This window comes from Comamonas jiangduensis (genome assembly GCF_030162955.1).
Classification (GTDB): Bacteria; Pseudomonadota; Gammaproteobacteria; order Burkholderiales; family Burkholderiaceae_C; genus Comamonas; species Comamonas jiangduensis.
The window spans coordinates 1-55,530 of sequence record NZ_JARXOV010000023.1; the positions used below are offsets into that span (position 1 = coordinate 1).

Consider the following 55,530-nt stretch of genomic DNA (forward strand, 5'->3'; position numbering starts at 1 on the left):
TCTCGCCCCCCCTGAGGCCGTCACGCCAGCTTCAACTTTCACCGACTCGCCGCCTCGGAATCTGGGGCTGTTCACGGGCTTGACCATGGCTGACCGCGAAAGCGCATGGGGCATTTCCCTCCCACACAAGCGCAGGCAAGCTATTGGCGTAAAGTTGCCACGCCCGTGCAGGCTAGCGCGTGTACTTCAACAAACGAGCTTTTAACGGCAGCCGATGTGATTCAGGGCAAATACTTACCAAGGATGCAGTGACACCAGTCTTCGACTGGCTGTTGCTGATCTTTTTTACCAGCGAGGCGCTATTCCTCACTGCAGACAGTGTCAAGCCATAGGTTGGAAATTTTCACAATGATCGATTGGACCCCCGTAGTCTTCGTCACGTTCAAGGTACTCATCTTTGGCACGTGCATGTTCTTCGCTATCAAGTGGCATTACGACCAAGGTAAGAAGGGGGCGAACAAGCGCGCGCTGTGGCTCACGGGCGGCAAGGTGGTGGCTGCTTTCATGCTGGCGCTTGTGTGCGTGGTACTTTTCACTTTCACACTTGCCAGCAAGCTTGGTTTAGATTTGAACATGCCATGAGCGAAAAGGCCGCTTGGTCGCGATCGCTTGAAACAAAAAAAGCCAGCAGTCGCTGGCTTAAAACTACACAAAGTAGTAGGTGCTCTCAGAAAGTTTCAGCTGTTTATATGTAAGGCACGCCGTAGTAGTCGTGCACACGGCGACCATATTCATCGGTGTACTCTGGCCACGTATTGTTTTCATAGCGTGGAGCGTTATGCAGTTGCTCCTTGGTGACAGAAACTACATAGCCACCCTGATTCGGTTCATATTTCAGGCTGTGCCAAGGCAGGGGGTACAAGTCAGTGCCTATGCCCAAAAAGCCACCAAATTCCATGACGGCATAACGTACCTGACCAGTGATCTTGTCGATCATCAGAGAGTCAATAGAGCCCAGCTTTTCGCCAGCAGGGTTGTACACATTGGTGCCGTTAACGCGAGACGATGAGATGACGGATGAAGCGGTGTTCGATGTATGCATTCCTTCTCCTGTTCCATAAATTTCAGGGCCTAGTGCCAGAACATCTGGCTGGCCTGAGAAAACCAAGCAGTGCTTATTGCTGTTTCTGTTTTTGAGATTGCTGCTGATGACCCTGGTGGCTCTTTTGGTTGGCGTCCTGCTGTTGCTGCTGAGGCTTCGGGGTGTTTTGGCCCGTTTGCTGCTGGTTGGGGCTTGGCTGCTGTTGCTGCTGTTCCTTTTGGCCGGGATTTTGTGGCGGTTGGTGTTGCGACATTTCCATTACTCCTTCAGGTTGGCAGGCAAGCAGGGATTGCTTACCTTGGTATCAAGCATCGCCGACGAACGGCGCTTGTAGGGTAGGACAGACGGTCACTTACCAACTTTTGCGGAATAGTCTTTTCTTTACATCGCTCTGAGGGCGAGGGTGCCTCGGTTGGAGCGCCCAAGGTTTAGCGGCTGTCTTTGCACGCATCGTTGCTTAATTTTTTATAGCTATTAGCGCTTGCTGCATCTGCGATATATGCAGTTTTTATATGAAAAGGTAGTGGGAATGCATCCACGCGGCGAAAGTGCTGTTGACGGTCCACCCGGGGGTGGTGCTCACAGAGCGTAGGCGGTGGGTGTAGCAGCTAGGCTGCTTGAGACAAAGCGGTGGCAGGCGAGGCGCCAGAGGGCAGGTCACTCAGCATGACTGCGCAGTTGTTGGCGCAGTCTCATGTGCAAGCATGCTGGGTTTGCCGGCATCCAGTGCGCTGTAATCATTCAGCGGCAGCGGCGCTTGAACACAGTTGCGGCCAGCGGCTTTGCCCCGGTAGAGGGCAGCGTCAGCGGCACGCATGGCTCCTTCTAATTCTGCAATGGAGCTAAAGGGATGGGATATGCCGATTGTGACCGTGCAGCGCAGTGGCTGGGTGCTTTCCGGAATGTCGATGATCTGCGCTTCTAGCATGGCGCGCAGCCGCTCTGCCAAGCGAAAAACACCGGCTTCGTCCGTGTCGAGGCAGATGAGCACAAACTCTTCGCCGCCGATGCGGCTGGTTAAATCACCGCGGCGTGCGGTGGTGCGCAGCACTTGTGCCACGTGGCATAGCACTGCATCTCCTGCAGTGTGGCCGTAGGTGTCATTGATGTGCTTAAAGTGGTCAACGTCCAGCAGCAGCAAGTAGGCTGGGGCCGTGGTGCGGGTATGGAAAAACAGCTGCAGCGCTTCTGAGAGACCCCGCCGGTTAAGCAACTGCGTCATCGGATCGCGTGCGGCCACGTCGCGCAAATCATCGGTCAAGCGGCGCAGTACCAACCAGACGATGGAGGGCGGCAAAATAGTGGCCAAAGAAGACATGTAAATGTAGAACACTGTCTGGAAGCTGTTGTCCATTTGCAGTGCGTCCAGTCCACCGTCCACAATTTTGATGAATTTCAAGGCGTTGAGAACACAGATGCCGCTGATCAGCAGGGCAAAAAAGACCATTTCGGCATACAAATCTTTAGCAAAAGTGCGCACGCCATGGATGACAGTCAGAGCCATTAAAAAGAACAGCAGCGACGACATGGCCGCCAGCATCGCGTAGCGCGCGGTGGGGCCGAGGCTCCATTGCACCAGCACTTGTGCGGAGCCATACACCACCGCAAAAACAATCAATGGGCGCCACAAAGGCACCATGTGGCCAAAAAAGCGCATCGCGCCCAGCCAGTAGGCAATTGGGGAGGCTAGTGTGAGCGTGTGGTTGATAACGCTCACGGCACTCCATGTGGGCCCGCCCTCAGCCAGTTGCAGGATGTAGGCCAGCCCGAGCAAAAGATTGCCCAGGGCAAAAAAATCCATCCCCATCTTTTTGCCATGCAAGCGTTTGCTGATCAGCAAAAACATGGCTGAAAAGCACAGCAGGTGGGCACACAGCATGCCGACGAGAATGGTTGCAACCATGGTGTTGAGGGAAAAATGCAATACAGGCAGCTGTTAGGGGAAACGACTGGCTGCCCTGGCAGTCGCTTGCAAGAATCAGTAGGCAAAACATGCAGAGGCAGGATGGGCCTGCTTCCCACGGCATGCTGTGTGGTAGCTGTTGACGTTCTTGGGATTGAACGTCGCAGTGTAATGATTTGTGAATAGATGCCAAGCCCTTTGACCAGAAAGCACCGCAGTTTTGCGCCGACTTTGCAGGAAAACTGAGTCTCTCTGGGGGAGATGCAGCAAGGCGATGGCGTAAGAATTTATTAAGCTTTGCAAGGCAATTCTGCGCGTACGCTTGCATGCTTAGGCACAAGTACATCAGGGAGACATACGTGGTAGATCAAGTGCAAAGTGTGGTGATTGGGGCAGGTGTGGTGGGGCTGGCTGTGGGCCGAGCCTTGGCCCAGTCCGGTCGGGAAGTGATTGTTTTGGAAGGCGCTGATGCGATTGGCACGGGCACCAGTTCACGCAATAGTGAGGTGATTCATGCCGGTATTTATTACCCCACAGGCTCGCTCAAAGCGCGTTTGTGTGTGAAAGGCAAAGAGCAGCTGTACGCCTTTTGCGCAGAAAAAGGCGTGGATGTGCGTCGCTGTGGCAAGCTGATTGTGGCAACCAGTGCCGAGCAAGTGGCACAGCTGGAACACATTCAAAAAAAGGCCGCTGCCAATGGTGTGCATGACTTGCAGTTACTCAGCCGCGAGCAGGCCAGGGCGCTTGAACCCGAGCTGGAATGCCATGCAGCCTTGCTCTCTCCCAGCACTGGCATTGTGGACAGCCACGGTCTGATGCTGGCGTTGCAGGGCGATATGGAAAATGCTGGGGGTGCGCTGGCGTTGCTGTCACCGGTAGCGTCTGCGCAGGTGCAGTCGGATGGAATATTGATTCGCACCGCAGATGGCACCGAGTTGTTGGCGCAGGAGGTGGTGAATGCCGCGGGCCTGTTTGCTCCCAGCGTAGCCAGCAAGATACAGGGTTTGGATGCATGCCATGTGCCGCAGGCTTTTTACGCTAAAGGTAACTATTTCACGCTCAGCGGCCGTGCGCCGTTCAGTCATTTGATTTACCCCGTGCCTGAGGCGGCTGGCTTGGGCGTGCACCTGACGCTGGATTTGGGGGGACAGGCCAAATTTGGCCCCGACGTGCAGTGGGTAGACAGCCCAGATCAACTGGAGGTGGATCCCCAGCGCTGTGAAGGCTTTTATGCAGAGGTCAACAAGTACTGGCCTGGTCTGAAAGCCGGTAGCTTGGCCCCCGGCTATGCGGGGATGCGTCCCAAAATTTCAGGGCCGGGCGATGCCGCCGCAGACTTTGTGATTCAAGGTGCAGGCACCCATGGCGTGGCGGGGCTGGTGAATTTGTTTGGCATAGAGTCGCCCGGGCTGACCAGTTGCATGGCGATTGCCGATGAAGTTTTGCTGCAATTAACCAAGAAATCTTGATGTTCTGCGGCCTAGGCTGACTTGTGGGTGCCCATGCATTCGCTAAGATGGCATCCAACATTGCTGCTATGGTCTTTGGCCGTGGCGGGTGATTTCTCTTCCATTTAATGACCAAGAAAGGCTTTTATCATGGCGTTTTCTGACACTGTTTCTTCTGCCCAAGCTGATCTGGAAAAGCTGGTGACGGATGTGCGTGGCCTGCTGGCCAGCAAAGATCTGGACTCTATTCCCCAAATCAGCGTGCTGCGCCAAAAGCTCGATGACGGTGTGTACCGTGCCCGTGAAAGCACCCTGAATGCGGCGCACGAGGCAGCACGCCAAGCCAAAGAAGCGGCGTATGTGGCAGACCGCTACGCCCACGACGAGCCGTGGCGCGTGGCTGGTGCTGCACTGGCAGTAGGTGCATTGCTGGGCTTTTTGCTGGCACGCCGCTAAAACGCGCAAACACAACCCTTGGTGCGTGGTTGCGTAGCCTGTAGTACAGCTGTACTGCCTACGACTTCGCGCTTTGCATCCATTGCAAATCAAAGATTTGCTGTGCTGTGCTGGGTTGTGTGAGTGGTCCTCAGCCGCTCAAGCTTGTTTACACCTTCTGCCTACAGCCCTGCAAAGGAAATCTGCCGTGAATTGGATGTCGATTCTTGGATTGGAAAACTTGTCTGCTCGCATGCGAGCCAATCTCAATGAAGGAGCCATAGCGGCAGAAGACCGCATTGCGCTAGCACGTCTGGAATGGTCTGCGCAGAAACAGCGCCTGCAAACCATTTTGGTGCTGGGCATTGTGATGGGCGGTCTGACGATTGTGGCCCTGGTGCTGCTGTCACTGGCCGTTTTGGTGCACTTTTGGGATTCGCCGCAGCGCTCTGTGGTGGCTTGGGTGATTGCGGGCGTTTGGATGTTTGCATGGCTGGGCACGCTGGTAGTGCTGTTGTCGGCGCTGCGCAAGTCCAGCCATCCTTTTGCGCTAACGCGTGCAGAGTTGGCGCAGGACTGGGCTTTGTTGAAGGAGAAGCTGTGAACAATTTGGCAACTAGTTCCGCAACCGCGGTGCCAACACATGCCGAAGCACCGCTGGTCATCTCTGCGGTGGCGGCTTTGGAGCAAGATGTGCGCTGGCAGCAAGCCAGTGAGGCCGAGCGCGTGGTGCTCAAGCGCATTGCCATGCAGCGTGACCGCTGGGTGGCAGCCAAGCATGCGCAGCAGCAAGCCAAGGCGCTGCGCACGCAGGCAGACACGGTGCCCGCAGATGCTCCGCTGATGGAAAGATTGGTGGTGTTTGCCAAGCTGCACCCGATAGCGACAGCTGCGGTGGCTGGGCTGGCTGTGATGGTTGGCCCGCGCAAGTTGATGCGCTATGGTGGCTTGGCGCTGCCGTTGATCAGCAAGCTCAAGCGCTGAGTGCGGCGTTTGCGCTGATTCAATACAAAAGCCCGGCATGCCGGGCTTTTGTATTGATATCTGCTAGCGCCTGATTTTTAAGGATTTCAGATGGTAATGATGCCGAAAACCTTGTTTTACTTACGCTGGCAGCTCCTTTTTTTACGAAAAATTAACGCATGGCCTTGATGGCTTGGGCTGCATCGCTTACCAAGCCTGGGCCGGCATAGATCAAGCCGCTGTAGATCTGCACCGCATCGGCACCCGCGCGGATTTTGGCGGCGGCATCTTCGCCGCTCATGATGCCGCCCACGCCAATGATGGGGTAGCCAGCGCCCAGTGCAGCGCGCAGTTGGGCAATCACGCGGTTGCTGGCTTCAAACGCGGGCGCGCCGCTCAGACCGCCGGTTTCTTCGGCGTGCTCCAGCCCCTGGACGGCTTCGCGGCTCAAGGTGGTGTTGGTGGCAATCACACCGTCCATGCCGTGGCGCTGCAAGGTGGCGGCAATCACTTTGACCTGTTCTTCATCCAGATCGGGGGCAATCTTTACAAAAATGGGCACACGGCGGCCCTGGGCGCTGGCCAGCTCTTCGCGCTTAGCGGCAATCGCGCCCAGCAGCGCATCCAGCGCTTCGTCACTTTGCAGGGCGCGCAGGTTCTTGGTGTTGGGCGAGCTGATGTTGACCGTCACGTAGTCCGCATGGGGGTACACGCCTTCCAGGCAGATCAGGTAGTCGTCGGTCGCTTGCTCAATGGGCGTGGCGGCGTTTTTGCCAATGTTCAGGCCCAGCAGCATGGGCTTGCCCTGTGCACGCACTTTGGATTGTTTGACGTTGGCAATAAAAGCATCCAGCCCGTCGTTGTTAAAGCCCAGGCGGTTGATCAAGCCCTTGGCCGCAGGCAGGCGGAACATGCGTGGCTTGGGGTTGCCCGGCTGGCCTTTGGGCGTGACGGTGCCCACTTCCACAAAGCCAAAGCCCATGGCGGCCAGCGCGTCGATGCAGCGCGCGTTTTTGTCCAGGCCCGCGGCCATGCCCACGCGGTTGGGAAACTTCAGGCCCGCCAGGGTGATGGGGTCTTCCACCAGCGGTGCGGCCCATGCGCATTCCAGCAAGGTGCCTTGGCCCTTGGCCAGCGTGTTCATGGTGAAGTCGTGGGCCTTCTCGGGGTCCATACCAAATAAGAAGGGGCGTACAAGGGCGTAAGGAATAAGCGACATAGGGAATAATTCGGAGGATTAACCGGATTTTCCCCCATGACGACACCTACTGCACCTCTCACGCAAGATGAATTGAAAACTTTGGTCGGCCAAGCCGCTCTGCATTACGTGGTACCTGGCGAAATTGTGGGCGTGGGCACCGGCTCCACCGTCAACAAATTCATTGACGCGCTGGCCACGATGAAGGACCAGATCAAGGGTGCGGTTTCCAGCTCGGTAGCGAGTACCGAGCGTTTGAAGGCGCTGGGCATCACCGTGTTCGATGCCAACGACGTGCAAAGCCTGTCGGTCTACATCGACGGTGCCGACGAAATCGACGGCCAGGGCTATATGGTCAAAGGCGGGGGCGCTGCGCTCACGCGCGAAAAAATTGTGGCTGCGCTGGCCAAGCAGTTTGTCTGTATTGCTGACGAATCCAAGCTGGTTGCGGCATTGGGTAATTTTCCGCTGCCCGTGGAAGTGATCCCTATGGCTGCTGGCCAAATCGCCCGCAAGTTTGAAGTCATGGGCGGTACTGCCACGCTGCGCATGAAAGACGGCCAGCCCCTGGTGACCGACAACGGCCAACACATTCTGGATGTGCGCGGCCTGCAAATCACCGAGCCACTCGCGTTTGAGAGCCAAGTCAACCAGTGGCCCGGCGTGGTCACCGTGGGTGTGTTTGCGCACCAAAAAGCCCATGTATGCTTGCTGGGTTGCGCCGATGGCGTGCGCACCATCACTTACTAACTTTTGAGCTGATTTACACCTATGCTCAACGCGCTTTGGTTGGGCTTTTTTCTCGTGGCTGCTGTCGCTGCGCTGGCCCAATGGCTGGTTGGCGGGCAGCCACAAGTGTTTGCACAGATGGTGCAGGCACTGTTTGCCATGGCCAGGTTGTCGGTCGAGGTCATGGTGCTGCTGTTTGGCACACTGACGCTGTGGCTGGGTTTTTTGCGCATTGCCGAAGAGGCGGGCGTGGTGCAGTGGCTGGCCAAAGTGCTGGGACCGTTGTTTGCCAAGCTCATGCCCGAAGTGCCGCGCGGGCACCCGGCACTGGGGCTCATTACGCTGAACTTTGCCGCCAACGGCCTGGGGCTGGACAACGCCGCCACGCCCATGGGCCTCAAAGCCATGAAGGAGCTGCAAACGCTCAATCCACAGCCCGACAGGGCGACCAACGCCCAAATCTTGTTTTTGGTGCTGAATGCCTCGTCGCTCACGCTGCTGCCGGTCACCATCTTTATGTACCGTATGCAGCAGGGAGCGCCCGATCCGACGCTGGTGTTTCTGCCGATTTTGCTGGCCACCTCGGTCTCGACCTTGGTGGGGCTGCTGGCAGTGGCACTGGTGCAGCGCTTACCGATTTTCAGCCCCGTGGTGCTGGCCTATTTGCTGCCAGTCGGTCTAGGCTTGGCGGCCTTTATGGCATTGCTGACCACTCTCAGCGCCGCCGCCTTGGCTTCGCTGTCGGCGTTGCTGGGTAATTTCACCCTGTTTGCACTGATTGTGCTGTTTGTAACGCTGGGCGCTTATAAAAAGGTGCCGGTGTACGACAGCTTTGTGGCCGGGGCCAAAGAGGGTTTTGACGTGGCCAAGGGCTTGCTGCCGTATTTGGTGGCCATGCTCTGCGCTGTCGGGGTATTCCGTGCCTCGGGTGCTTTGGACTATGTGCTGGATGCCGTGCGCTGGTGCGTGCAGTGGCTGGGTATGGACGGCCGCTTTGTGGATGCGCTGCCAACGGCCTTGGTCAAGCCCTTCTCGGGCAGCGCCGCGCGCGCCATGTTGATTGAGACCATGCAAACCCAGGGGGTGGACAGCTTTGCCGCTTTGGCGGCCGCCACCATCCAAGGCAGCACCGAAACCACGTTCTACGTGCTGGCCGTGTATTTTGGCGCGGTAGGCATTCAAAAAGCGCGGCACGCGGTGCCGTGCGCTTTGGTGGCAGAGCTGGCGGGTGTGGTGGCGGCCATTGGGGTGACGTACTGGTTTTTTGGCTAGGTAGAGCACCGCACCCTGCGGGTGTCACTCAGTTGTCACGCAATATTCACACAATGTTGCAAGTAGAACTGGGCTTTCACCATGACATGGCTTGCGACGCATTTCGGTGCACGAACTCAAAGAATTTCACCCCGGCACGGGGCCGCGAGCAGGGGCAAGCGCTGGCAGCCTACGCATGGGATGCTGGTTGCTGTCATCGTTCTGGTGTTGAGTTTGCTGTGGTGGCTGACGGCTAAGCATTTGCGCGCCCAACAGGAGCAGGTAGAAAACGCCACCCGCTTGCAGCAGGCTGGTGTTGCAGCCATCGTGTCAGAGAATTTGCGGCAAATCCTGGAAAAAGCCCAGCTCATGAGTGTGCTGGCTTTGCAAGGGGTGCAAGGCACGGGGCCGTGGCAGCATCAACTGGCACAAATGCTGGATCGCGACCGTGTCTTTCTGCGCTATACCCTGCTGGATCAGCAGCTCCAGCCTTTGGCGGGTGATGTTCAAAATTTAGGTCGATGGGATGACGCACTTGCTCAACAGCAAGGTGCGTGTGCGGGTGGCAGGGGGGCTTTGGTCTTGCCAGGAGCCCATCAGTCCAGCTCCCAGGAGCTGACATGGCAGGTGCCCCTGCTGCTGTGCGTCACGGATGCCCAAGGCGTGTCGCAAGGCTATTTGATGCTGCACATGGACTTGGGCTATTTTTTGAGTCTGTACCAAGATGTGGATTGGGGTGCAAGCGGCAGCTTGCATTTGCTGGCACCCGATGGCCGTGTGATTGCAGCGATGGTCGGCGGTGGATTGGTGGCGCAGCCCAGCAGCGCAGCGGTCGATGCGTTTCGCAAAGTGCCTGAAGGCGCAGGGGTGCGCAACTTTGAGTGGCCCCAAGGGGTGGCACGGCTGGCCAATTTTCACCGTACAGCGCACATGCCCATCACCGTGGTGGTCAGCCGTGAATGGCGCGAGATCCTTGCCGCTCATGACGACTATGCCCACCGTGCCTGGTGGTTGTTGTCGGTGGTCTCGGTGCTGACCATGGGGGCTACTTTGTTTTTGCTGCGAACCTTGCATCGGCGCCAGCAGTGGTTTGATGCGCTGGAAAAAGCGGACCAAGACAAACAAGAGTTGATTGCCCAGCTGGAGAGTGAAAAGCAGCGTGCATTGGCCTTGGCGGCCAGTGACCACCTGACAGGGCTGCACAACCGGCGCATGTTTTATGAGCTGGTTTCAAGCCATCTGGCTTTGGCCAGGCGCAGCAGCAAATACTACGCATTGCTGTACCTGGATTTGGACCGTTTCAAAAGCGTGAACGACACCTTGGGGCACCATGTGGGTGATGCCTTGCTGCAAGCAGTGGCCCTGCGCTTGCAGGGCATGCTCAGAAGCTCTGACATCATTGCTCGCATGGGAGGCGATGAATTCGCAGTGCTGGTCACGGCCATGGAAGGCCCGCAGGATATGGATGTGCTGGCTCAGAAGCTGGTCGAGGGGCTGTCCGCACCTTATGAAGGCATCGCGCCAACGGCACTGCATACCTCGCCCAGCATCGGTATTGCTTTTTTCCCGCGCGATGGACATGACGTGGAGGTGTTGTGCCGCCATGCGGATACCGCCATGTATGCCTCCAAAAAAGCGGGGCGCAACCGGTTTACGTACTACGAACGCATCACCCCCGTAGACAGTGAGCGCGGTTACCGCTTGGCACGGCAACTGCCCGATGCGATTGCGCAAGAGCAGTTGGTGCTGCACTTTCAGCCCAAGGTGCGGCTGGAGGATCGAAATATTGTGGGTTTTGAGGCGCTGGTGCGCTGGCAGCATCCAGAGTTGGGGCTGATATATCCGGGGGACTTTATTGCGCTGGCAGAAGAGCATGGCCACATTGAAGCCCTGGGTGAGTGGGTGATGCTGGCTTGCTGCAGGCAGATTGCGGCGTGGCGCATGCAAGGGCTGGATGTCCGCCCCATCGCGTTCAATGTCTCGCCATTGCAGCTGCGTGACTGCGCGTTTCCACTGCGTCTGGCAACTTGCTTGCAGCACTATGGGGTGCGCGGCAGTGACGTCGAGGTGGAAATTACCGAAAGCTGCCTGGTGGAGCCGGTGGGGGTGGCCACGCGCGTGCTGAGCCAGTTGCAGCAAATGGGTGTTCGGATTGGGTTGGATGATTTTGGTACGGGGTTCTCCAGCCTGAGCCAGATTCGTTCGCTGCCCATCGACACCATCAAACTTGATAAATCCTTTGTCAATGAATTGCGCAGCAGCAAAGAGGCGGGAGTGTTGGTGACGTCGATCATCACCTTGGCCCATAACCTCAAAATGCAGGTGGTGGCAGAGGGCGTGGAGTTGATGGATCAACTGGTGTATCTGAAAACCGCGGGCTGTGACATTGCACAAGGGTATTTTCTAAGTCGCCCGGTGACGGCGCAAAACGCAGAAGCGTTGTTGCGACAGAGCATTCTGGAGATTGCATGAGCAGCATGGCCAGAGGGTTCGGGGTGGTCTGCGTGCTGTGCTGCAGTGGGTGGCTGGCTGCCGCAACCGCAGCATGCTTGAACCCCAAGGTGCTGCAGATGGCGGTGATACCCAAGAACGTGCGCAATGCCCAGGTGTCATCGCAGTCGGCATTGCTGCAAAGCATCCAGGAAGAAAGTGGCAAAGCGGTCGAGTTGTTGCCTGCCACTTCTTATGCGGCGGTGATTGAAAACCTGCTGGCCGGCAAAGCACATATTGCAGAGCTGGGGCCAGCCAGCTACGCCTTGCTGAGCAAGCGCGCACCGCACTTTGTGCCGTTCGCCACCCTGTCGCGCAGTCGGCAGCTGGGCCAATACCATTCGCTGCTGGTGGTACGTGGGGATACCATTTATCAAAGCCTGCTGCAGTTGCGTGGCAAGCCACTGGCCCTGACGGATCCCTCCAGCACTTCCGGGGCCGTGGTGCCAGGGTGGATGGTGCAAAAGGCCACAGGCTACGCGTTGACCCATTACTTCTCGCGCGTGCTGTTCATGGGTTCCCATGACCGGGCACTGGAGGCGGTGCGTAAAGGATGGGTAGAGGCAGCGTTTGTCGCCAGCGATCAAATGCCCGAAGACGACAAAAGTTGGCGTGTGTTATGGCGCTCTCCAGCCTTGGTGGGCAGTCCTTTTGTGATGGATGCCCGCCTGTGCCCTGCCATTCAGGCGCAGGTGCGCAAGGCTTTCTTGGAGCGGCAAGAACGGCTGCAGGCATGGCTGCAGATGCAGCACTATCAGTATGTCGTGCCAGTTACGGCAGCGGATTACGCAGGTGTCCAAGCCCTTATTGCACCGCCTCCAGACGGGCGGCCCTCACCCTAACAACTAGGGCGTTGCCACCAGACGGAGTAACTGGCCATTGCTGCGATCGGTCAGCACATACAGCCAGCCATCGGGGCCTTGGCGCACATCGCGCACGCGCTGACCCAAATCGGGAAGCAGGTGCTCGACTTTGCTGATCTTGTTGCCTTCAAAGCGTATACGCTCCAGCCGCTGGGCTTTGAGCGCGCCCACCACCATGTCTCCTTTCCAGCCGGGATAGCGGTCGGAGGTAATGAATGCCATGCCTGACACCGCGATCGAGGGCGTCCAGTGGTGCACAGGCTGCGCCATCCCTGCTTGGTGTGTCTTCCCGTCGCCAATCTTGCCGCCGCCATAGTTTTCGCCATAGGTAATGACGGGCCAGCCGTAGTTGTTACCGGCTGTTGGGCGGTTGATTTCATCACCCCCTTGGGGGCCGTGCTCGTTCATCCAATAGCTGCCATCCGGTGCCAGGGCTGCCCCCTGCGGGTTACGGTGGCCATAGCTCCAGATTTCTGGCAGGGCATCGCTGCGCCCCACAAAGGGGTTGTCTTTGGGTACGCTGCCGTCTTTGTGGATGCGCACAATCTTGCCCAAGTGGTTTTGCAGATTTTGCGCCTCTTCCTTGAAGTGGTAGCGCTCGCCCAGGGTGAGCAGCAGCGTGCTATCGCGGCGCTCCACAATGCGGCAGCCAAAATGCAGCTGGCTGGCTTTCTTGGGGCGCTGGCTGAAAATGACTTGCAGGTTTTCTAGCCTTGTTTGATCCGCCGAAAGCTGGGCTTTGGCCAGTGCCGTGCTGTTGGTGCCGTTGTGGGTGGGGGCGGGTTCGCTGTAGCAAAAGTACACGGTGCGACTGTGGGCAAAGTCGCTGTCCAGCACCACATCCAGCAAGCCACCTTGCCCGCCTGCCGCAATCGCGGGCAAGCCCTGCAGTGGTGCGCCCAAGGTGCCATCGGCAGCTATTACGCGCATGCGCCCCGGGCGCTCGGTGACCAAAAACTTGCCTTCGGGTAAAAACGCCACAGCCCAAGGGTTTTGCAACCCTTGTGCTACGACTTGCAGCTGTATGTGGAGTGCGTGGGCGCTGACCAGTGTGCAGCACAGGGCCGCTGCGCAGATGCGCGGCGCAAGACGCTGACAGAGGGCGGTGGAAGGCATGCATGTCTCCTTGGATTGGGCTTGCGGCAGCGCAAGCACGAAAGCAGAAGGCACAAAAACTTGGCAACGATGGCGCAGGGGCCACTGCGGCAGGTGTATAAATCCTGCTGAGTCATTCTATGCCGCTCATAAGAAGCGGCTTTTTTTGTTCTTTTTCGAGAAAGGCCCCCTATGGGAGCGCAATGGAAAGCCAAGGGCAAGGCCCTGGTTGCGGACGCCAAAGGCAAGCTGTTTGGCAAATTGGTCAAGGAAATCACCGTAGCAGCCCGTTTGGGCGGGGGCGACCCCGGCAGCAATGCGCGCCTGCGCATGGCGATTGAAGCGGCCCGCAAGGCTTCCATGTCCAAAGAAACGCTGGACCGGGCGGTCAAAAAAGGCGCGGGCGTGGGCGCGGATGCGGTCAATTACGCCAGCGTGATTTTTGAAGGCTATGCGCCTCACCGCGTGCCCGTGATGGTGGAGTGCCTGACCGACAACCCCAACCGCACTGCGCCCAATATGCGCGTGTGCTTTCGCAAAGGCCAGATGACTGCGGTGGCGTGGGACTTTGACCATGTGGGCATGATCGAAGGCGAGGCCGAGAGCGGCGCTGACGTCGAGTTGGCTGCGATTGAAGCGGGCGCGCAAGACTTTGAAGCCGGTGACGAAGAAGGTGTGACACTGTTCATTACCGACACCAGCGACCTGGACGCTGTGAGCAAGGCGCTGCCTGCGCAAGGCATCAAGGTGCTGTCGGTCAAGCTGGGCTACAAGGCCAAGAACCCCGTGAGCATGGGCAGTCTGTCGGCCGAGCAGCAAGAGGAAGTGCAAGCTTTCTTGGCGGGTCTGGAGAACGACGACGACGTGCAACACGTGTTCGTGGGCCTGGTGGACTGATTGCGTAGCACGGCGTTCAAAGTCGCATCACGCGGCCTGCATGCAAAAAGGACTGCACCCGGCAGTCCTTTTTTTGGTTTGAATTCTTGTCTGAATGAAAATGTATAGCTGCTAGCGATTGTATTTTAAGGGTTTTGTGTATATTTTGCGATGAACTCATTACCGGCTTTGCGCTAGCAGCTATCAATTTTTGCTTGATGGCCAATGCGGATGGATGGTGTAGGCCCGCGCTGGCACGCGTTGACCCGCGCGTGGCAGGGTCTTATGGGCACAAAAAAGGCTTCCCGCAGGAAGCCTTTGTCTTGGGATGAAGGCGTGGGTAACGCCTGCATCTGTGTTTACTTGGTACCAAAAATACGGTCCCCCGCATCACCCAGGCCTGGCAGGATGTAGCCGTGGCTGTCGAGCTCACGGTCAATGGCGGCGGTAAAAATTTCCACGTCAGGGTGGGCGGCTTGCATGGTCTTGATGCCCTCGGGCGCTGCCAGCAGGCACATGAACTTGATGGACTTGGGCGCGCTCTTGTCTTTGAGTTGCTGCACAGCAGCCGCTGCAGAGTTGCCGGTGGCCAGCATGGGGTCCACCACAATCACGTCGCGCTCGCCCATGTTCTCGGGCATCTTGTAGTAGTACTCCACGGGTTGCAGTGTCTCGGGGTCGCGGTACAGCCCAATGTGACCAATGCGCGCACCGGGCACCACGTTGAGCATGCCATCCAGGAAGCCATTGCCTGCGCGCAGGATGGACACCAGCGCCAGCTTTTTGCCGTCAATGACCTTGCCCACCATTTTTTCCATGGGGGTTTCGATTTCCAGGTCTTGCAATGGAAAGTCGCGCGTAATTTCGTAGGCCATCAGGGTCGACAGCTCGCCGAGCATGCGGCGGAAGCTGTTGGTGCTGGCTTCCTTGCGGCGCATCAAAGTCAGTTTGTGCTGAATCAGGGGGTGGTCGATGAGATGGACGGTGCTCATGGTCAGTGTCGGTATTTAGAAAGGTTGTGGCTGGCACGCAGCGCTCAAGAATATTGCTGTCTGTTCTGTCTCAAGCACGTGGTGTGCCACTGCACATTGCGATGACCTGCATTGTGCTTATTTCTCATTACCTCTGTGGAAAGTCCTGATCTTGTCTGTGCGCGCAAGGGTGTTTTTTGACCTTGCGCACATCTGCCCGGGATTGGGCGCTGCAAACATTACATCTGGCCAAACGCCCGTTGAGGCATCAGGGCAGGGAAGTCGCCTGCGCGCTGTTGCTTGGAGGCCTGCACGGATTCCATCACGTGGCGGTTGCTCCAGATGCCCGCTTGCAGCCAGCCCATCTGGCGCAAGCTGTCTTGCACGCTGTGGTCGCGCGCAAAGTCCAAGGCCTGCTTGCTACCCCAGATGGCAATCGGGGGTTTGGATGCAATTTCTTGGGCCGTCTGCATGGCGGCGGCCAGCATGTCTTCTTGGGTGGCATAGAGGCCGTTGACAAAGCCGTGCTCCAACGCCGCCTGAGCGGGCCAGCGGCGGCCCGTGTAGGCCAGCTCTTTGACCAAACCCATGGGCAGCAGCTTGGGCAGGCGCTGCAAGCTGCCAAGGTCAGCCACCATGCCGATATTGATTTCCTGTACACAGAAAAAAGCTTCTTGCGTAGCGTAGCGTATGCAGGCGCAGCACACCATGTCCAGTGCACCGCCAATACAGCCACCTTGGATGGCCGCGATAACAGGAATACGCAGTTGCTCGATGCGGGTAAAAACCTGCTGCATGTCCCACAAGAACTCTGACATGGCGGCGCGCCCCTCAGGAGATTTGTCTTGCGGGGCAAATTCTGGGTTGGCAAATGTTTCTAGCGCCATGCCCGCGCTGAAGTGCTTGCCTGTGCTGCTGATGACCAGCGCCCGCACATCGCCGTGGGCCTGAATGTGCGTCAGCGCAGCGTCTAAATCGCGCCAAAAGCCCGGGTGCATGGTGTTCAGGTTCTGGGGCTGGCTCAATTGGAGGTGGGCGATGTGGTCGTGCAGGTGCAGTTGCATGACCGACAGCGAAGGGGGTGCGGTAGGTGTAGATGTGGGCATATGGCCCTGCACTCTAAAGAGCGCACCAGCCAAGTTGAAGTCGCACATTCCCTGAGGAATGTGCGATCAGCGCGCAGACTTAACGTTTTTTACTGCCAGTCAAGCTGCCCAGCACACCGCGCAGCAGCTCGCGTCCAATCTGGTTGCTCATATTGCGGGCGGTGGATTTGACAAGGCTTTGCACCAGGCCATCTTTCTTGCCCCCACGCGGGCCGGTGCTGCCAAACAAAAAGTCGTTAAGGCCACCCATCAATCCACCGGCTTCGGCCTGGGTTGCCGCAGGGGCACCGGCCACGCCCCCTGTGGCTGCAGGTGCGGTGGCGGCACGGGCTTGCAGCACTTCATAGGCGGATTCGCGGTCTTCCGCTTTTTCATAGACGCCAGCCACCACCGAGTTGGCAATCAGCGCTTGGCGTTGGGCATCGGTGATGGGGCCAATCTGGCTGCCTGGCGGCACCACATATACGCGCTGGGTAATGCCGGGGCGGCCTTTTTCATCCAACAGGCTGACCAGGGCTTCGCCCACGGCCAGCTCGGTGATCGCCGCTTCAATATCGACCTCCGGGTTGGGACGCATGGTTTGAGCTGTGGCTTTGACGGCTTTTTGGTCTTTGGGCGTGAAAGCGCGCAGCGCATGCTGCACGCGGTTGCCCAGTTGCGCCAGCACGCTGTCTGGAATGTCCATGGGGTTTTGGGTGACGAAGTACACGCCCACGCCTTTGGAGCGCACCAGACGCACCACCAGCTCGATGCGTTCAATCAAAACTTTGGGCGCATCGTTGAACAACAGGTGGGCTTCGTCAAAAAAGAACGCCAGCTTGGGCTTTTCCGGGTCGCCAATTTCGGGCAATTGCTCAAACAACTCTGAGAGCATCCACAGCAAGAAGGTGGAGTACAGGCGCGGCGATTGCATGAGCTTGTCAGCCGCAAGAATGTTGACGATGCCGTGGCCTTGCGCGTTGGTTTGCATCAGGTCTTCAATGTTGAGCATGGGCTCACCAAAAAAGGATTCACCGCCTTGCGACTCAATTTGCAGCAGCCCGCGCTGGATGGCGCCCACGCTGGCGGCCGAGATGTTGCCGTACTCGGTAGTGAACTGTTTGGCGTTGTCCCCCACGTGCTGCAGCATGGCGCGCAGGTCTTTGAGGTCCAGCAGCAACATGCCGTTGTCGTCGGCAATTTTGAAAACGATGTTGAGCACGCCCATTTGCGTGTCGTTCAAACCCAACATGCGGCCAATCAGCAGCGGCCCCATGTCAGAGACGGTAGCGCGCACCGGGTGGCCTTGGGCGCCAAACACATCCCACAGGGTGCTGGGGCACTGGAGTGGCTCTGGCAAGGCAATGCCGCGCTCTTGCAGGGATGCCGCCAATTTGCCGCCGATAGCACCGGTTTGGCTAATGCCCGTAAGGTCCCCCTTGATGTCGGCCAAAAAGACAGGTACACCCGCTACAGAGAAGCTTTCTGCAATTTTCTGGAGTGTGACGGTCTTGCCAGTGCCGGTGGCACCCGTGATCAAACCATGGCGGTTGGCCATGCCGGGCAAGATGGAACAAACGGTATTGCCGCGCTGGGCGATGGGTAATGCTGGGGCCATGTTCGGGTTTCCTCTGTCAAGGGGCGCTGTCAAACGTAGAATCCGTGCCTAGTAGATTAAATCAAGACCAAAGGATTTCCTGTGGCAGGACATAGCAAGTGGGCCAACATCCAGCACCGCAAAGGTCGCCAGGATGAAAAGCGCGGCCGTATCTGGACCCGAATCATTCGTGAAATCATGGTGGCTGCCCGCCAAGGTGGTGGTGACCTGAACGCCAACCCTCGTTTGCGTCTGGCGGTAGATAAGGCCAAGGCTGCCAATATGCCTGCCGACAATATCAAACGCAATATCGACAAAGCCACGGGCAACCTCGAAGGCGTGACCTACGAGGAAATTCGCTACGAAGGCTATGGCATTGGTGGTGCGGCCATCATTGTGGACACCATGACCGACAACAAAGTGCGTACTGTCGCGGAAGTACGCCATGCATTCAGCAAGCATGGTGGCAACATGGGCACCGAGGGTTCGGTGGCCTTCCAGTTCAAGCACTGCGGTCAAATTATTTTTGCGCCTGGAGCCTCGGAAGACCAAGTGATGGAAGTCGCTTTGGAAGCAGGCGCCGAAGATGTAATCACCGATGAAGAGGGCGCCATCGAGGTGCTGACGGCGCCCGCCGACTTTGAAGCGGTCAAGAATGCGCTGGAAGCCGCAGGCCTGAAGCCCGAAGTGGCGGAGGTGACCATGCGTGCTGAAAATACGATTGGGCTGCAAGGCGATGACGCTGAGCGCATGCAAAAGCTGTTGGACGTTCTAGAAGATCTGGACGACGTTCAAGACGTTTACCACAACGCGGACTTATGAAAATTCTTGTGATTGGCGGCGGTGGCCGTGAGCACGCTTTGGCGTGGAAGTTGGCCCAGTCGCCCAAGGCGACCAAGGTATTTGTGGCACCCGGCAACGCTGGTACTGCTTTGGCCGGAGGCAAGTTGCAGAACTTGCCGATTACGGATGTAGTGCAACTGCGCGAATGGGCGCAGGCAGAGGGCGTGGCGCTGGCGGTGGTCGGCCCTGAAGCGCCTTTGGCTGCGGGTGTCGTGGATGAGTTCCGCGCACATGGCCTGAAAGTGTTCGGCCCCACCAAGGCCGCAGCGCAGCTGGAGTCTTCCAAGGCCTTTTCCAAGGCATTCATGCGCCGTCACGGCATTCCTACTGCCGACTACGATACGTTCACCGACCCGGCGGCTGCCCACGCCTTTGTAGACCGTTTGGGCGCACCCATCGTGATTAAAGCCGACGGTCTGGCTGCAGGCAAGGGTGTGGTGGTTGCCATGACGCTGCAAGAGGCCCACGACGCCGTGGACTTCATGCTGGTGGACAACAAATACGGCGTGCAACACAACGAAGGTGGCGCGCGTGTGGTGATTGAAGAGTTCCTGGCGGGTGAGGAGGCTTCGTTCATCGTGCTGTGCGATGGCAAGAACGTGGTGGCGATGGCCACCAGCCAAGACCACAAACGCCTGAAAGACAACGATGAAGGCCCCAACACGGGTGGTATGGGTGCGTACTCGCCCGCGCCCGTGGTCACGGCCGATGTGCATGCCCGCGCCATGCGCGAGATCATCTTGCCTACCATCCGCGGCATGGAAAAAGACGGCGTGCCGTTCACCGGCTTCCTGTATGCCGGCTTGATGATTGATGGCAACGGCCACCCCAAGACGCTGGAGTTCAACACCCGCATGGGTGACCCCGAAACCCAGCCCATCATGATGCGCCTCAAGAGCGATTTGGTGGATGTAATGCTGGCAGCGGTCGACGGCAAGCTCGACAACGTGGAGCTGGAATGGGATCGCCGCACCGCCTTGGGCGTGGTGATGGCCGCCGCAGGCTACCCCGAAGCTCCGCGCAAGGGTGACACCATCACCGGCTTGCCTGCAGAAGCTGATGATGCCGTGGTGTTCCATGCCGGCACCCAACTCAATGAAGCAGGAGTGCCTGTGACGACGGGTGGCCGCGTGCTGTGCGCGACCGTGCTGGCCGACAGCGTGCGCCAAGCGCAAACCCGTGTGTACGACGTGACGCGTGGCATTCACTTTGATGGCATGCAGTACCGCCGCGACATTGGTTTCAGGGCCATCAAAGGCTAAGGAGCTTCACGTGCAAGAACAAAAAGCCACGGTGGATAACGTTCGAACCTATTTGCTAGGTTTGCAAGCCAGCATCACGCAGGCGCTGGAGGCCGTCGAAAAAGCGGCGGGCGCAGGGGGCGCACAGTTTTTGGCAGATCCGTGGGCGAAGGGCGCTGATGAGCGCTTGCAAGGCGACGGCATCACCAAAATCATGGAAAACGGCTTGGTGTTTGAACGCGCTGGCTGTGGTTTTTCGCACGTGAAGGGGGCGCAGTTGCCACCTTCGGCCACGCAGCACCGGCCTGAATTGGCGGGTGCGCCGTTTGAAGCCATGGGGGTTTCGCTGGTGTTCCATCCGCGCAATCCCTATGTGCCCACGGTGCACATGAATGTGCGCATGATCGCTGCAGGTCACGAAGGCCAGCCTGCCACCTGCTGGTTTGGTGGCGGTATGGATTTGACGCCGGTGTATGGCTTTGAGGAAGATGCCGTGCATTTTCACCAAACCTGCAAGGACGCACTGCAGCCTTTTGGCGCGCAGCTTTACCCCCGCTTCAAGACCTGGTGTGACGAATATTTTTATTTGAAGCACCGGGACGAGCAGCGCGGTATTGGCGGCATTTTCTATGACGACTTCAGCGAGCTGGGGCAAGACCAAGGCTTTGCCATGATGCGCTCGGTCGGTGATGCCTTCCTCAAGGCTTATCTGCCTATCGTCGAAAAGCGCAAGACCACACATTACGGTCCGGCGCAAGTGGATTTCCAGCGCTACCGCCGTGGCCGTTATGTAGAGTTCAACCTGGTCTGGGATCGTGGTACGCACTTTGGGCTGCAGTCGGGTGGCCGCACGGAGTCCATCTTGCTGTCCATGCCCTTGCACGCGGACTGGAGTTACCAGCGCCAAGACCCGCAGGGAACCCCGGAAGCGCAGCTGCTGAGTCAATACTTGGTACGCCGCGACTGGCTTTGAGGCGTGAAAAGCGCTATCGGATCAGGAAAACTATAATTTCCATAGCTGCCGGTCTCAGATTGCCTGTGCCCGGCATTATTTTTTATAAACACAATAAAGCCCTGTCAGCGTGGGGCAGCATACCGAAGGGCATTGAAGCCTCGGCCAGCACCACGCTATATTGACCGGAACTTACTCAACCAAACATCGCCTGATGAGCACTTCCACAAAATCGGATTCCGCAGCCAAGAAAGACGTGACCAAACTTCAGCGTGCCATCGTCGATGGCCTGGAAGACGTCAAGGCACAAGATATTCAGGTTTTCAATACCGAACACCTGTCGCCGCTGTTTGAGCGCGTGATCGTGGCATCGGGCGCGTCCAACCGCCAGACCAAGGCCTTGGCCTCCAGCGTGCGTGATGCGGTCAAGAAGGCTGGCTTTGCCGTTCCACGTCACGAAGGTGAAGAAAACGGTGAGTGGATCATTGTGGACTGCGGCCAGTGCGTGGTGCACATCATGCAACCCACTATTCGCCAGTACTACCGCCTGGAAGAAATCTGGGGTGACAAGCCAGTGCGCTTGAAGCTCGGAGGTGCCAAGCCTGCCAAGATCTTCGCTTCGGAAGATGCATCGGCAGCTGCCAAGCCCGCCAAGAAGCCTGCAGCCAAGAAATCTGTGGCGGCAGTCGATGGCAAAACCGTGGTGAAGAAGGCAGCTGCCAAAAAGTCTGCAGCCGCCAAGACAGCGGCGGACAAACCTGCAGTCAAAAAAACTGCGGCTAAAAAGCCTGCAGCCAAGAAGACCACAGCGCTGAAGACCGTGGTGGTCAAGCCCACGGCACCCCGTGGTGGTGCGAAGAAGGCTGCTGCCAAGAAGGCATGAAGCTGCTGATAGTGGCCGTGGGCCAGCATGTGCCTGATTGGGCACAGACGGCTTACGACGATTACGCCAAGCGGTTTCCGCCTGAACTCAAGGTCGAGCTCAAGGCCGTTAAGACCGAGCCGCGTGGCTCTAAAACGGTGGAAACCTTGTACGCAGCGGAGCGCAAGCGCATTGAGGCAGCCATTCCACGTGGCACGCGCATTGTGGTGCTGGATGAGCGCGGCACCAATTTGACGACCAAGGCATTGGCCGCACGGCTGCAAAACTGGCAGCTCGAAGGCGACGATGTGGCTTTGATCATTGGTGGCCCCGATGGTTTGGACCCCGCCTTCAAGCAACTGGCGCATGAAAAGATTCGTTTGTCTGACATGACGCTGCCACATGCCATGGTGCGTGTGCTGCTGATCGAGCAGCTCTACCGCGCATGGTCGGTCAATGCGGGTCATCCGTACCACCGCGAGTGAGATGGTTGCAGCCATACTCAGAACCCAGCCCTGTAAGTGTCTTTACAGGGCTTTGTTTTTTGTGTCAGGTGTGGGTGAGATTGCCGATTTGCAGGCTGCGTGGTACTATTTTTTTAGTAGCTTTCAGCGCTTGTCAGATAAGCGCAAACGCCTTTTTTTATTGAGATTGCATGCCTGACTTTATTTATCTTGCTTCCCAAAGCCCGCGCCGCAGCCAACTGCTGCAGCAACTGGGTGTGCGCCATGAACTGCTGCTGCCCAACGCGCCAGGCGATGTGCCCGAAGATGCGGAAGCGATCGAAGCAGTGTTGCCCGGCGAAGCGCCTCGCGATTACGTGCAACGGGTCACAGCTTTGAAGCTTGATGCTGCGGTCGCACGCTGGGCACGGCGTGGTTTGTCGCCTGCACCGGTGCTGACCTCAGACACCACGGTTGCGCTGGGCACAGAAATTTTGGGCAAACCGGAAGATGCTGGGCAGGCGCAAACCATGCTGCGCAAGCTGTCAGGCCAAACGCACGAAGTACTCACGGCCGTAGCGCTGCAACATGGTGCGCAACGTTTGCAGGCACTGTCCATGTCCAAAGTGCGCTTCATGGCCATGAGTGATGCACAGATAGCTGCTTATGTGGCCTCTGGCGAACCCTTTGGCAAAGCCGGTGCCTACGGCGTGCAGGGCTTGGCGGCAGCCATGATTGAACACATCGAAGGCAGCTACTCGGGCATCATGGGTTTGCCCGTGTTTGAAACTGCACAATTGCTGCGTCAAATCGGTTGGAAGCTCTAAAGCGTGCTTAGATTGATCTGCCAGCCCTGCCTCGGGTGATCCTTATAGAAAAACAGACAACATGCAGCAAGATATTTTGATCAATTGGTCGCCCCAAGAGACCCGGGTGGCGGTGGTGGAGCAGGGGGCGGTGCAAGAGTTGCACATTGAGCGCACGCTCGAACGCGGTTTGGTGGGCAACATCTACCTGGGCAAGGTTTCGCGCGTGCTGCCGGGCATGCAGTCGGCATTCATTGACATTGGCCTGGAGCGCGCAGCCTTCTTGCACGTGGCCGATGTGTGGCAGCGCCATGAAAGCGGCGATGCACCCATGATTGCGCGCAAGAATGAGCCTCCCAAGCCCATTGAACACCAGGTGTTTGAGGGTCAATCGATTGTGGTGCAGGTCATCAAGGACCCGATTGGCACCAAGGGCGCACGCTTGTCCACGCAGATCAGCATTGCAGGGCGGTTGCTGGTGCACCTGCCGCAAGACGAGCACATTGGCGTGTCGCAAAAAATCACCCCTGAAGAGCGCGATGCCTTACGTGGCCGTTTGCAGCAACTGGTGGGTCTGAAAGAAAACGGCGGCGGTGGCGGCTTTATTTTGCGCACCAATGGCGAAGATGCCACCGACGATGAGCTGGCCGAAGACATCGCTTACCTGCGTAAAACCTGGGCGCGCGTAAAAAACGCAGCGGTGACGCTGCCGCCCATGTCGGTGTTGCACCAGGACTTGAATTTGCTGCAGCGTGTGCTGCGCGACATGGTGGGCGAAGACACGCAAAGTATCCGCATTGACTCCAAAGAGCAATTTGGTTTGCTGATGGCCTTTGGCAAAGAGTTCATGCCCAGTGCTGCCCCCAAGCTGCAGCTGTACAAAGGCGAGCGGCCGATTTTCGACCTGTATTCCATCGACGAGGAAATCGCCAAAGCGCTGGGACGCCGTGTGGATTTGAAGTCGGGGGGCTACCTCATCATCGACCAGACCGAGGCTTTGACCACGGTGGATGTGAACACCGGTGGCTATGTCGGTGCGCGCAATTTTGATGACACCATCTTCAAAACCAACTTGGAGGCTGCGCAAGCGATTGCGCGCCAGATGCGGCTGCGCAATTTGGGCGGCATCATCATTGCCGACTTCATTGACATGGCGCACGATGAGCACCGCGAGCAGGTTTTGGAAGAGCTGAACAAACAACTCAAGCGTGATCGTGTCAAGACCATGGCGGGCACCTTCTCGCAACTGGGTTTGGTGGAGATGACGCGCAAACGCACGCGCGAGTCACTGGCGCACATGCTGTGCGAGGCCTGCCCCGTGTGCCAGGGCAAGGGCAGCGTGAAAACGGTGCGCAGCGTGGCCTACGAGATCCTGCGCGAAATTCTGCGTGAGGCGCGCCAGTTCAATCCCAAGGAATTCCGTGTGGTGGCCAACCCCGATGTGATTGATTTGCTGCTCGATGAAGAAAGCCAGCATCTGGCCGGGCTAAGCGACTTTATCCAAAAGCCGATTTCACTGCAGTCCGAAGGCGCGCTAGCGCAGGAGCAGTACGACATTGTGCTGCTGTGAGTTGGCCGCAGTATTCATGCAGGCTGCACCGACAGCATCGCCCGGCTGGGGCAGATAGGAACGGATAGGGAACGGATTGGTGCATGAGCAACACCCTGCATTACATTTTTGATCCTCTGTGCGGCTGGTGCTATGGCGCCGGTGCGGTAGTGGCCAAAGTCGCGGACTTGCCCGGCCTGCAGCTCAAGCTGTGGCCGTGCGGCATGTTTTCGGGTGCTGGCGCGCGCGCTATGGATGATGCCTTTGCGGCCTACGCTTGGGCGAATGACCAGCGTATTGCACAGTTGACGGGGCAGCCTTTTTCGCAGCGTTATCGCAGCCAGGTACTGGATGATCGGCAGCAACGGTTTGACAGCGGCCCCCTCAGCCTGGCGCTGACTGCCGTGGCGCTGACGGCGCCGGCGCACGAGGTCAGGGCGCTCAAGTCTTTGCAGCATGCACGCTATGTGAACGGGGAGGATGTGACCTCCACCGCGCATGTGGCGCAGTGCTTGCAAGGGCTGGGTTTGGCGCAGGCGGCACAGTGCTTGCGTGACGGCGGGGCTGCGCTGCATGCCGCACACACGGCCCGCACGCAGCAAGCGCAACACTGGCTGCAGCAATTGGGCGTGCGGGGCGTGCCTGCCTTCATGCTGGAACATGATGGCCGTGGTCAGCTGTTGTCATCAGAGCTGTTGTTTTCGGATCCTGCTGCGTGGATGGCGCAACTGCAAGCCGCTTAAGGCTTAAGGCTTGAGCTTGTTAGCAGCATTCCTTCACTGAAAGGTGCGCAGTTAAGTAGGTCATAGCACGCCTTCAAGTCATAAAAAAAGAGCTAGCAGCGCTGATTGAATAACTGCTTCAGCGCGAAAAGTATTTGAAAACAAGAAAGGGAGAGCGCAGGCAGCTCCATTTTTTGATAGCGCCTATAAACCGTTACGCGTGGGGGGCGTGATTTGAAGGAGCATCGCGTGGGGTGCGCTGCCCGATGGCCAGCATGGCGGCCACATTGCGTGCAGCGCTGCGCACGTTGAACGTAGCTTCCGCCATGGCGTCTTCGATGTTGCAGGTGCGGCTGAGCACGCTGAAGATGGCATCAATGCCGTGGTCATGCACCACATGGGCGTTGGTGCCCAGGCTGCCCGCAATACCGATCACCGGTTTGCCGTGCTTGCGTGCGACGGTGGCTACGCCAAACGGGGTTTTGCCGAAGATGGTTTGCTGGTCAATGCGGCCTTCGCCGGTGATGACCAAATCTGCATCTTGCACGGCGGCTTCCAGACCCACGGCCTTGGCAATGATTTCACAGCCGGGGCGCAACTGGCCTTTGAGAAAAGCCAGCATTGCCGCACCCATGCCACCTGCGGCACCGGCACCGGCAATGTGCTCCACCTCTACGCCCATATCCCGTTCAATGAGCTGGGCAAAGTGCTGGAGGTTGGCATCCAGCGTTTGCACCATCGCCGGGGTGGCGCCTTTTTGCGGGCCAAAAATGGCCGAGGCACCGCGCGCGCCGGTCAGCGGGTTGTCCACGTCGCAGGCGACTTCGATGGTGCATGCGGCCAGGCGTGCATCCAGGCCGCTGGCATCGATACGTGCCAGTTGCGCCAGTGGGGCGCCGCCACGGCCAATGGGCTGGCCCTTGTCATCCAGCAGCTTGACACCCAAAGCCTGCAGCATGCCGGCTCCGCCGTCGTTGGTGGCGCTGCCGCCAATGCCCACAATCAGGTGGAGCGCCCCGGCATCCAGTGCAGCGGCGATGAGCTCGCCCGTGCCGTAGCTGGTGGTGATGAGTGGATCGCGCTGGTCGGCGGGCACCAAGGCCAGGCCGCTGGCTGCGGCCATTTCAATCATGGCGGTGTGGCCGTCGCCGGTCAGTGCGTAAAAGCTGGGAATGCGCTCACCCAGCGGGGCGGTGACTTCAACTTCTACGCGGCGACCGTGCGTGGCCTCAATCATGGCTTGCACCGTGCCTTCGCCGCCATCGGCCATGGGCACTTTGACGTACTGCGCATCGGGAAAGACTTCCTTGAAGCCCAGCTCAATCTGCGTGGCCACTTCCAGCGCAGACAGGCTTTCTTTGTAGGAGTCGGGGGCGATCACAATTTTCATGATGGACGCTTTGGGCTAGTCGGGCGAACCGCGGGCATTACAGGAAGAAGAAGCTTGCGCCCCAGATGCAGGCGAAAGTCACCACGCCCATGACGATGGTGGAGGTGGTGAACACGCGCAGCGATTGCTCCATTTCAATGTTGGAGAACTTGGTCACCACCCAGAAATAGGAGTCGTTGGCGTGCGACGCAACCAAGGAGCCTGCACCAATGGCCAGCACGGCAAAGATGCGGCCCGCTTCAGAATCCAGGCCGAATGTGGCCAGGCTGGGCACGATGATGGCGGCGGTGGTAATGGAGGCAACCGTAGAGGAGCCTTGGGCAGTTTTCAGCAACGCGGCAATGATGAAGGGCATCAGCAGGCCGACAGAGGCGGAACCCAGCGCTTGGCCCAGCGCGCCGCCCACGCCCGTTTCCTTGATGATGGCGCCAAACATGCCGCCAGCGCCCGTGATGATCAAAATGGGGCCCGCCTTGGAGATGGCTTCTTCCAGCACGGCGCTGAAGTCACCCTTTTGACCGCCGTTGCATGCCAGCAGCCAGATGCCGCACAGCATGCCCACCAGCAGGGCAATCACGGGGTTGCCCAGAAAGTGAAAGACTGCGGCCACGCCGTCCTTCAAGCCAAAGGTGGTCAGCAAGGTGGAGATGGAGATCAGCACCAACGGCAGCACCACGGGCAGCAGCGAGAAACCAAACGAGGGCAGTTGGGTCGTCGATGGCTGCGCGGGGGCTTCCAGGGTGGCGGGCGCGTAGTCCATGCCCTTGCACATTTTGCTGGACCAGAAGTAAGCGGCGATCAGACCGGGTACTGCAAAAACGATGCTGGCTACCACCAGCAGGCCGAGGTTGGCATTCATGGTGGTTGCAGCTGCCAAAGCGCCGGGGTGGGTAGGAACCAGGCAGTGCACGGCAAACAGCGAGGTGCCCAAAATGGATGCCAGCAGGGGCATGGGCAGCTGGGAGGTTGCGCTGATGGTGCGCACAATGCCGCTCAGAATGATGTAGCCGGTGTCGCAAAAAATGGTCAAACCGGGGATGAAACCGGTCCAGGCCACGGCGGCTTTGGTGTTTTTCTTGCCCGCCATGTTCATGATGTGCGTAGCCAGACTCAGCGCGCCGCCGCTGCGCTCCATGCACACGGCAATCGCCGCGCCAAAGATGATGATGAAGGAGATGCCGCCCAGCGTGTTGCCAAAGCCGGTCTTCATGGCGTCAATCACTTTGCCAAACGGCAGCCCTGTGCCAAACACGGCCAGCGCCATGGTCACGGCAAACAGTGCACCGAAGACGTTGAATTTGACCTTGGCGGTCAAATAAATGATGGCCACGATACTGAGAACCACCAAGATGGAGGAGATAGCAATACTGCTCATGGGTTGATACCTGATAGAGAGAAATCGTGCGCAGAGGTGGGCGTGCGTCTTGGTAGCAGCAGAGGGATGCCAGCTGCGCGGGCGCTAGGCCGCTGGGGCTCAAAGGGGCATCCTGATCGGCGCATGCTGCGCGTTTGCGCATGCATGCCAACGGGGCGCGATTATAGGAGCGCACCCTCCGCCAGCTTGGTTGCAAGGGCTATGTCAACGCCTTGTGCAGCGTGGCCAAGCAGGGGGATTGGATTTATTTTTATAGCTACTAGCGCGCTTTAATCAATCATTTCCAATACAAAGCTATCTGAAAACAATAAAGGGAGGGCGTAAGCTGCTCCCTTTATTGATTGGTGCGCGGTGGGTGTGCGCTTAACCGGCTGGCACAATCAACCGGCTAACACGACCCCTGTTACGCCCTTGCTGCGGTTTGCCGTAATTAGCCGAAGGCGTGCCCCTTAAAGCTTGCGCAGACGCTCCAGCGCGGCCAGCAAGGTTGCATCTTGCTTGGCAAAGCAAAAGCGCACCACTTTTTGAGCGAAACCATCCCCGTAAAACGCAGACAGCGGAATGGCGGCCACGCCCAGCTCTTGCACCATCCACTGGCAAAAATCGGCTTCGTTGAGATCTGTCACTTCAGAAATATCCACGCACTGGAAGTAAGTGCCCGTGGTGGGCAGCAGCTTCAGGCGCGTTTGCTGCAGCCCTTCTGCAAATAAATCGCGCTTGCGCTGGTAGAAGGCGGGCAACTCCAGATAGGGCGCCGGGTCTTGCATATAGGCGGCCAAGCCGACCTGCATGGGCGTGTTCACGGTGAATACATTGAACTGGTGCACCTTGCGGAATTCGCTCATCAGCGCGGCTGGTGCTGCCACCGTACCCACCTTCCAGCCGGTGACGTGGTAAGTCTTGCCAAAGCTGGAGACGATGAAGGCGCGCGCTGCCAAGCCGGGAAAGCGTGCGGCACTTTCGTGCTGCGCGCCGTCAAACACCATGTGTTCGTACACTTCATCGCTGATCAGCAGCACGTTGGTGGGGGCGAGCAGGGCTTCGAGCTGGCGCATTTCATCAGCGGTCCAGATGGTGGCGCTGGGGTTGTGCGGGGTGTTCACAATCATCAGGCGCGTTTGGGGCGTGATGGCTGCGGCAATTTTTGCGAAGTCTGGGCGGAAGCTGCCGGGCGTAAGCGGCACCCGCACAATGACGCCGCCGGCCAACTCAATATTGGGGGCATAGCTGTCGTAGCAAGGGTCCAGCACAATGACTTCATCACCCGCGTGCACCGTGGCCAAAATGGCCGTCAAGATGGCTTGCGTGGCACCTGCGGTGATGGTGATCTCGGTGTGTGGGTCGTAGTGTGTGCCGTGCAAGGCGGCAATTTTGGCGGCCACGGCTTCGCGCAACTGCGGCATGCCGGGCATGGGCGGGTATTGGTTGTGCCCGGCTTGCATAGCGGCGGTGACGGCATCCAGCAACTTGGGGTCGCAGCCGAAGTCGGGAAAGCCTTGGCCCAAATTAACAGCGTGGTGCTGGTTGGCCAGGGCCGACATCACAGAAAAAATGGTGGTGCCCACGTTGGGCAGCTTGCTAGGGAAAGCAGGGGTCACAGGTGTTGTCATGGCAAAAAAATGGGATGCCGTGTGGCACCCCGGTTTTGAGCAGGAAATCAAAGTTCGTAATCGTTCACGTGGCCGCTCATGGCGCGCAAGATCAAGTCTCGCGAGAGGCGGTCGCTCAGCGTTTCGGCAAATTTGTACACAAAGTTGCGCAGGTAGGCGCCGCGCTTGAAGGCGACGCGCGCCACGCTCTGGCCAAACAGGTGGCCCATGGGGCGTGAAACCAAATCAGGGCCCAGTTCTTCACGCATGGCCATCTCGGCCACGATGCCAATACCCAGACCAAGGCGCACATAGGTTTTGATCACGTCCGAGTCAATCGCTTCCAGCACGATGCGCGGCGCAATTTTGCGCGTGGCAAAGGCCGCATCGACCTTGCCGCGCCCCGTGAACGAGGGGTGGTAGGTAATCAGCGGTTCGTCGGCCAAGTCATCCAAACCGATGCGCTCTTTGGTCGCCAGACGGTGTCCACTGGGCACGACCAGCACGTGCTGCCATTCATAGCAGGGCAATGTCACCAAGTCGGGGTAATCGGCCAGCGATTCGGTGGCCATGCCAATTTCAGCGACTTCGTCGATCACCATGCGCGCCACTTCGTGGGGCGTGGCTTGGTGCAAGCTGATATTGACCTTGGGGTAACTGCTGCGCAGCTTGGCCACGGCGTGCGGCAGCACATAACGCGCTTGGGTGTGGGTGGTGGCAATGCTGAGTGTGCCGCTGTCTTGGGCGCTGAACTGCTCACCAATGCGCTTGAGGTTACCCACCTCACGCATGATGAGTTCAATGCTTTTGAGCACGTGTTGCCCGGGCTCGGTAATGCGCTTGAGGCGCTTGCCGTGCCGCGCAAAGATGTCCACCCCCAGCTCTTCTTCCAGCTCAATGATGGCTTTGGAGACGCCGGGCTGCGAGGTGTGCAGCGCTTTGGCCGCTTCGGTCAGATTGAGGTTGCGGCGGGCAGCTTCTTGGACAAAACGGAATTGATGGAGGTTCATAAGAGGATGGTAGCAACGATGCTTTCATCATTATGAATGAAATATCTAAAGATGTATTTTTTTATGCAATATATTGCATGGCAATCTGTGCCAGTAGCTGGATCACACGGGGGTCTTCGCCCACGGCGGTGGCAACCTCAAAACTGACAGCAGGATGCTGTTGGCGCAGCGCTTCGACCAGGACGGGTAAATCATGGCGGGCGTGGCGGCCTGTGCCTAAAAACATGGGCAGCACCATAATGGCTGTGCAGCCCTGATGGATCAGGTGCTGGCAGGCCGTGGGGAGATCGGGCTCGGTGAGTTCGAGGTATGCACAGGTACTCAGCGCATCGGGGCACTGTTGCTGCAGGGCATCGGCGACGGCTGCAATCGGTAGCGACCAGCGCGGATCGCGCGAGCCGTGGGCGAAGAATACGATGCCGCGCACCGGCGGCATCTGCGTTATCGGCGTATGACCAGCCATGCAAAAGCTCCAAGGGAGAGTAAGGAGTAAATCAGGCCAGGAGCTGCAGCCGTGAGCATGGGCGACCAGTTCTGCAGATTGCCCGCATAGCCAAACACGTTGTTGAGCAAGAAGAAGCTGATGCCCGCCATGACACCCCCAAACACGTAGCCTGCGATGCCGCCAGAGCGAAAGTGCAGGTAAGCAAAGGGCAGTGCCAGCACGACCATCACCAGGCAACTCAGCGGATAGAACACTTTGCGCCAGAATTCAATTTCGTATTTCTGTGCGGACTGATCGTTGGTCTTCAAGTGCTGGATGAACTGAAACAGCTCCAGCGTTGGCATACGATCCGGCTTGTGCACGGCTGCAATCAGCATCTCGCTGGTAATGCTGGTGGGCCAATTCAGCTGCGCATGGCTGTCTTTGGTGACGGCTGCAGCGCTGTCGTTGGCGGTCGAACTGGCATAGCTCAGCTGTGTCAGGCGCGCATTTTCCAGCAACCAGTTGTCCGCCTCTTCTTGCACTTGGCCTTGGTCTGCATGCAGTTGCAGTGTCATGCGCCCTTGGCGATCAAACTCAAAAATGCGGATACCGGTGAGGGCACCGTCTGCGCGTACAGCACGCACGTTGACAGCCAAGGTGCCATCTTTGGTTTTTTCTTTGAGCCAAGCGCCAGTCGATCCAGTGGTGGAGGTTTGCCCTAAATACTTGGCCTTGGCTACCAATGCCCAGCGTTCTGCAGCAGGTGCAATGTAGTCACCGACGGCGACGGTGAGCACGACAAAGCCAGCGCCCAAAACCAGCATGGTGCGCAAAGCCATCCATGGGCCTAAGCCACTGGTGCGCATGATGGTGAACTCCGAGCTTTGTGCAAAGCGCGCCATCACAAAAATACTCCCAATCAGCACCGCAATCGGCAGCAATTCATACAAATGCTTGGGCAATCCAAAGGTGACGGCCAGTAATGCGTGCCATACGGTGTAGGTGACGTCGCCAAATTTGCGGCCTACGTCCCCCATTTCATCGAGCAAATCGAAGAAAAAAAACATGGCCAAAAAAGCCAGCGCCACAAAGCCGATTGCGCTGATGGTGTCGCGGTAGATGAGTGTGCGTAACGTTTTCATGCAGTTACTCCACGACGTTGCCACAGGTCTTTGATGTGCCAACGGTGATGCCGGATGGCCAAGCCGAGTGCAGCAATCGCAAAGATGCTTCCATGGATGCCCAGGAGATAACCACCTAAAGACATGCGACCCGAAGCAACCCAGCTTTGTCCCATGTTCATTAAGTTGTAATACACCACGAAGGCCAATAAAGCGACGACCAAGCTGGTGCTTTGGCCGGCACGAGGGTTCACGATGGTGATGGCTAAAGCCAGTACCAAAAGATTGAGCGCTGCCAGTGGCAGGCCTGCACGCCAGCCCGCTTCAGCCAGATAGACAGGGTTGGTGTTTTGAAGCAATTGCGGTGTAGAAATCGCTCGCGCGGTCAGGCTGGTTTTGGCGGGGCTGCTGTCTTCCAAACGCAGCGTATAGCTGTCAAAGTGTGTGAGTTTGATTTGACCGGTAGTCTGGTCGGTTTCTACACGCTGGCCCTCAGTCAGGACGGCATTACGCACACCATCCACTGTTTGGATTTGTGCGGTCTTGGAGGACGTCACAAATTCACGACCTTGGCGTTGCTCCACCAGAAAAATATTGCTGGCCGATTCTTGTGAGACGCTGTCCTTGTCAATGAAGATCACGCGTGTGCCATCAGAAGATTCTTGAAACTCACCGGGCGCAATGCGGTCTATATCACTACGTTGCTCAAATTGGCTGCGCAATTCTTGGATCTGTTGGTTGCTCCAAGGCCAAACGAGCAGGCCCAGTACAGCAATCACTGCCACAATCGGCCAAGCAAAGCGCAAGATAGGCTTGAGTTGGCTGGCGAGGCCTTGGCCACTGGCAAACCAGATGGACATTTCGCTATCGCGGTACATGCGCGACAGCGTGCCAACCACCGCCACAAAGAGGCTCAGCGTCAAAATCGTGGACAGTTGACCAAGCACGGTAAAACCCATGACCAGCATCACATCGGATGGGCTGACAGTGCCTTTGGTGGCTTGGCCCAGCGTGCGGATCAGCATCATGGTCATAACCACGGTGATAAGCACCACTAAGGTGGCGCCGAAGCTGCGGCCCAGCTCCTTGCGTATGGATGAATCGAATAACATTGGCTGAAAAGGAAAACGCCGATTATGAACTTTGAACTGAAGGCTTTGAATCTGTCCAGCGCAGCTGCAGCAAAGTGTGATCTTCTTTTATTGTTGGTGCCTGAGTCATTCAAGCCCCAACAAGACCCTTTGTCCGCCTTGGTAGACAGCGTAACGCGCCATGGTGACTGGTCTGCGGCCGGTAGTAAACAGCTGCATTTGTACCAGCCCCAAGGGGTGCAAGCGCGCCGCGTGCTATTGCTGGGCACAGGCAAAGGCTCTGCGCGGGATGTGCGCGCTGCGCTAGCAAGTGCTGCTTCCGTGCTCAAAGCCGAAGGTGTCAAACATGCGGTAATTTGTTTGAGCGCTTTGGAAGATGCTGCCGAGGCAGTGCGTATTGCTGTGCAGTCTGTAGCGGATGCTGCATATACCTACACATTGACCAGATCAAAAGCAAAATCCCCTGCGCTGGGCAAAGTGACCGTGGGAGTGACTAGCAAGACTGCTGCTATCAGCCAGATTTTTGACCAAGTCGTGGCGGTCTCTGTGGGCCAGTCGCTGGCCAAAGAATGGGGTAATCGACCTGCAAACTACGCAACTCCTAGCTTGCTGGCCAAGGCCGCGAAGGACTTGGCCAAGCAGTCGCCAGCTATTCAATGCAAGGTGCATGGCCCCAAGGATGTTGAGAAACTGGGAATGGGGGCGTTTTTGGCCGTTGCCCAAGGCTCTAAAGAACCTTTGCAATTGATTGAGCTGAGCTATAGCGGGGCAGCGAAGTCGCAGGCTCCGGTGGTGTTGGTGGGCAAAGGCATCACGTTTGATACAGGTGGCATTTCTCTCAAGCCTGCCGCAGCTATGGATGAAATGAAGTTCGATATGTGTGGCGCGGCGAGTGTGCTGGGGGTATTTCGTGCGTTAGCGGAACTCAAACCTGCCATCAATGTGGTCGGTTTGATTCCTGCGTGCGAGAACATGCCTGATGGCGCTGCTGTAAAGCCCGGTGATGTGGTAACCAGCATGAGTGGTCAAACCATCGAAATTTTGAATACTGATGCTGAAGGGCGCTTGGTGCTGTGCGATGCGCTGACCTATGCTGCACGCTTTAAACCGGCTGCCGTGGTCGACATCGCAACGTTGACGGGTGCGTGTGTAATTGCCCTGGGCGGTGTACGCTCGGGTATGTACGCCAACCAAGAGGCACTGGGCCAGGCATTGCAGCAGGCAGGTGAAAAGAGTCATGACCTGTGCTGGCGCATGCCTTTGGATGATGATTATTCCGAAGGCCTCAAGAGCAATTTCGCGGACGTGGGTAATGTGGCTGGCCGCGCTGGTGGCTCTATCACTGCGGCTAAATTCCTGCAGCGTTTCGTGGGCGATATGCCCTGGGCGCATTTGGATATCGCGGGTACCGCATGGAAGGAAGGGGCTGCAAAGGGGGCAACAGGTCGTCCTGTGCCTTTGCTGGTGCAGTATCTGCTGGATGCAGCGCAGCAACCTGTGGCCAAGACGCGTAAAGCGCCAGAGGCAACCAAGCCTGCGCGCAAATCTGCCTCGAAGACTGCATTGGCGCCTCAAACAGCGGCGGTAAAAGCGAAGGCGCTTCAAGTCTGATGACTGACACAACCTCTAGCCCACAGGTGGCTTTTCACTTCAACGCACCAGATAAGTTGGACTATGCGTGCCGTTTTATTCGCAAAGCATTGCGCCACGACGCACGTGTGACCGTGGTTGCTCCGCTGGAGCGGCTGCTGCAACTGTCTGCACGTCTGTGGAAGTTTGCAGGGCATGAGTTTTTGGCCCATGCAGTACAAGGCGATGATGCAGAGCTTTTTGCTTTGGCTCCCGTGGTGCTGGTGGAAGCTGCTCAGCTCAGCACGCACCGTGAGGTGCTGCTGAATTTGGGGCCGGAAATGCCACAAGGTTTTGAGTCGTTCAGCAAAGTGGTAGAGGTGGTGTCCAGCTTTGATGAACAAGATCGTGCATTGGCCCGTGGGCGTTGGCGCAGTTACCAAAGTGCAGGACATGCGATTGAGCGGTTTGACTTGGTACTGCAAGGAGATCGGTGATGGCTGCTATGGATACACGGCATCCTCCGCGTTTCGTGCCGACGCTCACTGATGTAGTTCCAGACGCTGAGACGATGCTGACTGCTCCCAACTTCGCTGTGTCGCAAGAGCATTTGCCAGAGCCGGTGGATGCGCCGTTTGTGCAAGATGTTGCGGAGTCCGCAGCACCTCTGGCGAAAACTGCCGGCGCGCCAGAACTGCCAACGCAGCAGTGCTTGGTGGATATAGCGCAGTCTATGCAGGCCAATGTCATGGCTCGCCTGGATGAGACTTTGGAGGAGCGTTTGCGCTATGCGCTGGCAGACATGGTGCAACTGCACACCCAATCGCTGTATCAAGCGATTCGCGCTGATGTTGAGCGCCTGGTGAGCAGTGCCGTGCATGAGGCCATCGCCCAAGAGCTGGCGCATATGCGCTCCCAAACCGATCAGCTTTGATTGATGCTCAGCTGTCCTAACGTGGTGCAGCTTCAGGGTTCAAAATATTGCTAGGCGTACCTTGTGCAAAGTTACGCACGTTGTCAAACGCAGCCCCGAAGTACAGTTCATAGCTGTCTTGCTCTACATATCCAATGTGGGGCGTGCAGATGCAGTTTTCCATCCGCAGCAGGGACTGGCCTTGCAAAATAGGCTCGCTCTCAAAGACGTCAATAGCGGCTAAGCCGGGACGGCCGCGCTGCAAGGCGGTCACCAGCGCATCGGGCGCTATCAGTTCTGCACGTGCTGTATTTACCAGCAATGCTGTGGGTTTCATGAGTGCTAGGTCTTGGCCTTGCACAATATGTTGGGTTTGCGCATTAAGTCGCAGGTGTAAGGACAGCACGTCGCTGTGAGCAAAAAAGGATTCTTGGCTTGCAGCGGCCGCATACCCATCTTGCTGGGCTTTTATGCGGGAAGATTCACTGCCCCAGATGGTGACTTGCATGCCAAATGCCTTGCCATAGCCTGCCACCAACTGGCCGATTCGACCATAACCCCAAATGCCTAATGTGCGCCCTCGCAGCGAGGTACCCAAGGCAAAATTGGGGGGCATAGAGGCTGTCTTTAACCCTGATTGTTGCCATGCACCATGTTTGAGGTTAGAGATGTATTGCGGCAGGCGCCTTGTGGCAGCCATGATGAGTGCCCATGTCAGCTCAGCAGGCGCAACTGGTGAGCCTACGCCCTCTGCAATCAGAACGCCGTGGTCGGTGCAAGCCTGAACGTCGATGTGGGGCCCTGCTTTGCCTACCTGCGCAATAAGTTTTAACTTGGGCAGTTTCTCAATCAATTGCCGGCTAATCGGCGTGCGCTCTCGTATCAGGACGATGACGTCTGCATCGCGCAAGCGCACCGCGAGTTGACCCACACCTTTGACCGTGTTGGTAAAGACTTTGGTCGTAAAACCATCCAAGAGCGCTGCGCATTGCAGCTTGCGCACAGCATCTTGGTAGTCGTCGAGGATGACAATATTCATGGGCAATAGGGGCTTGCTGCTGGAGCCAAGAAAAGCATGCATTGCAAATAGCATGCAAGGACTGCTGTACCCCGCGTATTGTCCTATAGCCTGAGTGCATGAAGCCCGTGGTTAGGGGCATATCGTGTATGCAACTGCGACATTCGTGCAGTTTTAGTTGCACGAGCGGTTGAGGGGTATATGCCAATTAGGCTCTTGAGCTAAGCGGAAAAAGCGCTGCTAGCTCCTATTTTTGCACTTCATGCAAGTGCCTAAGCTGGTTTGGGTGGGTGTTGCAACTGGGCCTTGGCGCGCTCCCAAGTCACGCGCACATCGGTTTTTTCAGCGGTGCGGTAGGTGAAGCTGCGGCCCATTAACCCGCCGCTGCTGGGCATAACAGGTTGGCGTGATGTGGAATACGGCGTAGTGCTCATAAATCCTCCTGCGGGTATGGCGCAACTGTATGAATCGGTGAGAACCGTTGGTTGCATCGTGCAGCAATTATCGGGAACTGATTCGGGCTTATTCACGCTATTTGTTGTCAGGTGTTTTTGATGTTTGGGTGAAGGGCCAAGAGTGGCGTGTGGTGGACGATGGGTTGTGCAGCATTAATGTGCTGCGACGCGCCATGTGTTGCGCACTTCTTGCGCAGCCAAAGCATCCAGCGCCGCACAAACATCCGCTAATTTGCCGGATAAGGCAAAACGATTGCTGTCCTTGTCTTTACTGCGGCGCATTAAACGGACATTCCCGGTGCAAGTTTTGCAAGTCACGGTGCGCAACGACACATCGCAGAAAGTATTTTGGTTGCTGGCGGATGTGCGCGCAGTTTCGATATGTGGCAGAGGCAATGGGCAGTGCAAAAGGTGCATGGCGTACTCCTTGGTGGAGAAATTGAGATAAAACAGGCGACAGCAATCCCTGCAGCGCAAATGGCCGCATGCATGGAGGGGGGGATGGCTTTTTTAGAGCTGGATGGCGTTGCGGATCAGGCCAACCGCCAGGCCTTCGATCGCAAAATTTTCTTCTTCACCGACTTGGATGATGGGGTAGTCAGGGTTTTCAGGCAGCAGCTCAATCCCGTGAGCGGATTTGCGCAAACGCTTGACGGTAACTTCATCACCGAGGCGTGCCACCACGATTTGACCGTTGCGGGCTTCTCGGGTGGATTGCACCGCGAGTAAATCCCCGTCCAAGATGCCGGCATCGCGCATCGACATGCCACGCACGCGCAAAAGGTAGTCGGGTTTGCTGGCAAACATGGAACTCTCGACGGCGAAACTTTGGTCAATGTGCTCTTGCGCCAAAATGGGCGACCCTGCAGCGACGCGGCCCACCAGCGGTAACCAAAGAGGTTGCATGGCAGCCATTGGCAGGTCAAAGTGTGTGCCACGGGCGGCGTTAATGTTGCGCACGGTCTCGCTGACCAAGCGAATGCCACGCGAAGTGCCGCTGACCAATTCAAGTACGCCTTTGCGTGCCAAAGCCTTGAGGTGCTCTTCTGCTGCATTGGCAGACCGGAACCCCAGGGTGCGCGCAATCTCGGCGCGTGTTGGCGGCGCGCCTGTGCGGGAGATGGCTTCTTGAATGAGATCCAGAATCTGCTGCTGTCTGGGGGTGAGGGTGGTGTGCTCCATGCCTGTCCTTTTGAAGGATAACTGTTTGTTTATCCAGTACCTGTATTTTTAACCAGTTTCGTGAGGTGTGCAAGTGTCTACAACAAGAAAAATTGTGATCTTGGGGATGGGGGGGACAATTGCGGGCCAGGGCAGCGCCCATGGAGGTGGTGTTGGCTACCAGCCAGGGCAGATTGATGTTGCACAGTTGTTGCAGCCGATTGTTGACCACTGCCTGCCAGAGCATTTCGTATTCGAGGCTGAACAGGTTGCGCAACTCGACAGCAAAGACATGGATATCACGACTTGGCAGCAGCTGGCGCAGGCGTGCAGCAAATGGCTGGATCAAGCTGATGTGGAAGGTGTAGTGATTACCCATGGCACCGATACATTGGAAGAGACGGCTTGGTTCTTGCAGTGCGTGCTGCGGCCGGTGAAACCTGTGGTCATGACATGTGCGATGCGCCCCGCCACGGCTTTGTCGGTCGACGGCCCTGCCAATTTGCGGGATGCAGTGATTTGTGCCGCTGATGGCGTGGCCGGCGTGTGGGTGACTGCGGCGGGCGAGGTGCATGGCGCGCAATGGCTGCGCAAGGTGCATCCGTACCGCGTACATGCCTTCTCCTCTGGAGCACAGGGGCCTGTAGCTTGGGTCGAGGAGGGGCGTGTGCGTTGGCTGCAGCGTGCATCTGCAGCCGTGGTATTGCCTGAAATGGCATCGGCAGTGTGGGAGCGCGATGCCCAGCATTGGCCGTGGGTGGAGTTGGTGACCAGTACCGCGGCAGCGCGGCCTGCTGCGGTAGATGCGTTGGTGGTGGCGGGCGTGCAGGGCCTCGTGGTGGCAGGCACGGGCAATGGGTCTATTCACCAAGCCTTGCAGCAAGCACTGCAGCGTGCCACGGCCCAAGGCGTGATGGTGTGGCGGACTACGCGCTGCGAGCAGGGGCAGATTGTGCTGGCCGATGGCGAGCAGGACGCGGCGGTGACGCCGCTTGGTCCTGTCAAGGCACGCATCAGTCTGATGCTGGCGCTGCTGCAAAACTAGTGCACACGCTTTGCGTGTGGAATGCGTGTGGCGCTGCGTGGCTGCAATGCACATAAAAAAGCTGCCTCTAGGGCAGCTTTTTTATGGAGTGTGTAAAAAGATCAGGCGCCCAAGGCTTGGAAAGCGCGCGCCGTGATTTCTTCGACAGAGCCCATGCCGCTGATGGCTCGGTACTGGGGAGCCTTGGCTGGGTCTTGCTTGGCCCAAGCTTGGTAGTAGTCCACCAAAGGACGCGTTTGGTTGCTGTACACATCCAGACGCTTTTTGACAGTCTCTTCCTTGTCATCGTCACGCTGTACCAGGTCTTCGCCGGTCACGTCGTCCTTGCCTTCCACCTTCGGTGGGTTGAACTTGACGTGGTAGGTGCGACCCGATGCAGGGTGCGAGCGGCGACCGCTCATGCGCTCGATGATGGCGTCAAAAGGAACGTCGATTTCCAGCACGTAGTCCAGATCCACGCCCGCAGCCTTCATGGCGTCGGCCTGTGGGATGGTGCGGGGGAAGCCATCGAACAAGAAACCGTTGGCGCAATCGGCTTGGGCGATGCGTTCTTTGACCAAGTTGATGATTAGGTCGTCGCTCACCAGCTGTCCAGCTTCCATCACGGCCTTGGCTTGCAGGCCCAAAGGTGTGCCAGCCTTCACGGCGGCGCGCAGCATGTCACCCGTGGAGATTTGGGGAATGCCGAACTTCTGGCAAATAAAAGCAGCTTGTGTGCCTTTGCCGGCGCCGGGAGCGCCCAACAAAATCAGTTTCATGGAGATCCTCGATATATAGAAATTCTTGGCGAAGCGGGGCGTTTTGATGCAGCAAAAAAGCAGGCGGCTACCGCTTGATATCTGTTCAAGGATAGCATGCACGCCCTTATTTTTGACTTACAAAGTTGCCAGTACTTCGCGTCTGCGTCGTTTCTCGGGGGCGATGCCAGTGACTTGACAGGCGGTGCTCAGAGTGCTTATTCGCTATACACAAAGCATACTGTGTTGATAATTGACAGATATGTCTTGTAGAAGACATTGCTGTGTAATTTCTGAAAATAGGAGCATTTGGCGCATGTCTGTGTTGAGTTTGCCATTGGAATGCATGGCATCTCTTGGAAATTCAAGCGCTAACTGCTCTTATTTTTCATTCATTTTTCAGAAATTCCTGAAATGTTTTGGCTTAAGCGTGGCGCAAGAGCGTGCGTACACGTTCCAAATCTTCTGGCGTGTCTACGCCTGTGCCGGGTGGCTTTCGTGTAATGTGCACGGCGATTTGATGGCCGTGCCACAGGGCGCGCAATTGTTCCAGTGATTCCAGCTGCTCCGTGGGCGCAGGCGTGAGTTGTGGAAAGCTGCGCAAAAACCCCGCTTTGTACGCGTATATACCCACATGGCGCAGCGGCGCGTGGTCGCTGTTTTCGCTCCACCATTGCGTGTCGGCATGGTCGCGGTTGAAGGGAATAGGGGCGCGGCTGAAGTAGTGCGCCAGGCCCTGGGCGTTGCACACGACTTTGACCACATTGGGGTTCAGATAGTCAGCCAGGGTGGCAATGCGGTGGGCGGCGGTGCCCATGCTGGCACTGGGTGCGCAGGCAAGCACCTGTGCCACGGCGTCAATCAAGGCGGGGTCTATCAGCGGCTCATCCCCTTGCACGTTGACCACCAGGTCGTCGCCATGCAGGCCCAATTGGGCGCAGGCTTCGGCCAAACGGTCGCTGCCGCTGGGGTGGTCAGCACGGGTCAGCAGCGCTTTGACCCCATGGGTGGTACACGCTTGCACGATAGAGGCATCGTCGGCGGCCACCACCACACGGTCGGCAGCACTTTGGCGTGCTTGCAGTGCTACACGCACCACCATGGGCAAGCCTGCAATGTCTGCCAGCGGTTTGTTGGGCAGACGGCTGGAGGCCAGTCGCGCGGGGATGAGAACGGTAAAGCCCACGGTGTTTAGCCTTCCAGTTCGCTGTCTTCCAGGGGGCGGGCTTCGTTTTCCAGCAAGATGGGCATGCCGTCGCGCACGGGGTAGGCCAAGCGGGCGCTTTGCGAGATCAGCTCCTGGCGCTCTTTGTCAAAGCGCAAAGGGCCTTTGGTGACGGGGCAGACCAAGAGTTCAAGCAGTTTGGAGTCCATAGCGGTGTACCAGTGGTGTTCTGTATTAAGAGGGGGATGATAGGCACGGATGCTTATCTAGCAGATCAAAATAGCCTTGATCCACGTGAAGGTGCAAAGGCACCGCCAAGGCGTCAGGGCATTGCTGCCAGAGCTTGGCGGCATCTTTTTCGGTGCAAATCACTTGCATGCGCTCACCAGACGGGCGCTTCCAGCTTTCAAAATTGTAGTGATCTGGCAGGGCTTCGGTGCTGGCCAATGCCAGAGACTGGGCGCGCAGCATGGCAAAAAAATCTTCGGGGCGGGCAATGGCTGCCAAAGCGTGCAGTGGCTGGCTTTGCAAGTTCTGCAAAGGCACGCGCTGGCCGCTGCGTGTGATGGCATAGGGCGCCAATTGGCGCTGCACATGAAAACACGGGATGCTGGCCGGTGTGCCTGAAGGCGGCCGCGCTGCGGAATACAGTGCAGCAGTGACCGGGCGTGGCCACGCTTCGCGCAGCGGGCCAGCAGGCAGCAGCCAGCCATTGCCAATGCCTTCGTTGTTGAAGACGCAAATCTCTATGTCGCGTGCCAGTGCGTGGTGCTGCAGCCCGTCGTCGCAAACCAGCACATTGGTGGCTGGATAGGCGGCCAGCAAGGCGCGAGCGGCATCGATGCGCTGGCGCGCCACAAAAACTGGCACGCCGCTGGCGCGGGCCATGAGCAAGGGCTCATCGCCCACCTCTTGCGGCAGGGATTCGGACGTCGCCTCGCGGCAGTCATTGGTGCTGCGGCCATAGCCGCGCGAGATGATGCCGGGCGTGAAGCCCCGTGACTGTAAATGCGCCACGGTGGCCAGCGTCACGGGGGTTTTGCCTGCGCCGCCTGCAATCACATTGCCCACCACGATGGTGGGAATGCCCGGGTGCGCAGCTTTTTTCCAGCCCCATACATACAGCTTGCGCTGCAACCCAGACAGTGCGCCATACACGGCCGCTAGTGGCCACAAAGCGCGGGCGGCCAGATTGCGGCTGCGCCAGATATGGCGCAAGCGCTCAGAGCCTGTGCCCTGGTGGGCGGGGGCACTCATTGGTGCAGCCTTATTTTTTGCCGGCAGAAGCGGCCGACTGGGTGGCAAAGGTAATTTGCGTCAAACCTGCACGTCGCGCAGCTTCCATGGCGGACACCACGGCCTGGTGCGGGGCTGCCGCATCGGCGCTGATGATGACAATGCTGTTGGCACCCGCTGGGGCGGCGCCAGCCAGGGCGCTGGCAATGGCATCGACCGAGCGGTCTTCGAGCGCGTTTTTGTCCACCGCGTAACGCCCATCGGCCGCGATGGAGACAATCACTTCCTTGGGGCGATCGCGCATTTGCTCCGCGTCTGCGGTGGGCAAGGTCAGTTGCAGTTCTGTGAATTTGCTGTAGGTGGTGCTCAGCATCAAGAAGATGAGGATCACCAAGAGCACGTCAATGAAGGGAATCAGATTGATCTCTGGCTCTTCAGCGCGGCGGGGGCGAAAATTCATAGCCATGGTGCGCTTCGCTTCGTTATTTGATGCGCAGGCGGTTGAGGTGGCGCACAAACTGTTCGCTGGCCAGCTCCAACTGCAGCAAATAAGCATCCACGCGGGCGCGGAAGTACTTCCAGAAGATCAGTGCAGGAATGGCCACGATCAAGCCAAAGGCGGTGTTGTACAGCGCAATCGAAATGCCGTGGGCGAGCTGGCCGGGGTTGCCGGTGCCTATTGCGCCTGCGTTGGCTTGTGAGCCAAAAATTTCAATCATGCCGATCACGGTGCCGAGCAGCCCCAGCAGTGGTGCGGCCGAGGCGATGGTGGCCAGTGCGCCCAGATATTTTTCCAGGCGGTGTGCCACCGAGCGGCCCTCCGCCTCCATGCGTGCGCGCAGGTCTTCTTCGCTGCTCTTGGGGTAGGCGCTGAGCTGCTGCATGCCACTGGCCAGCACTTCACCCAAGGCACTGTTTTGCGCCAGTTGCTGGATTACGTCGTTGGAGGGCAGCCGCTCTTTGGAGACGGTGATGGCTTCGTCGAGCAATTTGGGAGGTGCAACACGGGCGGTTTTCAACGAGATAAAGCGCTCAAAAATCAGTGCCAGTGCGAAGATGGAGCATGCAATAAGGGGCCAGATGGGCCAGCCAGCGGCCTGTATGATCGACAGCAACTTTGTTTCTCCCGTGCTTGTGTTGTGAGTCTGCAGCCATGCATTATCGCGCAGCACCAGCGCGCTGCTAGGCTTGTGTTGCTTGATTGGCCTGCAATTGGTAAGCATCAAAGCTTACGCGCTGGCCGTGCAGGTGCGCTGTTGTTTTCTGCACTTGTTTGAGTGGATGCAGTCCTGATGTCTTTCTTTGATCCCCTTCCTTCGCTTGGCAAACCCCGTGTGTGGGATGTAGGCGCTTTGTGCCGCGCTATTGCTGACAGTCTGGAGGCGCGTTTTAACCCTGTGACGGTGCGCGGCGAGATCACGGGCTTTTCTCGCGCAGGCAGTGGGCATTGCTATTTCAGCATCAAGGATGCGGGCGGGCAGTTGCGCTGTGCCATGTTTCGCCGTGCCGCTGTGGCGATGGATTTCACGCCGCGCGATGGTGAGCTGGTCGAGGTGCGTGGCAAGCTGGGGGTGTATGAGCAGCGTGGCGATTTGCAGCTGATTGTGGAGAGCCTGCAGCGCGCGGGGCAAGGTGCACTCTTTGAGCAGTTTTTGCGTGTGAAGGCCCAACTGGAGAGCGAAGGGCTGTTTGATGCTGCGCGTAAACGCCCTTTACCGGTGATGCCGCGTGGCATTGGCGTGGTCACATCGCTGGGCGCTGCGGCGTTGCACGATGTGGTGACGGCGCTGCGCCGCCGCGTCCCCCACATTCCGGTGTTGATTGCCCCTTCACTGGTGCAAGGGGGCGATGCCCCTGCATCGATTGCCCAGGCGCTGCAGCAGCTGTATGACGTGGCAGCGCGTAAAGGCGCGCCTGGCGTGCCAGTGATTGATGTGATTTTGCTGGTGCGTGGCGGTGGCTCCATGGAAGACCTGTGGGCTTTCAACGATGAACGGGTGGCGCGCGCCATTGTGCAAAGCCCGGTGCCGTTGATCAGCGGCGTAGGGCACGAGACCGATTTCACCATAGCGGACTTTTGCGCGGATCTGCGTGCGCCCACGCCCACGGCTGCGGCGGAGTTGGTGGCCCAGCCGCGCCAAGCATGGCTGGATGGGTTGGATGCGATGCAGGCGCGCATTCAAGATGCGTTGCTGCGCCAGGTGGACCGTCAGGCGCAGCGTCTGGATGCTGCGGCTCACCGGCTGGGGCGGCCCAGCCAGCAAATGGCGCAGCAGCGGCTGCATCTGTCGCAAACCCAGCAGCGTGCGCGGCATGGATTGCTCATGAAAATGCAGCGGCAGACGCAGGCTTATCAAGCGCTAGAGGCTGATTTGGTTAAAAAAACGCAACGCAGACTGCAGCAGCATGGCCAAGGTTTGCAGCAGTTGCAAGTGCGTGTTGAATTGCTCAATCCGCAGCGGGTGTTAGAGCGTGGCTACAGTGTACTGACCACGCAGAGCGGGCAGGTCATCACCAGCGCCAAGCAGGCACCCGTAGGCACACCGTTGAAAGCGGTGTTGGCCGATGGCAGTTTGGATGTGAGCGTGACGCAACCAAAGCTTTTGTAATCACCGTCATACTGAGTCATAGTCAAGCGCTTTGGCTTTTATAGCAAAAGCCTTGAGGTTTTAGCTGCAATTCGCCTGTGATGTTCCTACAATGGCTGACACAGTGCATGGTTTGCGCCAAGTCAAACTAAACGCTTGGATTGCACGCAGCATCTGGCTGACCGCTGCTGCGGTGCACCCTCTCTAACTATTTACACCACGAGGATTGAACATGGAACGCACTCTGCCCCCATTGCCTTACGCCATCGACGCCCTGGCTCCCCATTACAGCCAAGAAACGCTGGAGTACCACCACGGCAAGCACCACAACGCTTATGTGGTCAAGCTCAATGAGTTGCAAGTGGGCACCGAGTTTGAAAACATGGAACTGGAAGACGTCATCAAGAAGTCTTCGGGCGGCATCTACAACCAAGCAGCCCAGATCTGGAACCACACCTTCTTCTGGAACTGCATGACGCCCAATGGCGGTGCAGAGCCTACAGGCGCACTGGCGGATGCCATCAACAAGAAATGGGGCTCGTACGCTGAGTTCAAGAAAGCCTTTGTGGCTTCGGCAGTGGGCAACTTCGGCTCTGGCTGGACATGGTTGGTGAAGAAGGCTGATGGCTCGGTAGACATCGTCAACATGGGCGCTGCGGGCACACCTTTGACCACCGGCGACAAGGCGCTGCTCACGGTGGACGTGTGGGAACACGCTTACTACATCGACTACCGCAACGCACGTCCCAAGTTTGTGGAAACTTTCTTCGACAAGCTGGTGAACTGGAAGTTCGCTGAAGCCAACTTTGCCGCTTAATGCACTGACTGACAGTTAACTGTCATCGCCGGTCATGATGCCGGTCAAGCCCGCTGGTGAAAGCCCGCGGGCTTTTCTTTTGTGGCGCTGTTAGATTGTGGGCTGCAAGTCTCAAAAACAGCTTGCATTCAGCAAGTCTTATAGAAGAGTTTTTGATTAACTCTTGTAGAAGACTTGGCAAAAAGGGTGCATCAACGGTTAGAATTTTGTATTGTGGGAGTTCGCTTCACGGATACGAAATTTTGCGCTGTTGCTCCGGGCACCAAGCAAAACAGATACGGCAGCGGGCAACCGAGTCGGGACCAGGTCTTGTGCCTATCCATATCCCAGTAAACCATCGAGCCAAAAGCAAGAGATGACAACTCAGCAATCCACCATCATCTATACCCTGACGGATGAAGCTCCCCGTCTGGCCACCAGCGCTTTCCTGCCAGTGGTGCAAGCTTTCGCATCCACTGCGGGTGTGAATGTCGAAACCAGCGACATCTCTGTGGCTGCCCGTATCCTGGGTGAGTTCAGCGATATGCTGCCTGAAGCGCAGCGCGTTCCGAACACACTTGCCGAGCTGGGTAAGTTGACCCTGACGCCCGAGGCCAACATCATCAAGCTGCCTAACATTTCCGCTTCTGTGGCGCAGTTGATCGCAGCCATCAAGGAGCTGCAGGGCAAGGGCTACGCACTGCCCGATTACCCCGAAGACCCCAAGACAGACGAAGAAAAGGCCATCTTGGCGCGCTACTCCAAGTGCATCGGCTCGTCGGTGAACCCCGTGCTGCGCGAAGGTAACTCCGACCGCCGTGCGCCTGCTGCGGTGAAGAACTTCGCCAAGAAGAACCCCCACTCCATGGGTGAGTGGAAGCAGTGGTCGCAAACGCATGTCTCGCACATGCACGAAGGCGACTTCTACCACGGCGAAAAGTCCATGACGCTGGACAAGGCCCGTGACGTGAAGATGGTGCTGGAAACTACTTCGGGCAAGTCGATTGTTCTGAAGGAGAAGGTCGCGCTCAAGGACGGCGAGATCATCGACTCCATGTTCATGAGCAAGAAGGCGCTGTGCGACTTCTATGAGCGTGAATTGAATGACTGCAAGGAAGCAGGCATCTTGTTCTCGCTGCACGTCAAGGCCACCATGATGAAGGTCTCGCACCCCATCGTGTTCGGTCACTGCGTGAAGATCTACTACAAGGAAGCGTTCGAGAAGCACGGCAAGCTGTTTGATGAGTTGGGTATCAACGTCAACAACGGCATGGCTACGCTCTACGAAAAGATCGAGACGCTGCCTGCTTCGCAGCGCGAAGAGATCATTCGTGATCTGCACGCTTGCCACGCCAACCGTCCTGAGTTGGCCATGGTGGACTCTGCCAAGGGCATCACCAATTTCCACTCGCCCAACGACATCATCGTGGACGCATCCATGCCCGCCATGATTCGCCAAGGCGGCAAGATGTGGGGCGCTGACGGCAAGACTTACGACTGCAAGGCCGTGATGCCTGAGTCCACCTTTGCCCGTATCTACCAAGAAATGATCAATTTCTGCAAGTGGCACGGCAACTTCGACCCCCGCACCATGGGCACCGTGCCCAACGTGGGCTTGATGGCGCAAAAGGCGGAAGAGTACGGCTCGCACGACAAAACCTTTGAAATCTCTGAAGCCGGTGTGGCCAACATCGTAGACATCGCCACCGGTGAAGTGCTGCTGAGCCAAAACGTGGAAGCTGGCGACATCTGGCGTATGTGCCAGGTCAAGGACGCGCCGATCCGTGACTGGGTGAAGCTGGCCGTGACCCGTGCCCGCAACTCCGGCATGCCTGCCGTGTTCTGGCTGGACGCCTACCGTCCGCACGAAGCCGAGCTGATCAAGAAGGTGCAGAAGTACCTGAAGGACCACGACACCACGGGTCTGGACATCCAGATCATGAGCCAGGTGCGCGCCATGCGCTTCACCCTGGAGCGTGTGGCCCGTGGTCTGGACACCATCTCGGTGACCGGCAACATTCTGCGCGACTACCTGACCGACCTGTTCCCGATTCTGGAGCTGGGCACCTCGGCCAAGATGCTGTCCATCGTGCCTTTGATGGCAGGCGGCGGCATGTACGAAACCGGTGCCGGCGGCTCTGCGCCCAAGCACGTGCAGCAGCTGGTGGAGGAGAACTTCCTGCGCTGGGATTCGCTGGGCGAGTTCTTGGCATTGGCCGTGTCGCTGGAAGACATGGGCATCAAGAACAACAACGCGCAAGCCAAGTTGCTGGCCAAGACGTTGGATGAAGCCACCGGCAAGCTGCTGGACAACAACAAGTCGCCTTCGCGCAAGGTAGGCCAGATCGACAACCGTGGCTCGCAGTTCTACCTGTCGCTGTACTGGGCCCAAGCCTTGGCTGCGCAGACCGAAGACGCAGCCCTGGCTGCCAAGTTCGCGCCGCTGGCCAAGACTTTGGCCGAGAACGAAGCCAAGATCGTGGCTGAATTGAACGGCGTGCAAGGCAAGGCGGCCGACATCGGCGGTTACTACCAGCCTGACCTGGCCAAGCTGGACGCTGTGATGCGCCCCAGCGCGACTTTCAACGCAGCGATTGCATCGTTGGTGTGAATGTGACCTAGCAGCCCGACTGCTCAAAAAAGCCCACAGCCTTTACAAGCTGTGGGCTTTTTTGTTGCAGCGCTGGCTGGCTGGCCGGTTCGCCCGTTCTGCGAAGTACGTCGAAACCTGTAGAAGCCTTTTGGAGGCAATCAGGTGTGCAGCAGCTTGTAATAAAAGGAGCTGTCAGCGCTTATGGTTACTTGGTTTTAGATGGGAATCTATCTGAAACCTAGGTAGATGTTGCGCAAGAAGCTCTCTTTTTTGCAGCGAAAGCCATGTGACTCAAGGGCGGTTTTGGAACGGCTTGCCCGTGAGCTTGGCGCCCGCCTGGATATTTTTGGACTGGAACCAGCCTTGGTTCATTTCCAGCACAAAGCGCACGGGCTTGGCAGAGCAGTGCGAACGCTCATCCAGCGGCTGCATATCTGCCAAATTCACAATCGTGCCGTCGTCAGCCACGAATGCGGCGGTCAGTGGAATCAGGGTGTTTTTCATCCAAAAGCACTGCACGCCCGGTTGCTCAAACACAAACAGCATGCCTTCATGCTGGGGCATGGCGCTGCGGTGCATCAGGCCGATCTGCCGCTCTGGAAAGCGCGCCGCGACCTGGGTGTCAATGCGGTACATGCCTGCGCGCAGCTCAATGCGCGGCAAATTCAGTTGGGGCTGGCCGGTTTCTTGGGCATGGGCTGCAAAGCCCGTGAAACCAGTGGACAGGGCCAAAGCGGCAGTAAATCGAAGGGGCAGCAAGTTCATGGCGCTATTGTGCAATGTCATGCAGGTGCCTGCATCTGTCCGGTAGGGGCTGTAAGCTCCCCTAGAATGGTTGTGAAACACCGCCGCCCAGCGGCTCGGCTTTGGAGTCAGGAGACCACGCACCCATGAGCAAGACCACCCACATTCAAATTCCCGTGCATGGCGAAAAGATCACCGTCAACGCAGACATGACCTTGAACGTGCCCAACAAGCCGATTATTCCCTTCATTGAGGGTGATGGCGTGGGCGTGGATGTCACCCCGGTGATGCGCAAAGTGGTGGACGCTGCAGTGGCCAAGGCCTATGGCGAGGCGCGCCAAATCCAGTGGATGGAGGTGTATGCGGGCCAAAAATCGACCCAAGTGTATGGCCCGGACGAGTGGTTGCCGCAAGAAACGCTGGATGCCGTGCGTGACTACGCCGTCTCCATCAAAGGCCCGCTGAACACGCCGGTGGGCGGTGGTATTCGCTCGCTCAACGTGGCGCTGCGCCAGGCGCTGGATTTGTATGTCTGCCTGCGCCCGGTGCGCTATTTTCAGGGTGTGCCTTCGCCGGTGCGCGAACCCGAGAAGACCGATATGGTGATCTTCCGCGAAAACTCGGAAGACATTTATGCGGGCATTGAGTTTGCCGCAGGCTCTGACAAAGCCCAGAAGCTGATCGCGTTTTTGCGCGACGAGTTGGGCATTGACAAGATTCGCTTCCCCGAAACATCGGGCTTGGGCATCAAGCCCGTGTCCAAAGAGGGGACGGAGCGTCTGGTGCGCCAGGCTATCCAGTACGCCATCGACCATGACAAGCCTTCGGTGACGCTGGTGCACAAGGGCAACATCATGAAATACACGGAAGGCAGCTTCCGTGACTGGGGCTACGACCTGGCGATTGCCGAATTTGGAGGCGAGTTGGTGGATGGCGGCCCCTGGGTGGAGTTGAAGAACCCCAAGACGGGCAAGCGCATCACCATCAAAGACAGCATTACCGATGCGTTCTTCCAGCAGGTGCTGCTGCGCCCGGCCGAATACAGCGTGATTGCCACCATGAACTTGAATGGTGACTACATCTCCGATGCCGTGGCGGCCCAGGTAGGGGGCATTGGCATTGCACCGGGCGCAAACATGTCCAATGCGGTGGCGGTGTTTGAGGCCACCCACGGCACTGCGCCCAAGTACGCGGGCAAGGATTATGTGAACCCCGGCTCCATGATTTTGTGCGGCGAGATGATGCTGCGCCACATGGGCTGGTCGGAAGCAGCAGACCTCATTATTGCGGCGATGGAAAAAGCCATTCAAAGCAAAAAAGTGACTTATGACTTTGCACGCTTGATGGAAGGCGCCACGCAGGTGTCGTGCTCCGGCTTTGGCCGCGTGGTCATCCAGAACCTGTAAGCGCTGCGGTGCCGCTTGCACGGCAGACGCGGCCACCACCCCGCAGTCAGGCGGGGTTTTTTGTGCCTTAATATGATGGAATAGGGCTTTGAGCTTATGTGGTAAGCGTTTGTAGCTATCAAAATTAGCTATCAAAGCTGTTGATTATGAGTGTTTCGGATATGCCTTTGCCGCCCCCCGCGCTGTCTGACGGCATGCAGGGGCGGGCACGCAAACTGGCCATGGCGGTCATTGTTTGCGGATTGATGATTTGCGTGCTGGACAGCACGATGCTGAATTTGGCCCTGCCACAAATGGCACGCCAGTTTCAAATTGACCCGGCCTACACCCTGTGGGTGGTGAACGCCAACCAAATCGCCTCGCTGGTGCTGCTGCTGCCGCTGGCAGCTTTGGGTGACCGCTTGGGCTACAAGCGCGTGTACCTGTGGGGCATGCTGGTTTTTGGTCTGGCCAGCGTCATGGCCGCGCTGGCCCCTTCGCTGCCGTGGCTGATTGCCGCGCGCGCTTTGCAGGGCATGGGCATGGCCGGGGTGCTGAGCGTCAACGGCGCACTGGTGCGCCAGATTTACCCGCGCAGCATGCTCGGCCAGGGTATGGCGCTGAACTCCATGGTGGTGGCACTGAGCACGGTGATGGGCCCCGTGCTGGCGGCGGCCGTGCTGTCGGTTGGGGAGTGGCGCTGGCTGTTTTGTCTGCACCTGCCGCTGGCACTGTGGGTGTGCAGGCTGGGCGTGAAAGCTTTGCCGCAACCGGCCGCCGGCACTGCGCAGGCGCATGGGCTTTCATGGTGGGATGTGTTGCTTAACGCCGTCATGTTTGGCGCTGTTTTCTTGGCGCTGGATCGCATCAGCCACTACCAGCCCGGTGAAGGGCTGTGGTGGGCGGGCGTGTGGCTGCTGCTGGGTGTGGCGGCAGGCTGGCTGTATGTGCAGCGCCAAAAGCCGCAGGCGCAGCCCATGCTGCCGCTGGATTTGCTGCGCATTCCCGTCTTTCGGCTGTCGATGGGGGCATCCATTTGCGCCTTCAGTGCGCAGACCATGGCATTTTTGGCCATGCCGTTTTTGCTGATTGAAAGCCATGGGGTGAGCACGGGCCAGGCGGGTTTGTTGATCAGCGCATGGCCGCTGGCCCTGGCCGTGGTGGCGCCCATGGTAGGGCGCAAGATTGGGCGCATTCCCGCAGGGCGGTTGGGGGCCATGGGCATGGCGTTGTTTGCTGCGGGGCTGTGGGCCTTGGCCTTATTGCCTGTGGGCGCTGCGGCTTGGGACATGGCGTGGCGCATGGCCTTGTGTGGTGCAGGTTTCGCCATGTTCCAGTCGCCCAATAACCACACGATTGTGACCTCGGCGCCCGTGCACCGCAGCGGCGCTGCCAGCGGCATGCTGGGCACTGCGCGCCACATTGGGCAGGGCTTGGGTGCCATCTGTTTGGCCGGGGCTTTTGTGCTGTGGCCAGGCACCGAGGGTGTGGCCGAGCAGCGCGCCCTGTGGCTGGCAGGGGGCTTTGCACTGCTGGCCGCTTGCTTTAGCGGGCTGCGCCACACACCGGTAGCGCGCTTGTACCCCTAGGGCAGGTAACACGGCGCACCGCTGATGCGTCGTAGTTTTTCGCCTTGCCATACACCCGTACGGCTTGTGGTTGAAAGCTTCACGCCTTGGTGCAGTCGCCCTGCGGGCAGCGGCGATTGGCTGGGGCGTATGCCAAGCGCTTGAGGCAGTAGCCTGGCCCTCAGCACCCCGCACGCAGCGGGCGGTGCGTCAGGTGGGCGTGGCCTGGGCGTCCTGCGGCTTGCGCTGTAGGGCATTGAGCAAGCCTTGCGGGCTGATGCATTGCACCAGCAAAGCACCTTGGTTGGCTTGGATCAATTCGTTCACCAGCAACTCCGTGCCCCCAGCCATTCTGGGCGCGGCAATGATGCTCTCTTGTGCAAAGTGGTGCACACCATGCAGCGCATCCACCAGCGCGCCGAGTTTGCGCTCACCATGCTCCAGCACCACCACCTGGCTTTGCGCCGTGATACGGCTGCGTTGCCCAGTCAGTAATTCGGCCAGATCAAACACCCAGACATAGCCAGTGACTTGGCCTTGGGTGTGGCGTGGCAGCGTGCCCACACAGAAAGGCAGGCGGCCTGCCGAGACCGTGCTGATGGCCGCTGCGGGCAGGGCCTCCAGCACAGACTCTGCATGCAGCGCAAACAGTTGCTGGCCCACATAAAACGTGGCCATTTCCATACCCTGCAGGCCGTTGCTGGTGGCATGAATTGCATGGCTGGCAGCGTCAGGCGTCTGGGCGTTGGTCTCCACCTGGCCAAAGGTTTCCACAGAGATGGCCAGCACATCGTCGTGATAACCATCGCTGGTTTTGAACTCACGGTAGCCCCGCGACACACTGGCACCCAAAATGCAGTATTGCTGCTGGTGTACGGCGATGGCGGCGTGGCTGGCGCCTGCTTGTACTTGCAGCAATGGCTGAATTTGGGCCGCGGGCAGGGCGATGGTGCTGCCACTGGGGGCAGCGGGGTCGGTGCTGGCCAGCACCAGCCCTTGCCGATTCACATACAGGGCCCGGGTTTTGGGTTTGCCCACCAGGGCACTGTTCAACATGGCCTGCAGCTCAGGGATGGCGTTGAAAACGATGGCAATACCGCCGACGGTGCTCGCAGTGTTATCCATTGCGCGGATGGGAGCGTGATACACATAGGTCGCCCCTTCGGCGCCGACATGCTGCGCGCTCCATGTGCTGACATGGTAGGACTGGCTGTCGCTGAGCTGCATGACTGCTTGCAAGGTAGCGCTGTCAATCTGTTGCTCCAGCACACTGCTGCCATCGGCCAGTTGCGGGTGGCTGGCGCACAGAATGCGGCCACTGCGGTCATACACCATCAAACGGGTATAGACGGTGTAGAGGCTGTTGATGTGCTCCAGCACGTGCGTGGCCTGGTCGCGCAGCGCTGTGTACGCGCTGCCTTGGACGTGGCTGGGCGTGAGCAGCTGGCGCAGCACGGGCGACAGCGCCCACCAGCGGCAGTCGTTGGCGCGCTCGTACAGGTTGCGATCCAGCATATCGACCAGCAATTGCGTGAGCGACTGGCTGTCGCGCAGCCCCGCGCTGAGCACGGTGTCGTACAGGTCGCGGATGGACTGGGTGAAGACGTGGTTGGTGCGCGCGCCGGTCTCGCCAATTTGCTCCAGCACTGCTTTCAACCGGCTGGAGCCACCGCGCTGGCCTGCCGTCATGACCTGACCGTTCCAGACCACTCTGCGTATAGCATCAGCAGCCTGGATGATGTCGTACAGCGGGGGGCAAAAGCTTTGTGCGTGGGCCAGCAGCCCTTGGGCAACCTCTGGGCTCAAGCTGTCGACACAACGCATTCTTTTGGTGCCAAATGCTTGCTCCACCGGAATCATGACCTGGCCTTTCCAGCCCGCAGGCCCCGGATAGCCTTGGTAGGCGCTGGCTTCCACGGTTTGCACCAAATATGTGCGCCCCGAGTGCGTGTACAGATGGGGTGCACCATTTTGGTTGGTGGGCACCGTGGTGCCCGGCGCAATCCAGTGGGCGTCACTGCTGGCCAGCACCTGGTTGTGGGCATTCAACAGCAGGGCCACGCAGCGGCCATCGGCTGCACTGCTGCCAGCAAAAATGCCGGCCATCTCTCCCAAAAAATCAAAGGACAGGCACAGCACACCGCAGGGCTGGCCGGTCTGCGGGTGCAGCATGCGCTGTGTGTAAAGCAGTGCCTGGGATTGGTGTGGCCGCAAGTTGCTGTAGCGAAAGGTTTCCACAAAGCTGTGGCTTGCCAAGGTTTGCGCCAGCAAGGGGTCGTGTGAGCCATCGACCGGCGAGGTCTCATCAATTTGCGCGATCACGGTACCTGCCAGATCCAGCAGCATGATCTCGTCGTAGACCGTGTATTTGCGCTGGTATTCGCGCAGCCGGTCAATGATGCCGGGCTGGTCGCTGATGCCCGCCACATAGTTGCACAGGGTCAAGTCTGTGGCTAAAAAACCGACGTCGGCGGTGCGTTCGTAGAGGTTGCGCACCACGATGTCGATGACATGGTGCGCGCAGGTGGCAATTTCTGACAGCACCTCGCTGACAGATTCGGACACCATTGAATGCACCAAGTCTTTTTCCAGCCGCTGAAAGCCTTCGCGGGTGGCGGCCATCATGGGCAGCATGCTGTGCGCCTCTTCGGCGCAGTGCATCTTGGCCGATGACTCAATCAAACGCCACATCAGATTGAGTTCGTGCAAGGAGCGCTCGCACCGGGCGACATCCCGCATATACGGGATGAAGGTGTCCATATGGATATCGTTCTCGCTAGCCATGTCTGTCTCCCTCGGACAGGACTGGTGGGTGATCAAAAAATGCCCAGCCTGTGTAACTGTCTGTTAGCAAGAGCCAGGCCAAAAATTGACGCGAGTTAAACCAAATCGATGTTATGGACTTGAACCGTGCCGCTGGCGCGATCCTCTAGATAGCGCTGCAAGGTAATACTGACGGTGCGAAAGGCCAGCTCGTCCCAGGGAATGTCTTTGGCCTCAAAGAAGCGCGCTTCAATCGTCTCGTGGCCGGGGTTGAGGGTTTCACTGCGCAGGCGTGCGCAATAAAACAGGTGTACCTGGCCGACACGGGGCACGCTGATGACAGAAAACAGGCGCCCCATCTCGATGTCGGCGCCGGCTTCTTCGTCGGTTTCGCGGGCCGAACCTTGGGAGGTGGTTTCGTCCAACT

The 55,530-nt window shown here is 58.1% G+C and carries 55 protein-coding genes (1 of these 55 only partly in view); 28 read left to right on the top strand and 27 right to left on the bottom strand.

Annotation, left to right across the window (positions count from 1 at the left end; translation table 11 throughout):
* The first annotated feature begins 348 nt into the window (after positions 1-348).
* Positions 349-582: a hypothetical protein gene (locus QEP12_RS15515; protein ID WP_174864049.1), complete on the top strand. Its 234-nt coding sequence runs from the start codon at positions 349-351 to the stop codon at positions 580-582.
* Positions 583-685: 103 nt separating this feature from the next.
* On the opposite strand, the gene QEP12_RS15520 is transcribed toward QEP12_RS15515, so the two are convergent.
* On the bottom strand, positions 686-1,042 hold the full coding sequence (locus tag QEP12_RS15520) for a PRC-barrel domain-containing protein (protein WP_174864047.1): 357 nt from the start codon (positions 1,040-1,042) through the stop codon (positions 686-688).
* A gap of 76 nt (positions 1,043-1,118) precedes the next feature.
* Here QEP12_RS15520 and QEP12_RS15525 point away from each other — a divergent pair, with 76 nt between their 5' ends.
* Positions 1,119-1,376 (top strand): hypothetical protein, encoded by a 258-nt coding sequence (locus QEP12_RS15525; protein ID WP_174864045.1) that lies wholly within the window; start codon positions 1,119-1,121, stop codon positions 1,374-1,376.
* A gap of 327 nt (positions 1,377-1,703) precedes the next feature.
* Here the strand turns inward: QEP12_RS15525 and QEP12_RS15530 are convergent, their stop codons facing one another.
* On the bottom strand, positions 1,704-2,945 hold the full coding sequence (locus QEP12_RS15530; RefSeq protein WP_284214808.1) for a GGDEF domain-containing protein: 1,242 nt from the start codon (positions 2,943-2,945) through the stop codon (positions 1,704-1,706).
* A gap of 359 nt (positions 2,946-3,304) precedes the next feature.
* Between QEP12_RS15530 and QEP12_RS15535 the strand changes: the two genes are divergently transcribed.
* The 4 genes from QEP12_RS15535 to QEP12_RS15550 all read left to right on the top strand — a co-directional run bounded on the left by QEP12_RS15535 (position 3,305) and on the right by QEP12_RS15550 (position 5,812).
* Complete coding sequence (locus QEP12_RS15535; protein WP_284214809.1) at positions 3,305-4,414, top strand: NAD(P)/FAD-dependent oxidoreductase; 1,110 nt, start codon at positions 3,305-3,307, stop codon at positions 4,412-4,414.
* Between the two features lie 129 nt (positions 4,415-4,543).
* Positions 4,544-4,849, top strand: coding sequence for a glycine zipper domain-containing protein (locus QEP12_RS15540; protein WP_174864041.1), 306 nt, complete (start codon positions 4,544-4,546; stop codon positions 4,847-4,849).
* Positions 4,850-5,036: 187 nt separating this feature from the next.
* Positions 5,037-5,432 (top strand): phage holin family protein, encoded by a 396-nt coding sequence (locus tag QEP12_RS15545; protein WP_284214810.1) that lies wholly within the window; start codon positions 5,037-5,039, stop codon positions 5,430-5,432.
* Complete coding sequence (locus QEP12_RS15550) at positions 5,429-5,812, top strand: hypothetical protein (RefSeq protein WP_217451176.1); 384 nt, start codon at positions 5,429-5,431, stop codon at positions 5,810-5,812. The genes QEP12_RS15545 and QEP12_RS15550 overlap by 4 nt, the downstream gene beginning before the upstream one ends.
* A 151-nt stretch (positions 5,813-5,963) precedes the next feature.
* Here the strand turns inward: QEP12_RS15550 and QEP12_RS15555 are convergent, their stop codons facing one another.
* Complete coding sequence (locus tag QEP12_RS15555; RefSeq protein ID WP_284214811.1) at positions 5,964-7,010, bottom strand: quinone-dependent dihydroorotate dehydrogenase; 1,047 nt, start codon at positions 7,008-7,010, stop codon at positions 5,964-5,966.
* Between the two features lie 36 nt (positions 7,011-7,046).
* Between QEP12_RS15555 and rpiA the strand changes: the two genes are divergently transcribed.
* The 4 genes from rpiA (at position 7,047) to phnD (ending at position 12,301) form a co-directional block, all read left to right on the top strand.
* Positions 7,047-7,739, top strand: coding sequence for a ribose-5-phosphate isomerase RpiA (rpiA, locus tag QEP12_RS15560; RefSeq protein WP_174863476.1), 693 nt, complete (start codon positions 7,047-7,049; stop codon positions 7,737-7,739).
* A 21-nt stretch (positions 7,740-7,760) separates the two neighbouring features.
* Entirely contained in the window at positions 7,761-8,990 is a 1,230-nt protein-coding gene (locus QEP12_RS15565) for a nucleoside recognition domain-containing protein (RefSeq protein WP_284214812.1), read from the top strand.
* 180 nt (positions 8,991-9,170) lie between these two features.
* A complete protein-coding gene (locus QEP12_RS15570) occupies positions 9,171-11,441 on the top strand; it encodes a putative bifunctional diguanylate cyclase/phosphodiesterase (protein WP_284214813.1) in 2,271 nt (756 codons plus the stop codon).
* Positions 11,438-12,301 carry a phosphate/phosphite/phosphonate ABC transporter substrate-binding protein gene (gene phnD, locus QEP12_RS15575; RefSeq protein WP_284214814.1) on the top strand — a complete coding sequence of 288 codons (864 nt, stop codon included), beginning with the start codon at positions 11,438-11,440 and terminating at the stop codon, positions 12,299-12,301. Before QEP12_RS15570 ends, phnD begins: the two co-directional genes overlap by 4 nt.
* 3 nt (positions 12,302-12,304) lie before the next feature.
* On the opposite strand, the gene QEP12_RS15580 is transcribed toward phnD, so the two are convergent.
* On the bottom strand, positions 12,305-13,438 hold the full coding sequence (locus QEP12_RS15580) for a PQQ-dependent sugar dehydrogenase (RefSeq protein ID WP_219161989.1): 1,134 nt from the start codon (positions 13,436-13,438) through the stop codon (positions 12,305-12,307).
* Positions 13,439-13,609: 171 nt separating this feature from the next.
* On the opposite strand from QEP12_RS15580, the gene QEP12_RS15585 reads away from it, so the two are divergent.
* A complete protein-coding gene (locus QEP12_RS15585) occupies positions 13,610-14,314 on the top strand; it encodes a YebC/PmpR family DNA-binding transcriptional regulator (RefSeq protein WP_219161988.1) in 705 nt (234 codons plus the stop codon).
* Between the two features lie 338 nt (positions 14,315-14,652).
* Here the strand turns inward: QEP12_RS15585 and upp are convergent, their stop codons facing one another.
* From upp to QEP12_RS15600, 3 genes are all read right to left on the bottom strand, one after another.
* The gene (gene upp / locus QEP12_RS15590) at positions 14,653-15,285 is read right to left on the bottom strand and encodes a uracil phosphoribosyltransferase (RefSeq protein WP_219161987.1); all 633 of its coding nucleotides are present in this window, start codon (positions 15,283-15,285) and stop codon (positions 14,653-14,655) included.
* Positions 15,286-15,503: 218 nt separating this feature from the next.
* On the bottom strand, positions 15,504-16,370 hold the full coding sequence (locus QEP12_RS15595; RefSeq protein WP_284214815.1) for an enoyl-CoA hydratase-related protein: 867 nt from the start codon (positions 16,368-16,370) through the stop codon (positions 15,504-15,506).
* A gap of 79 nt (positions 16,371-16,449) precedes the next feature.
* Positions 16,450-17,967, bottom strand: coding sequence for a helicase HerA-like C-terminal domain-containing protein (locus QEP12_RS15600; RefSeq protein WP_284214816.1), 1,518 nt, complete (start codon positions 17,965-17,967; stop codon positions 16,450-16,452).
* An 81-nt stretch (positions 17,968-18,048) separates the two neighbouring features.
* Here QEP12_RS15600 and QEP12_RS15605 point away from each other — a divergent pair, with 81 nt between their 5' ends.
* The 8 genes from QEP12_RS15605 (at position 18,049) to QEP12_RS15640 (ending at position 25,385) form a co-directional block, all read left to right on the top strand.
* Complete coding sequence (locus QEP12_RS15605; RefSeq protein ID WP_284214817.1) at positions 18,049-18,768, top strand: YebC/PmpR family DNA-binding transcriptional regulator; 720 nt, start codon at positions 18,049-18,051, stop codon at positions 18,766-18,768.
* Positions 18,765-20,051 (top strand): phosphoribosylamine--glycine ligase, encoded by a 1,287-nt coding sequence (purD, locus tag QEP12_RS15610; RefSeq protein ID WP_284214818.1) that lies wholly within the window; start codon positions 18,765-18,767, stop codon positions 20,049-20,051. The genes QEP12_RS15605 and purD overlap by 4 nt, the downstream gene beginning before the upstream one ends.
* The gene (gene hemF / locus QEP12_RS15615; RefSeq protein ID WP_431308103.1) at positions 20,002-21,003 is read left to right on the top strand and encodes an oxygen-dependent coproporphyrinogen oxidase; all 1,002 of its coding nucleotides are present in this window, start codon (positions 20,002-20,004) and stop codon (positions 21,001-21,003) included. Before purD ends, hemF begins: the two co-directional genes overlap by 50 nt.
* A gap of 193 nt (positions 21,004-21,196) precedes the next feature.
* Positions 21,197-21,865, top strand: coding sequence for a ribosome silencing factor (rsfS, locus tag QEP12_RS15620; protein ID WP_284214820.1), 669 nt, complete (start codon positions 21,197-21,199; stop codon positions 21,863-21,865).
* Entirely contained in the window at positions 21,862-22,329 is a 468-nt protein-coding gene (rlmH, locus tag QEP12_RS15625) for a 23S rRNA (pseudouridine(1915)-N(3))-methyltransferase RlmH (protein ID WP_219161980.1), read from the top strand. Before rsfS ends, rlmH begins: the two co-directional genes overlap by 4 nt.
* A gap of 170 nt (positions 22,330-22,499) precedes the next feature.
* Positions 22,500-23,114, top strand: coding sequence for a Maf family protein (locus QEP12_RS15630; protein WP_174862613.1), 615 nt, complete (start codon positions 22,500-22,502; stop codon positions 23,112-23,114).
* Between the two features lie 61 nt (positions 23,115-23,175).
* The gene (rng, locus tag QEP12_RS15635) at positions 23,176-24,663 is read left to right on the top strand and encodes a ribonuclease G (protein WP_284214821.1); all 1,488 of its coding nucleotides are present in this window, start codon (positions 23,176-23,178) and stop codon (positions 24,661-24,663) included.
* A gap of 83 nt (positions 24,664-24,746) precedes the next feature.
* Complete coding sequence (locus QEP12_RS15640; protein ID WP_284214822.1) at positions 24,747-25,385, top strand: DsbA family protein; 639 nt, start codon at positions 24,747-24,749, stop codon at positions 25,383-25,385.
* 193 nt (positions 25,386-25,578) lie between these two features.
* On the opposite strand, the gene QEP12_RS15645 is transcribed toward QEP12_RS15640, so the two are convergent.
* The 7 genes from QEP12_RS15645 to lptF form a co-directional block, all read right to left on the bottom strand.
* Positions 25,579-26,754, bottom strand: coding sequence for a glycerate kinase (locus QEP12_RS15645; RefSeq protein WP_284214823.1), 1,176 nt, complete (start codon positions 26,752-26,754; stop codon positions 25,579-25,581).
* A gap of 37 nt (positions 26,755-26,791) precedes the next feature.
* On the bottom strand, positions 26,792-28,129 hold the full coding sequence (locus QEP12_RS15650) for a GntP family permease (protein WP_284214824.1): 1,338 nt from the start codon (positions 28,127-28,129) through the stop codon (positions 26,792-26,794).
* Positions 28,130-28,578: 449 nt separating this feature from the next.
* The gene (locus QEP12_RS15655; protein ID WP_284214825.1) at positions 28,579-29,739 is read right to left on the bottom strand and encodes a pyridoxal phosphate-dependent aminotransferase; all 1,161 of its coding nucleotides are present in this window, start codon (positions 29,737-29,739) and stop codon (positions 28,579-28,581) included.
* Between the two features lie 47 nt (positions 29,740-29,786).
* Positions 29,787-30,728, bottom strand: a complete 942-nt coding sequence (locus QEP12_RS15660; RefSeq protein WP_219161973.1) for a CysB family HTH-type transcriptional regulator — start codon at positions 30,726-30,728, stop codon at positions 29,787-29,789.
* Positions 30,729-30,789: 61 nt separating this feature from the next.
* Positions 30,790-31,191, bottom strand: coding sequence for a sirohydrochlorin chelatase (locus QEP12_RS15665; protein WP_284214826.1), 402 nt, complete (start codon positions 31,189-31,191; stop codon positions 30,790-30,792).
* Positions 31,170-32,297, bottom strand: a complete 1,128-nt coding sequence (lptG, locus tag QEP12_RS15670) for an LPS export ABC transporter permease LptG (RefSeq protein WP_284214827.1) — start codon at positions 32,295-32,297, stop codon at positions 31,170-31,172. Before lptG ends, QEP12_RS15665 begins: the two co-directional genes overlap by 22 nt.
* Positions 32,294-33,388, bottom strand: a complete 1,095-nt coding sequence (gene lptF, locus QEP12_RS15675; RefSeq protein WP_174862581.1) for an LPS export ABC transporter permease LptF — start codon at positions 33,386-33,388, stop codon at positions 32,294-32,296. Before lptF ends, lptG begins: the two co-directional genes overlap by 4 nt.
* Before the next feature lie 24 nt (positions 33,389-33,412).
* On the opposite strand from lptF, the gene QEP12_RS15680 reads away from it, so the two are divergent.
* Genes QEP12_RS15680 through QEP12_RS15690 form a run of 3 tightly spaced genes read left to right on the top strand, consistent with a single transcriptional unit; the run spans position 33,413 to position 35,870 of the window.
* Positions 33,413-34,978, top strand: a complete 1,566-nt coding sequence (locus tag QEP12_RS15680) for a leucyl aminopeptidase (RefSeq protein ID WP_284214828.1) — start codon at positions 33,413-33,415, stop codon at positions 34,976-34,978.
* Positions 34,978-35,433, top strand: a complete 456-nt coding sequence (locus tag QEP12_RS15685; protein WP_174862580.1) for a DNA polymerase III subunit chi — start codon at positions 34,978-34,980, stop codon at positions 35,431-35,433. The genes QEP12_RS15680 and QEP12_RS15685 overlap by 1 nt, the downstream gene beginning before the upstream one ends.
* Positions 35,433-35,870, top strand: a complete 438-nt coding sequence (locus tag QEP12_RS15690) for a hypothetical protein (protein ID WP_284214829.1) — start codon at positions 35,433-35,435, stop codon at positions 35,868-35,870. Before QEP12_RS15685 ends, QEP12_RS15690 begins: the two co-directional genes overlap by 1 nt.
* 16 nt (positions 35,871-35,886) lie before the next feature.
* Here the strand turns inward: QEP12_RS15690 and QEP12_RS15695 are convergent, their stop codons facing one another.
* From QEP12_RS15695 to lexA, 4 genes are all read right to left on the bottom strand, one after another.
* Complete coding sequence (locus QEP12_RS15695) at positions 35,887-36,888, bottom strand: D-2-hydroxyacid dehydrogenase family protein (RefSeq protein WP_284214830.1); 1,002 nt, start codon at positions 36,886-36,888, stop codon at positions 35,887-35,889.
* 251 nt (positions 36,889-37,139) lie between these two features.
* Positions 37,140-37,301 (bottom strand): hypothetical protein, encoded by a 162-nt coding sequence (locus QEP12_RS15700; protein WP_174862577.1) that lies wholly within the window; start codon positions 37,299-37,301, stop codon positions 37,140-37,142.
* A 174-nt stretch (positions 37,302-37,475) separates the two neighbouring features.
* Entirely contained in the window at positions 37,476-37,739 is a 264-nt protein-coding gene (locus QEP12_RS15705) for a hypothetical protein (protein WP_174862576.1), read from the bottom strand.
* A gap of 93 nt (positions 37,740-37,832) precedes the next feature.
* Positions 37,833-38,504 (bottom strand): transcriptional repressor LexA, encoded by a 672-nt coding sequence (gene lexA, locus QEP12_RS15710; protein WP_219161964.1) that lies wholly within the window; start codon positions 38,502-38,504, stop codon positions 37,833-37,835.
* 73 nt (positions 38,505-38,577) lie between these two features.
* Between lexA and QEP12_RS15715 the strand changes: the two genes are divergently transcribed.
* Entirely contained in the window at positions 38,578-39,528 is a 951-nt protein-coding gene (locus QEP12_RS15715; RefSeq protein ID WP_284214831.1) for an asparaginase, read from the top strand.
* Between the two features lie 101 nt (positions 39,529-39,629).
* Here the strand turns inward: QEP12_RS15715 and adk are convergent, their stop codons facing one another.
* The 6 genes from adk to QEP12_RS15745 form a co-directional block, all read right to left on the bottom strand.
* Positions 39,630-40,286: an adenylate kinase gene (adk, locus tag QEP12_RS15720; RefSeq protein ID WP_174862773.1), complete on the bottom strand. Its 657-nt coding sequence runs from the start codon at positions 40,284-40,286 to the stop codon at positions 39,630-39,632.
* Positions 40,287-40,689: 403 nt separating this feature from the next.
* Entirely contained in the window at positions 40,690-41,451 is a 762-nt protein-coding gene (gene kdsB / locus QEP12_RS15725) for a 3-deoxy-manno-octulosonate cytidylyltransferase (protein ID WP_174862772.1), read from the bottom strand.
* A 5-nt stretch (positions 41,452-41,456) separates the two neighbouring features.
* Positions 41,457-41,639 carry a Trm112 family protein gene (locus QEP12_RS15730; RefSeq protein WP_174862771.1) on the bottom strand — a complete coding sequence of 61 codons (183 nt, stop codon included), beginning with the start codon at positions 41,637-41,639 and terminating at the stop codon, positions 41,457-41,459.
* Between the two features lie 25 nt (positions 41,640-41,664).
* Positions 41,665-42,687, bottom strand: a complete 1,023-nt coding sequence (lpxK, locus tag QEP12_RS15735) for a tetraacyldisaccharide 4'-kinase (RefSeq protein ID WP_284214832.1) — start codon at positions 42,685-42,687, stop codon at positions 41,665-41,667.
* Positions 42,688-42,697: 10 nt separating this feature from the next.
* Positions 42,698-43,126, bottom strand: a complete 429-nt coding sequence (locus QEP12_RS15740) for an ExbD/TolR family protein (protein WP_174862781.1) — start codon at positions 43,124-43,126, stop codon at positions 42,698-42,700.
* Positions 43,127-43,148: 22 nt separating this feature from the next.
* On the bottom strand, positions 43,149-43,781 hold the full coding sequence (locus QEP12_RS15745; RefSeq protein WP_284214833.1) for a MotA/TolQ/ExbB proton channel family protein: 633 nt from the start codon (positions 43,779-43,781) through the stop codon (positions 43,149-43,151).
* Between the two features lie 174 nt (positions 43,782-43,955).
* Between QEP12_RS15745 and xseA the strand changes: the two genes are divergently transcribed.
* The 3 genes from xseA to QEP12_RS15760 all read left to right on the top strand — a co-directional run bounded on the left by xseA (position 43,956) and on the right by QEP12_RS15760 (position 48,661).
* Positions 43,956-45,275 (top strand): exodeoxyribonuclease VII large subunit, encoded by a 1,320-nt coding sequence (xseA, locus tag QEP12_RS15750; protein ID WP_431308104.1) that lies wholly within the window; start codon positions 43,956-43,958, stop codon positions 45,273-45,275.
* Positions 45,276-45,486: 211 nt separating this feature from the next.
* Positions 45,487-46,071: a superoxide dismutase gene (locus tag QEP12_RS15755; RefSeq protein ID WP_174862768.1), complete on the top strand. Its 585-nt coding sequence runs from the start codon at positions 45,487-45,489 to the stop codon at positions 46,069-46,071.
* A gap of 355 nt (positions 46,072-46,426) precedes the next feature.
* On the top strand, positions 46,427-48,661 hold the full coding sequence (locus QEP12_RS15760; RefSeq protein ID WP_284214834.1) for an NADP-dependent isocitrate dehydrogenase: 2,235 nt from the start codon (positions 46,427-46,429) through the stop codon (positions 48,659-48,661).
* A 273-nt stretch (positions 48,662-48,934) separates the two neighbouring features.
* Here QEP12_RS15760 and QEP12_RS15765 read toward each other — a convergent pair whose 3' ends face one another.
* Positions 48,935-49,408 (bottom strand): DUF192 domain-containing protein, encoded by a 474-nt coding sequence (locus QEP12_RS15765; protein ID WP_431308105.1) that lies wholly within the window; start codon positions 49,406-49,408, stop codon positions 48,935-48,937.
* Positions 49,409-49,533: 125 nt separating this feature from the next.
* Between QEP12_RS15765 and icd the strand changes: the two genes are divergently transcribed.
* The gene (gene icd / locus QEP12_RS15770; protein ID WP_219164658.1) at positions 49,534-50,793 is read left to right on the top strand and encodes an NADP-dependent isocitrate dehydrogenase; all 1,260 of its coding nucleotides are present in this window, start codon (positions 49,534-49,536) and stop codon (positions 50,791-50,793) included.
* A 146-nt stretch (positions 50,794-50,939) separates the two neighbouring features.
* A complete protein-coding gene (locus tag QEP12_RS15775; RefSeq protein ID WP_284214835.1) occupies positions 50,940-52,361 on the top strand; it encodes an MFS transporter in 1,422 nt (473 codons plus the stop codon).
* A gap of 189 nt (positions 52,362-52,550) precedes the next feature.
* Here QEP12_RS15775 and QEP12_RS15780 read toward each other — a convergent pair whose 3' ends face one another.
* Complete coding sequence (locus QEP12_RS15780) at positions 52,551-55,124, bottom strand: chemotaxis protein CheW (RefSeq protein WP_174863497.1); 2,574 nt, start codon at positions 55,122-55,124, stop codon at positions 52,551-52,553.
* Positions 55,125-55,219: 95 nt separating this feature from the next.
* Positions 55,220-55,530: the 3' portion of an NUDIX hydrolase gene (locus QEP12_RS15785; protein WP_174863498.1), read on the bottom strand. Its footprint extends 241 nt past the window's final position; 311 of the gene's 552 nt are visible here — the last part of the coding sequence; its start codon lies beyond the right edge, outside the window; its stop codon occupies positions 55,220-55,222.

What these genes read in the sequence shown, in the direction of transcription:
- QEP12_RS15515 (WP_174864049.1), top strand. Translation starts at nt 349, where the DNA reads ATGATCGATTGGACCCCCGTAGTCTTCGTCACGTTCAAGGTACTCATC.
- QEP12_RS15520 (WP_174864047.1), bottom strand. Translation starts at nt 1,042, where the DNA reads ATGCATACATCGAACACCGCTTCATCCGTCATCTCATCGTCTCGCGTT.
- QEP12_RS15530 (WP_284214808.1), bottom strand. Translation starts at nt 2,945, where the DNA reads ATGGTTGCAACCATTCTCGTCGGCATGCTGTGTGCCCACCTGCTGTGC.
- QEP12_RS15540 (WP_174864041.1), top strand. Translation starts at nt 4,544, where the DNA reads ATGGCGTTTTCTGACACTGTTTCTTCTGCCCAAGCTGATCTGGAAAAG.
- QEP12_RS15555 (WP_284214811.1), bottom strand. Translation starts at nt 7,010, where the DNA reads ATGTCGCTTATTCCTTACGCCCTTGTACGCCCCTTCTTATTTGGTATG.
- rpiA (WP_174863476.1), top strand. Translation starts at nt 7,047, where the DNA reads ATGACGACACCTACTGCACCTCTCACGCAAGATGAATTGAAAACTTTG.
- QEP12_RS15565 (WP_284214812.1), top strand. Translation starts at nt 7,761, where the DNA reads ATGCTCAACGCGCTTTGGTTGGGCTTTTTTCTCGTGGCTGCTGTCGCT.
- QEP12_RS15570 (WP_284214813.1), top strand. Translation starts at nt 9,171, where the DNA reads ATGCTGGTTGCTGTCATCGTTCTGGTGTTGAGTTTGCTGTGGTGGCTG.
- phnD (WP_284214814.1), top strand. Translation starts at nt 11,438, where the DNA reads ATGAGCAGCATGGCCAGAGGGTTCGGGGTGGTCTGCGTGCTGTGCTGC.
- QEP12_RS15580 (WP_219161989.1), bottom strand. Translation starts at nt 13,438, where the DNA reads ATGCCTTCCACCGCCCTCTGTCAGCGTCTTGCGCCGCGCATCTGCGCA.
- QEP12_RS15585 (WP_219161988.1), top strand. Translation starts at nt 13,610, where the DNA reads ATGGGAGCGCAATGGAAAGCCAAGGGCAAGGCCCTGGTTGCGGACGCC.
- upp (WP_219161987.1), bottom strand. Translation starts at nt 15,285, where the DNA reads ATGAGCACCGTCCATCTCATCGACCACCCCCTGATTCAGCACAAACTG.
- QEP12_RS15595 (WP_284214815.1), bottom strand. Translation starts at nt 16,370, where the DNA reads ATGCCCACATCTACACCTACCGCACCCCCTTCGCTGTCGGTCATGCAA.
- QEP12_RS15600 (WP_284214816.1), bottom strand. Translation starts at nt 17,967, where the DNA reads ATGGCCCCAGCATTACCCATCGCCCAGCGCGGCAATACCGTTTGTTCC.
- purD (WP_284214818.1), top strand. Translation starts at nt 18,765, where the DNA reads ATGAAAATTCTTGTGATTGGCGGCGGTGGCCGTGAGCACGCTTTGGCG.
- hemF (WP_431308103.1), top strand. Translation starts at nt 20,002, where the DNA reads ATGGCATGCAGTACCGCCGCGACATTGGTTTCAGGGCCATCAAAGGCT.
- rsfS (WP_284214820.1), top strand. Translation starts at nt 21,197, where the DNA reads ATGAGCACTTCCACAAAATCGGATTCCGCAGCCAAGAAAGACGTGACC.
- rlmH (WP_219161980.1), top strand. Translation starts at nt 21,862, where the DNA reads ATGAAGCTGCTGATAGTGGCCGTGGGCCAGCATGTGCCTGATTGGGCA.
- QEP12_RS15630 (WP_174862613.1), top strand. Translation starts at nt 22,500, where the DNA reads ATGCCTGACTTTATTTATCTTGCTTCCCAAAGCCCGCGCCGCAGCCAA.
- rng (WP_284214821.1), top strand. Translation starts at nt 23,176, where the DNA reads ATGCAGCAAGATATTTTGATCAATTGGTCGCCCCAAGAGACCCGGGTG.
- QEP12_RS15640 (WP_284214822.1), top strand. Translation starts at nt 24,747, where the DNA reads ATGAGCAACACCCTGCATTACATTTTTGATCCTCTGTGCGGCTGGTGC.
- QEP12_RS15645 (WP_284214823.1), bottom strand. Translation starts at nt 26,754, where the DNA reads ATGAAAATTGTGATCGCCCCCGACTCCTACAAAGAAAGCCTGTCTGCG.
- QEP12_RS15650 (WP_284214824.1), bottom strand. Translation starts at nt 28,129, where the DNA reads ATGAGCAGTATTGCTATCTCCTCCATCTTGGTGGTTCTCAGTATCGTG.
- QEP12_RS15655 (WP_284214825.1), bottom strand. Translation starts at nt 29,739, where the DNA reads ATGACAACACCTGTGACCCCTGCTTTCCCTAGCAAGCTGCCCAACGTG.
- QEP12_RS15660 (WP_219161973.1), bottom strand. Translation starts at nt 30,728, where the DNA reads ATGAACCTCCATCAATTCCGTTTTGTCCAAGAAGCTGCCCGCCGCAAC.
- QEP12_RS15665 (WP_284214826.1), bottom strand. Translation starts at nt 31,191, where the DNA reads ATGGCTGGTCATACGCCGATAACGCAGATGCCGCCGGTGCGCGGCATC.
- lptG (WP_284214827.1), bottom strand. Translation starts at nt 32,297, where the DNA reads ATGAAAACGTTACGCACACTCATCTACCGCGACACCATCAGCGCAATC.
- lptF (WP_174862581.1), bottom strand. Translation starts at nt 33,388, where the DNA reads ATGTTATTCGATTCATCCATACGCAAGGAGCTGGGCCGCAGCTTCGGC.
- QEP12_RS15680 (WP_284214828.1), top strand. Translation starts at nt 33,413, where the DNA reads ATGAACTTTGAACTGAAGGCTTTGAATCTGTCCAGCGCAGCTGCAGCA.
- QEP12_RS15685 (WP_174862580.1), top strand. Translation starts at nt 34,978, where the DNA reads ATGACTGACACAACCTCTAGCCCACAGGTGGCTTTTCACTTCAACGCA.
- QEP12_RS15690 (WP_284214829.1), top strand. Translation starts at nt 35,433, where the DNA reads ATGGCTGCTATGGATACACGGCATCCTCCGCGTTTCGTGCCGACGCTC.
- QEP12_RS15695 (WP_284214830.1), bottom strand. Translation starts at nt 36,888, where the DNA reads ATGAATATTGTCATCCTCGACGACTACCAAGATGCTGTGCGCAAGCTG.
- QEP12_RS15700 (WP_174862577.1), bottom strand. Translation starts at nt 37,301, where the DNA reads ATGAGCACTACGCCGTATTCCACATCACGCCAACCTGTTATGCCCAGC.
- QEP12_RS15705 (WP_174862576.1), bottom strand. Translation starts at nt 37,739, where the DNA reads ATGCACCTTTTGCACTGCCCATTGCCTCTGCCACATATCGAAACTGCG.
- lexA (WP_219161964.1), bottom strand. Translation starts at nt 38,504, where the DNA reads ATGGAGCACACCACCCTCACCCCCAGACAGCAGCAGATTCTGGATCTC.
- adk (WP_174862773.1), bottom strand. Translation starts at nt 40,286, where the DNA reads ATGAAACTGATTTTGTTGGGCGCTCCCGGCGCCGGCAAAGGCACACAA.
- QEP12_RS15730 (WP_174862771.1), bottom strand. Translation starts at nt 41,639, where the DNA reads ATGGACTCCAAACTGCTTGAACTCTTGGTCTGCCCCGTCACCAAAGGC.
- lpxK (WP_284214832.1), bottom strand. Translation starts at nt 42,687, where the DNA reads ATGAGTGCCCCCGCCCACCAGGGCACAGGCTCTGAGCGCTTGCGCCAT.
- QEP12_RS15740 (WP_174862781.1), bottom strand. Translation starts at nt 43,126, where the DNA reads ATGAATTTTCGCCCCCGCCGCGCTGAAGAGCCAGAGATCAATCTGATT.
- QEP12_RS15755 (WP_174862768.1), top strand. Translation starts at nt 45,487, where the DNA reads ATGGAACGCACTCTGCCCCCATTGCCTTACGCCATCGACGCCCTGGCT.
- QEP12_RS15760 (WP_284214834.1), top strand. Translation starts at nt 46,427, where the DNA reads ATGACAACTCAGCAATCCACCATCATCTATACCCTGACGGATGAAGCT.
- QEP12_RS15765 (WP_431308105.1), bottom strand. Translation starts at nt 49,408, where the DNA reads ATGAACTTGCTGCCCCTTCGATTTACTGCCGCTTTGGCCCTGTCCACT.
- icd (WP_219164658.1), top strand. Translation starts at nt 49,534, where the DNA reads ATGAGCAAGACCACCCACATTCAAATTCCCGTGCATGGCGAAAAGATC.
- QEP12_RS15775 (WP_284214835.1), top strand. Translation starts at nt 50,940, where the DNA reads ATGAGTGTTTCGGATATGCCTTTGCCGCCCCCCGCGCTGTCTGACGGC.
- QEP12_RS15780 (WP_174863497.1), bottom strand. Translation starts at nt 55,124, where the DNA reads ATGGCTAGCGAGAACGATATCCATATGGACACCTTCATCCCGTATATG.